Source organism: Burkholderia sp. BE17, assembly GCF_009362305.1.
Classification (GTDB): domain Bacteria; phylum Pseudomonadota; class Gammaproteobacteria; order Burkholderiales; family Burkholderiaceae; genus Burkholderia; species Burkholderia pyrrocinia_C.
The window spans coordinates 1-40687 of the sequence record NZ_WHNU01000062.1 but is presented as its reverse complement, the minus strand read 5'-3'; the positions used below and the strand labels follow the sequence as shown (position 1 = coordinate 40687).

General features: G+C 66.2%; 34 protein-coding genes, 1 tRNA gene and 1 rRNA gene. 25 read left to right on the top strand and 11 right to left on the bottom strand.

The features are described 5' to 3' along the window. The first annotated feature begins 3 nt into the window (after positions 1–3). From rrf to GD429_RS37095, 3 genes are all read left to right on the top strand, one after another. Positions 4–116: ribosomal RNA gene (rrf, locus tag GD429_RS37105) — 5S ribosomal RNA — on the top strand. 455 nt (positions 117–571) lie between these two features. Beyond that, complete coding sequence (locus GD429_RS37100) at positions 572–2647, top strand: molybdopterin-dependent oxidoreductase (protein WP_152864787.1); 2076 nt, start codon at positions 572–574, stop codon at positions 2645–2647. A 136-nt stretch (positions 2648–2783) separates the two neighbouring features. Continuing rightward, positions 2784–4457 (top strand): long-chain fatty acid--CoA ligase, encoded by a 1674-nt coding sequence (locus GD429_RS37095; RefSeq protein ID WP_152864785.1) that lies wholly within the window; start codon positions 2784–2786, stop codon positions 4455–4457. 258 nt (positions 4458–4715) lie between these two features. On the opposite strand, the gene GD429_RS37090 is transcribed toward GD429_RS37095, so the two are convergent. Beyond that, on the bottom strand, positions 4716–5873 hold the full coding sequence (locus GD429_RS37090) for a porin (protein WP_152864783.1): 1158 nt from the start codon (positions 5871–5873) through the stop codon (positions 4716–4718). Positions 5874–6149: 276 nt separating this feature from the next. On the opposite strand from GD429_RS37090, the gene coq7 reads away from it, so the two are divergent. The 18 genes from coq7 to lpxC all read left to right on the top strand — a co-directional run bounded on the left by coq7 (position 6150) and on the right by lpxC (position 26388). Then, positions 6150–6776 carry a 2-polyprenyl-3-methyl-6-methoxy-1,4-benzoquinone monooxygenase gene (coq7, locus tag GD429_RS37085; RefSeq protein WP_152864781.1) on the top strand — a complete coding sequence of 209 codons (627 nt, stop codon included), beginning with the start codon at positions 6150–6152 and terminating at the stop codon, positions 6774–6776. 386 nt (positions 6777–7162) lie between these two features. Then, on the top strand, positions 7163–7591 hold the full coding sequence (gene mraZ, locus GD429_RS37080; protein WP_006487094.1) for a division/cell wall cluster transcriptional repressor MraZ: 429 nt from the start codon (positions 7163–7165) through the stop codon (positions 7589–7591). Positions 7592–7614: 23 nt separating this feature from the next. Next, positions 7615–8556 (top strand): 16S rRNA (cytosine(1402)-N(4))-methyltransferase RsmH, encoded by a 942-nt coding sequence (gene rsmH / locus GD429_RS37075; RefSeq protein ID WP_152864779.1) that lies wholly within the window; start codon positions 7615–7617, stop codon positions 8554–8556. Continuing rightward, on the top strand, positions 8553–8888 hold the full coding sequence (ftsL, locus tag GD429_RS37070) for a cell division protein FtsL (RefSeq protein WP_152864777.1): 336 nt from the start codon (positions 8553–8555) through the stop codon (positions 8886–8888). Before rsmH ends, ftsL begins: the two co-directional genes overlap by 4 nt. Then, positions 8885–10732, top strand: coding sequence for a peptidoglycan D,D-transpeptidase FtsI family protein (locus tag GD429_RS37065; RefSeq protein WP_152864776.1), 1848 nt, complete (start codon positions 8885–8887; stop codon positions 10730–10732). The genes ftsL and GD429_RS37065 overlap by 4 nt, the downstream gene beginning before the upstream one ends. Next, the gene (locus GD429_RS37060; RefSeq protein ID WP_152864774.1) at positions 10729–12267 is read left to right on the top strand and encodes a UDP-N-acetylmuramoyl-L-alanyl-D-glutamate--2,6-diaminopimelate ligase; all 1539 of its coding nucleotides are present in this window, start codon (positions 10729–10731) and stop codon (positions 12265–12267) included. Before GD429_RS37065 ends, GD429_RS37060 begins: the two co-directional genes overlap by 4 nt. Further along, positions 12264–13670 carry a UDP-N-acetylmuramoyl-tripeptide--D-alanyl-D-alanine ligase gene (locus tag GD429_RS37055; protein WP_152864772.1) on the top strand — a complete coding sequence of 469 codons (1407 nt, stop codon included), beginning with the start codon at positions 12264–12266 and terminating at the stop codon, positions 13668–13670. The genes GD429_RS37060 and GD429_RS37055 overlap by 4 nt, the downstream gene beginning before the upstream one ends. Before the next feature lie 16 nt (positions 13671–13686). After that, entirely contained in the window at positions 13687–14856 is a 1170-nt protein-coding gene (gene mraY / locus GD429_RS37050) for a phospho-N-acetylmuramoyl-pentapeptide-transferase (RefSeq protein WP_152864770.1), read from the top strand. 28 nt (positions 14857–14884) lie between these two features. Continuing rightward, on the top strand, positions 14885–16396 hold the full coding sequence (gene murD, locus GD429_RS37045) for a UDP-N-acetylmuramoyl-L-alanine--D-glutamate ligase (protein WP_152864768.1): 1512 nt from the start codon (positions 14885–14887) through the stop codon (positions 16394–16396). Continuing rightward, positions 16393–17676, top strand: coding sequence for a putative lipid II flippase FtsW (gene ftsW / locus GD429_RS37040; protein WP_034182635.1), 1284 nt, complete (start codon positions 16393–16395; stop codon positions 17674–17676). The genes murD and ftsW overlap by 4 nt, the downstream gene beginning before the upstream one ends. Continuing rightward, positions 17673–18776 carry an undecaprenyldiphospho-muramoylpentapeptide beta-N-acetylglucosaminyltransferase gene (gene murG / locus GD429_RS37035; RefSeq protein ID WP_152864766.1) on the top strand — a complete coding sequence of 368 codons (1104 nt, stop codon included), beginning with the start codon at positions 17673–17675 and terminating at the stop codon, positions 18774–18776. Before ftsW ends, murG begins: the two co-directional genes overlap by 4 nt. A gap of 79 nt (positions 18777–18855) precedes the next feature. Next, on the top strand, positions 18856–20253 hold the full coding sequence (gene murC / locus GD429_RS37030) for a UDP-N-acetylmuramate--L-alanine ligase (RefSeq protein ID WP_152864763.1): 1398 nt from the start codon (positions 18856–18858) through the stop codon (positions 20251–20253). Position 20254: 1 nt separating this feature from the next. Continuing rightward, complete coding sequence (locus GD429_RS37025) at positions 20255–21196, top strand: D-alanine--D-alanine ligase (RefSeq protein WP_152864761.1); 942 nt, start codon at positions 20255–20257, stop codon at positions 21194–21196. 19 nt (positions 21197–21215) lie between these two features. Continuing rightward, positions 21216–21968: a cell division protein FtsQ/DivIB gene (locus GD429_RS37020; protein ID WP_034182639.1), complete on the top strand. Its 753-nt coding sequence runs from the start codon at positions 21216–21218 to the stop codon at positions 21966–21968. 26 nt (positions 21969–21994) lie between these two features. Beyond that, positions 21995–23227: a cell division protein FtsA gene (ftsA, locus tag GD429_RS37015; protein WP_034182640.1), complete on the top strand. Its 1233-nt coding sequence runs from the start codon at positions 21995–21997 to the stop codon at positions 23225–23227. A 111-nt stretch (positions 23228–23338) separates the two neighbouring features. After that, a complete protein-coding gene (ftsZ, locus tag GD429_RS37005) occupies positions 23339–24535 on the top strand; it encodes a cell division protein FtsZ (RefSeq protein ID WP_006477012.1) in 1197 nt (398 codons plus the stop codon). Between the two features lie 188 nt (positions 24536–24723). Further along, positions 24724–25230 carry a peroxiredoxin gene (locus GD429_RS37000; RefSeq protein ID WP_031398947.1) on the top strand — a complete coding sequence of 169 codons (507 nt, stop codon included), beginning with the start codon at positions 24724–24726 and terminating at the stop codon, positions 25228–25230. A 240-nt stretch (positions 25231–25470) separates the two neighbouring features. Beyond that, complete coding sequence (gene lpxC, locus GD429_RS36995) at positions 25471–26388, top strand: UDP-3-O-acyl-N-acetylglucosamine deacetylase (protein WP_152864759.1); 918 nt, start codon at positions 25471–25473, stop codon at positions 26386–26388. Between the two features lie 77 nt (positions 26389–26465). Here lpxC and GD429_RS36990 read toward each other — a convergent pair whose 3' ends face one another. Continuing rightward, positions 26466–26945, bottom strand: a complete 480-nt coding sequence (locus GD429_RS36990) for a DUF721 domain-containing protein (protein WP_034182644.1) — start codon at positions 26943–26945, stop codon at positions 26466–26468. Between the two features lie 255 nt (positions 26946–27200). Between GD429_RS36990 and secA the strand changes: the two genes are divergently transcribed. The 4 genes from secA to GD429_RS36970 all read left to right on the top strand — a co-directional run bounded on the left by secA (position 27201) and on the right by GD429_RS36970 (position 32729). Continuing rightward, positions 27201–29999 (top strand): preprotein translocase subunit SecA, encoded by a 2799-nt coding sequence (gene secA, locus GD429_RS36985; RefSeq protein ID WP_152864757.1) that lies wholly within the window; start codon positions 27201–27203, stop codon positions 29997–29999. A gap of 144 nt (positions 30000–30143) precedes the next feature. Next, a complete protein-coding gene (argJ, locus tag GD429_RS36980) occupies positions 30144–31385 on the top strand; it encodes a bifunctional glutamate N-acetyltransferase/amino-acid acetyltransferase ArgJ (protein ID WP_152864755.1) in 1242 nt (413 codons plus the stop codon). 19 nt (positions 31386–31404) lie between these two features. Continuing rightward, positions 31405–32274 (top strand): ATP-binding protein, encoded by an 870-nt coding sequence (locus GD429_RS36975; protein WP_152864753.1) that lies wholly within the window; start codon positions 31405–31407, stop codon positions 32272–32274. Next, on the top strand, positions 32271–32729 hold the full coding sequence (locus GD429_RS36970; protein ID WP_152864751.1) for an NUDIX domain-containing protein: 459 nt from the start codon (positions 32271–32273) through the stop codon (positions 32727–32729). The genes GD429_RS36975 and GD429_RS36970 overlap by 4 nt, the downstream gene beginning before the upstream one ends. Positions 32730–32789: 60 nt before the next feature. Here GD429_RS36970 and GD429_RS36965 read toward each other — a convergent pair whose 3' ends face one another. The 9 genes from GD429_RS36965 to GD429_RS36925 all read right to left on the bottom strand — a co-directional run. Continuing rightward, complete coding sequence (locus GD429_RS36965) at positions 32790–32990, bottom strand: DNA gyrase inhibitor YacG (RefSeq protein WP_152864749.1); 201 nt, start codon at positions 32988–32990, stop codon at positions 32790–32792. 28 nt (positions 32991–33018) lie between these two features. Continuing rightward, positions 33019–33774, bottom strand: coding sequence for a cell division protein ZapD (zapD, locus tag GD429_RS36960; protein ID WP_034182650.1), 756 nt, complete (start codon positions 33772–33774; stop codon positions 33019–33021). Between the two features lie 109 nt (positions 33775–33883). Beyond that, positions 33884–34492: a dephospho-CoA kinase gene (gene coaE / locus GD429_RS36955; protein ID WP_152864747.1), complete on the bottom strand. Its 609-nt coding sequence runs from the start codon at positions 34490–34492 to the stop codon at positions 33884–33886. 1 nt (position 34493) lies between these two features. Then, a complete protein-coding gene (locus GD429_RS36950) occupies positions 34494–35405 on the bottom strand; it encodes a prepilin peptidase (RefSeq protein ID WP_152864745.1) in 912 nt (303 codons plus the stop codon). A gap of 45 nt (positions 35406–35450) precedes the next feature. Further along, positions 35451–36656 (bottom strand): type II secretion system F family protein, encoded by a 1206-nt coding sequence (locus GD429_RS36945; RefSeq protein ID WP_152864743.1) that lies wholly within the window; start codon positions 36654–36656, stop codon positions 35451–35453. Between the two features lie 2 nt (positions 36657–36658). After that, the gene (locus GD429_RS36940) at positions 36659–37936 is read right to left on the bottom strand and encodes a GspE/PulE family protein (RefSeq protein ID WP_152864741.1); all 1278 of its coding nucleotides are present in this window, start codon (positions 37934–37936) and stop codon (positions 36659–36661) included. A gap of 83 nt (positions 37937–38019) precedes the next feature. Beyond that, positions 38020–39312 (bottom strand): HlyC/CorC family transporter, encoded by a 1293-nt coding sequence (locus GD429_RS36935; RefSeq protein ID WP_321575114.1) that lies wholly within the window; start codon positions 39310–39312, stop codon positions 38020–38022. A 141-nt stretch (positions 39313–39453) separates the two neighbouring features. After that, positions 39454–39530 (bottom strand) — tRNA-Pro (locus tag GD429_RS36930). Between the two features lie 180 nt (positions 39531–39710). Then, positions 39711–40687 (bottom strand): polyprenyl synthetase family protein (locus tag GD429_RS36925; RefSeq protein WP_227792082.1); only part of this gene is annotated, 977 nt, incomplete at its 5' end.

Here is a 40687-nt window from a genome sequence, read left to right as displayed (position 1 = left end):
TTGCCTGATGACCATAGCGAGTCGGTCCCACCCCTTCCCATCCCGAACAGGACCGTGAAACGACTCTACGCCGATGATAGTGCGGATTCCCGTGTGAAAGTAGGTAATCGTCAGGCTCCCTAAGCCAGAAACCCCCGCCCGAAAGGCGGGGGTTTTTGCATTGGCGCGGACAAAATGCAGGCCGCCTAAGCCTGTGGCAGCGGGTCGGAACCGGAGCACCGAAGGCGCCAAGTCGACCTTCCCACGCGCCCAATTGCAGTGCTGCATTCTCTCAATGGCCGATATCTTTAGCGATTCACCGGCTTATTGGTTGCATCTTCGATCAAAGTTGCAGTTCCCTCCGCCCCACGTATCGACAGCCGCGGTCGCGCGTGATCAATTTTCCATCGACCACGTCGAATGGGAAGCAGGCCACACAGTTCTCCCTCTGCAAGCGACGCGCATAGCCGCTAAAGCCCCTCCGCTCCCGCAATCGCTCTTCGGTCAAACAACCCAAGATCCGTACGAAACAAGCGCGTTATCTGGCGTGTCCACGTAAAATTTGCGAATCCCCATCTCTGCATTCAAAACGATGAACGTCGCCACACAGGTAACCCGGGCCGTTTGCCCGCACGATTGTCCGGACACGTGCGCCATGCGTGTGACCGTCGAGAATGGCAAGGCGATCAAGGTCACGGGCGATCCCGACCATCCGCCGACGCAGGGCGTGTTGTGCACGAAGGTCAGCCGATATGCCGATCGGGTTCATCATCCCGATCGCCTCACGGTCCCGCTCAAGCGTGTCGGCGCGAAGGGGGAGGGGCGTTTCGCACCGATCAGCTGGAGCGAAGCGTTCGACGAGATCGGTCGTCGCCTCGGTGAAATCGCCGCGCGCGAACCCGAAGCGATCGTGCCGTACAGCTACGCGGGGACGATGGGGCTCGTGCAGGGCGAGGGCATCGCCCAGCGGTTCTTCCACAAGCTCGGCGCATCGCGGCTCGAACGCGCGATCTGCGCGGCCGCCGGTGCAGCGGGGCTGCGTTACACGTATGGCGGTAGCCTCGGCATGCACCTCGAGCATTTCGAGGAAAGCGAGCTGATTCTGATCTGGGGCGCGAACCCGATCGCGTCGAGCCTGCACTTCTGGACGCGTGCGCAAGAAGCGAAGCGCCGTGGCGCCCGTCTTGTCGCGATCGACCCGTATCGTTCGCTGACAGCGGAGAAGTGCCATCAGCACATCGCGTTGAAGCCGGGTACCGACGGCGCCTTTGCGCTCGGCATGATGCACGTGCTGATTACCGAAGACCTGCTCGATCACGACTACATCGCCAGCCATACGCTCGGCTTTGACGCGCTCAAGGCGCGGGCGATGTCTTATCCGCCCGAACGCGTCGCGCAGATCTGCGGCATCGACGCGTCGGAGCTGATCGACCTTGCTCGTCGTTACGGTGCGACCCGCAGGGCGTCGATTCGCCTCAACTACGGCATGCAGCGCGTCCGCGGCGGTGGTAACGCCGTGCGCGCGATTGCGAGCCTGCCGGCGCTGACAGGGGCGTGGCGGGATCGGGCTGGCGGGCTGTTGCTCTCGTCGTCGGAATCCGCACCGGTCAACCAGCAGGCACTGCTGCGCCCGGATTTGATGCCGGGTTGGCCGCACGAGCTGCCGCGCATCATCAACATGAACGCGATCGGCGATGCGCTGTTGCACGCGGGTGACGCAACGTTCGGGCCCAAGGTTGAGGCGGTGATCGTGTACAACTCGAATCCGGTGGCAGTCGCGCCGGATTCCTCGAAGGTTGCAGCAGGGTTTGCGCGCGACGATCTGTTCACGGTCGTTCTCGAGCATTTCAAGACCGATACCGTCGATTTCGCCGACATTGTGCTGCCGGCGACCACGCAGCTGGAGCACCTGGACATCCACAAATCGTACGGCCACACCTACGTGATGGCAAACCTGCCGTCGATTCCACCGGTCGGAGACGCGCGGCCGAACACGGAGATCTTTCGCGGCATCGCGCGCAGCATGGGGCTCGACGAACCCGCGCTTTATCACAGCGACGAAGAGGTCGCGCGCGCGTCGCTCCGGTGGGACGATCCTGCGCTCGACAGCGACTGGGAGACGTTGAAGCGGGACGGCTGGCTGAAGTTGAAGCTGCCGGACGCGCCGTTCGCGAATGGCGGTTTCCGCACGCCGTCCGGCAAGTGCGAGTTCTACAGCCCGCGACTCGAGCAGATGGGCATGGACCCCGTTCCCGACTACCTGCCGCCGTTCGAGTCGGCCGAGGCCGCACCCGAGCTCGCCGCGCGCTATCCGCTCGCGATGATTTCGCCGCCGGCGCGCCACTTCCTGAACAGCACGTTCGTGAACGTCGACAGCCTGCGCACCACGGAAGGCGAGCCGCATCTCGACATCCACCCAGCCGACGCCGATGCGCGCGGCATTTCGGAGGGCGACATCGTACGCATCTTCAACGACCGCGGATCGATGCAGGCGCTCGCGAGAATTACCGATCGCGCACGTGCGGGGCTCGTTGTCGGGTTGTCGATCTGGTGGAAGAAGCTGTCGCCGGACGGCAGGAACGCAAACGAAGTGACGAGCCAGGCGCTGACCGATCTCGGCAATTCGGCGACGTTTTACGATTGTCTTGTGGACGTTGAGCGAATTTGATCGAATATTCCCGTATGATCAGACGATTTTTCGCGGAAGTTCGAAGTGGACATCTAACCCTGTTGTCTCGGGACGGGCGAGCCGCTACGATGCGTTTTAGCACGACCATTCGAAAATCTGTGAGGAGACGCGCAGTATGGACAAAATTTGGCTGAAATCGTACCCACCCGGCGTTCCAGCCGAAATTGACGCATCTCCTTATCCGTCTGTCCCGGACCTCCTCGACGAAAGCTTCCGGCAATATCGCGACCGCACGGCGTTCGTCTGCATGGGCAAGGGCATCACGTACGGCGAACTCGACAAGCTGTCGCGCCAATTCGGCGCGTGGCTGCAATCCCGCGGTCTCGCGCGCGGTGCGCGAGTCGCGATCATGATGCCGAACGTGCTGCAGTACCCGGTGGCGATCGCCGCGGTACTGCGCGCCGGCTACACCGTCGTCAACGTCAATCCGCTCTACACGCCGCGCGAGCTCGAACATCAGTTGAAGGACTGTGGCGCCGAGGCGATCGTCATCCTCGAGAATTTCGTGTCGACGCTGCAGGCCGTCATCGCCAATACGGCCGTCAAGCATGTCGTCGTCGCATCGATGGGCGACTTGCTGGGCATCAAGGGATGGCTCGTCAATTACGTCGTGCGCAATGTGAAGAAGATGGTGCCTGCGTGGCAGTTGCCGTCGTTCACGCGCTTCAAGGCCGCGCTGTCGGAAGGTGCGCGGCAGGTGTTCAAGCCGCAGAAGATCGGCCCCGACGACGTCGCGTTCCTGCAATACACGGGCGGTACGACCGGCGTCGCGAAGGGCGCGACGCTGCTGCACCGGAATATCGTGTCGAACGTGCTGCAGGCCGGCGCCTGGCACCACCCGGCTCATGAGAAGTATCCGGAGGTGAAACAGTTCGTGACGGTTGTTGCGTTGCCGCTGTATCACGTGTTCGCGCTGACCGTCTGCGGTTTCCTGACGATGCGCACGGGCGGGATGGGCATCCTGATCCCGAACCCGCGCGATATCGCCGGGATGATCAAGGAGCTGAAGGGCTACCAGATCTCGACGATTCCGGCCGTCAATACGCTGTACAACGCACTGCTGAACCATCCCGAATTCAGTCAGCTCGACCTGTCCAAGCTCGTGATCGCCAACGGCGGCGGCATGGCGATCCAGGAGGGCGTCGCGAAGCGCTGGTATGAAAAGACCCATACCGCGATCATCGAAGGATACGGGCTGTCCGAAACGTCGCCGGTGGCGACCTGCAACCCGGTGACGGCGACCGAATACAGCGGGACGATCGGCCTGCCGCTGCCGTCGACCGAAGTGGCGATTCGCGACGACGCCGGTAACGACGTCGCGCTCGGCGAGCCGGGCGAGATCTGCATCCGCGGGCCGCAGGTGATGGCCGGCTACTGGAACCGGCCGGACGAGACCGCGAAGGTCATGTTCCCGGACGGCTTCTTCAAGACGGGCGACGTCGGCGTGATGGATGCGCGCGGTTACGTGAAGATCGTCGACCGGAAGAAGGACATGATTCTCGTGTCGGGCTTCAACGTGTATCCGAACGAAGTCGAGGACGTGGTGGCGTCGCATCCGGGCGTGTTCGAGGTGGCGGCCGTCGGCGTGCCGGACGAGCATTCCGGCGAAGCGGTGAAGCTGTTCATCGTAAAGAAAGACCCGGCGCTTACCGACAAGGACATCCTTGCTTACTGCAAGGAGCGGCTCACGGGTTACAAGCGGCCGAAACTGGTCGAGTTCCGCACGGAGCTGCCGAAAACGAACGTCGGCAAGATCCTGCGGCGCGAGCTGCGCGACGGACGCGCGTAACGTCGCGGTTGAGCGGAAGAGCCCGGCTTGTGCCGGGCTTTTTTTGTTTTCGGCGCGAGCGCGGATTGGACGAGGCTTGATTCCCGCGGCGTCACGGCGTCTGGCCGTGTGTTTCGACGCAGCGGACGGGAACGGAGCCGCGGCGACGCGTGCTGCATGACCGGCCGATCCGCCGCGTTCCGGTCTTGCCGCCACACCGGCAAAGAAAAAGGCGCCCGAAGGCGCCTTCAATATGCTGCGGCTTGTCAGGCAAGCTGATTAGAACTTGTGACGGATGCCGACGCGTGCTGCGACCTGGTTGCTGGTGCTCGAACCTGCGAGACCGTTGATCGCTGCCGTTGCCTGAACGACATTGCCTTTCGCGTCGAGCGCGTTGCCCGATGCGTGCTGGTACACGCCAATCACGTAGACGTCGGTGCGCTTCGACAGGAAGTAGTCGACGCCCAGCGAGCCCTGGTGGTACTTGGCTGCCGAGTTGCCGTCGATCTTGCTGCCTTGCGTGTAGTCGTACGCTGCGCCGAGAATCAGCGCCGGGGTCAGCTGATACTTGAAGTTGATTTCGCCGTTGTTGAACGTCGCGGTCTGGTCCACGAACGGACCGACCGAGAAGCCCTTGAACTTCGTGTTCGAGTACGTCGCGCCGATCGTCGCTGCGCCGAACGTGTAAGCGCCGCCTGCACCGATAACCTGGTACGTGTTCGCGTTGTTCGCGTATGCGCCGTAGACCGGCGACGATACTGCCGTCGTCGCAGCCGTCGAGCCGTTGTTGAACATGCCGCCGAAGTTGCCCGGCGTGCGTGCGTTCAAGTAGCCGACACCCAAGACCAGCGGGCCGTTGTTGTAGCCTGCGCCGAGCGACCAGACCTGGTTCTTCGAGAACTGGCCTGCCTGGCCGCCGAAGCTGTACAAGCCGCCGAACGTGAAGCCGCCGTACGACGGGCTCGTGAACTTGACCGCGTTGTTCACGCGATAGGCGTTGTTGAAGTTGTCGAGGTCGCCCGGGTGAGCCGCGATGTAGCCGCCCCACTGGTCGCCTGCCTCGAGCGGGCCGACGAAGTCGACGACGGAGTCGTACTGGCGACCCAGCGTGACCGTACCGTACTGGCTCGACAGGCCGACGTAAGCCTGACGGCCGAACATCAGGCCGCCCTGACCGAGCTTGCCGCTGTTCACGTCAAAACCGTTTTCGAGGGTGAAGATCGCCTTCAGGCCGCCACCGAGGTCTTCGGTGCCGCGCAGGCCGAAGCGGCTGCCTTGCATCACGCCGCTGGCCATGCTGTACAGGTGCTTGCCGCCCGCGTTGTTATTGAACAGCAGGCCTTCATCGATGATGCCGTAAAGCGTCACGCTGCTTTGCGCATGAGCAGCGCCAGCGAACGCACCCAGCGCGACGAGCGCGAGAAGCGACTTTTTCATTAACGGATCTCCAAGAATCACTGAATTTTTTTGGCGGGGCGGATAGTTATGTTCTGTCGACGGGCCCCATCAACTTCGCAAGAAGTCGCACGTAATGTAGCAAAACCGTTTTTTGCCACAAAGCGAAATGCCGCAGCTCAAGGTCGCCATGTTTCCTTTATGCAACAATGGTTAAAATCACGGGTTAACCGCAATTTCCGCTGAAGAATCAAGTCGGTTACGCAGCGGACTCGTGCCCTCGCCGCTCGCGGCGGCACATGCAGCCAGGAGAACAGGATGGTGTTGGATGAACTGATCAGCGAATTCGATCGCGGCCTGCGATCGCTGACCGGCATTAGCCGGATGAGCCGGCCGGTGCCCGCGCCGGCCGGCCCGCCGGACGTCGAGCTGACGCCCGCGGAGCGGACGCATGCCGCCGGGCTGATGCGCGTGAATCACGTCGGCGAAGTCTGCGCGCAGGCGCTCTACCAGGCGCAGAAACTCACCGCGCGCACGGCGTCGGCGAAGGCGATGTTCGAGGAGGCCGCGCGCGAGGAGGAGGACCATCTCGCGTGGACCGCGCATCGCCTGAAAGAGCTCGATTCGCGTCCGAGCCTGCTGAACCCGCTGTGGTATGCCGGCGCGCTCGCGATCGGCGTGGCGGCCGGCACGCTCGGCGACAAGGTCAGCCTCGGTTTCATGGCCGAGACGGAGCGGCAGGTCGAGAGTCACCTGGAAGGCCATATGTCGGAGCTGCCGGCGACCGATACGGCGTCGCGCGCGATCGTCGACCAGATGCGCATCGACGAGGTGAAGCACGGCAAGGCCGCGACCGACGCTGGCGGAATCGAGCTGCCGCTGCCTGCGCGGATGCTGATGCGGGCCGCGTCCAAAGTCATGACGAGCACTGCGTACTATCTCTGAGATTTGCGCCGGGGTGGCGTGTGACGCCGCCCCGGTTCACCGCCGCCGATACCGCCCGTTTATTCCACGTTTTCCCGCCCCTGAAAGCCCCTTCCGTACGCCAGTCTGGCCCGCCTTTCTCACGTATCACCTTCACAAGTTGCACTAGCTCATTCATTTATAACGGTTTTTGGATTGAGGGGCCGTATGAGCATGTGCGCGTAAGTCCTTGTTCTAACTAACAAAATTCGTCAAAAAAGCGGGCCGCTCCCTTGACCGTGCCACACCCTTCCTCTAAAGTGGGAGACAGTGTGAGAAAGTGTATTTTTGTGTGATTTGGCGGGCTATTCCGGCTAAATTCTCAGCATTGGTCGGGTACTTCGGTGCCCTGAACGGGAGAGCGGAAAGTGTTCCAAGGGGCGTCGGCGCTGACGCTCGATGCGAAAGGGCGGATGTCGGTGCCGGCTCGCTATCGCGAAGCGCTGCAAGGACAGGCAGAAGGACGGGTGACTGTGACCAAGCACCCGGACGGCTGCCTGTTGCTGTTTCCGCGCCCCGAATGGGAAGTGTTCCGCGCCAAGATCGCCGCGCTGCCGATGGACGCGCACTGGTGGCGGCGAATTTTTCTCGGCAATGCGATGGACGTCGATCTCGATAGCGCGGGCCGGATTCTTGTATCGCCCGAGCTGCGCATGGCAGCCGGACTGGAAAAGGAAGTCATGTTGTTGGGAATGGGTAGTCACTTCGAGCTGTGGGATTCGCAGACCTACAACGCGAAGGAGCAGGCGGCGATGGCGCAGGGCATGCCCGACGCGCTGAAGAATTTCACGTTCTGATTGCGGTGACGGAGACGCCCGCGATGGGAAATGAATTGCAGCATCGGACAGTGTTGTTGGACGAAGCGGTCGAGTCGCTCGTGACGCGGCCGGACGGCATCTATGTCGACGGCACGTTCGGGCGCGGCGGCCACAGCCGCGCGGTGCTCGCGCGGCTGGCGCCGTCCGGGCGGTTGATCGCGTTCGACAAGGATCCGAGGGCGATCGAGACGGCGCAGGGCATCGAGGATGCGCGCTTCTCGATCGTGCATGACAGCTTTGCTTCGATGCGCGACGCGCTTGCGGCGCGCGGCGTCGAGAAGGTGTCCGGTGTGTTGCTGGACCTGGGCGTGTCCTCGCCGCAGGTGGACGATCCGGCGCGCGGCTTCAGCTTCCGCGTCGATGGTCCGCTGGACATGCGAATGGATCCGACGCGTGGCGAGTCGGCAGCCGAATGGCTCGCGCGGGCTTCGGTGCAGGAATTGACGGAGGTGATACGAGATTATGGGGAAGAACGGTTTGCTTTTCAGATTGCAAAGGCGCTTGTTGCTCGCCGGGCAGAGTCCGACCGTCTTGGGCCTCTCGACACCACGGGCGAGCTTGCCCAAATCGTGGGTCACGTCGTCAAGACCCGTGAGAAGGGCAAGGATCCGGCAACCCGCACCTTTCAGGCTATACGGATTCACGTCAATCAAGAGCTTGCGGACCTGCAAGTCGTACTAGACGCGGCACTGTCGTTGCTGGAGCAAGGGGGGCGGCTGGTGGTCATCAGCTTTCATTCACTCGAGGACCGGATCGTCAAGCGATTCATGCAGGCGCACGCCAGTGCGCCCGCGGTCGATCGTCGCCTGCCGATCCGTGCCGTCGACCTCCCGAGCCCGCCGCTCAAGATCATCAGCCGCCAGTTTCCGAGTGATGCGGAAGTCGCAGCGAATCCGCGCGCCCGGTCCGCCGTGATGCGCATTGCGGAGCGCATCACGCCATGAGCCGCTTCAATATCTTCCTGCTGATCATCGTGATGGGCTGCGCGCTGTCGGTCGTCAACTCGACGAACCAGCAGCGCCAGATCTTTATCCAGCTGCAGCGCGCGCAGTCGCAGGAGCGTCAGCTTCAGCAGGATTACGCGCAGCTTCAATATCAGCAGAGCGCGCTATCGAAGACGTCGCGCATCGAGCAGCTCGCGAACGATTCGCTGAAGATGCTGCCGATCACGACCGGCCGCACGCAATACCTGACGCTGCCGCCGGGCGCCGCGAAGGCGATCGACGCACCGATCCCTGCTTCCGCCGACACGACGGGCAAGGGGGGCGCGCGATGAAGCCGTCGCAAAAGCGCCAGAACGTGAAATTCACGTCGAGTCCCGTGCTGGGTGTGCACCTGCCGATGTGGCGCTCGAAGCTCGTCGTGTTCATGCTGTTCATGGCGTTCGTCGCGCTGGCCGCGCGGGCGTTCTGGATCCAGGGGCCCGGCAACGCGTTCTATCAGAAGCAGGGCGAGAGCCGCTACCAGCGCACGCTCGAGCTGCCCGCGACGCGCGGCAAGATCCTCGACCGTAACGGGCTCGTGCTCGCGACGAGCCTGCCCGTGCGCGCGATCTGGGCGATTCCCGACGCGGTGCCGGACGATCTCGACGCCGACAAGGTCAACCAGCTCGGCAAGCTTCTCGGCATGACGTCGAAGGAGCTGCGCGTGAAGCTGTCGCAAGACAAGGGTTTCGTCTACGTAAAGCGCCAGGTGCCGATCGACATCGCGGACAAGGTCGCCGCGCTCGACATTCCGGGCATCTACCAGCGCAACGAATACAAGCGCTTCTATCCGGAAGGCGAGATCACCGCGCACCTGATCGGCTTCACGAACGTCGAGGACGAAGGGCAGGAGGGCGTCGAGCTGGGCGACCAGAAGATGCTGTCCGGCACGTCGGGCGTGCGCCGCGTGATCAAGGACCGGATGGGACACATCGTCGAGGACGTCGCCGAGCAGATCCCGCCGCACAACGGAACCGACGTCGACCTGTCGATCGACAGCAAGATCCAGTACATCGCGTACGCGAACCTGAAGGCCGCCGTCGAGAAGTTCAAGGCGAAGGCCGGTGCGGCGATGGTCGTCGACGTGCGCACCGGCGAGGTGCTCGCGCTCGTCAACTACCCGACGTACAACCCGAACGACCGCTCGCGCATGACGGGCGAGCAGTTGCGCAACCGGATCATGACCGACGTGTTCGAGCCGGGTTCGATCATGAAGCCGTTTACGGTGTCGCTCGCGCTCGACCTGCATCGCGTGACGCCGAACACGCTCGTCGAGACGGGCAACGGGCATTTCGTGCTCGACGGCGCGCCGATCACCGACGACGCGGGTTTCGGCACGCTGACGGTCGGCGGCGTGATCCAGAAGTCGAGCAACATCGGCGCGACGAAGATCGCGATGACGATGCGCCCCGAGGAAATGTGGAATATGTATACCAGCATCGGCCTCGGCCAGGCGCCGAAGGTCGGCTTCCCCGGCGCGGTGGCCGGCCGCCTGCGGCCGTGGAAGAGCTGGCGCCGCATCGAGCAGGCGACGATGTCGTACGGCTACGGCCTGTCGGTGTCGCTGTTCCAGCTGGCGCGGGCGTACACGGCGATCGCGCACGACGGCGAGCTGATGCCCGTGACCATTTTCAAGACCGACCCCAACCAGCAGGTCGCGGGCACGCAGGTGTTCAACCCGACCACCGCGCGCGAAGTGCGCGCGATGCTCGAGACGGTGGTCGCGCCGGGCGGCACGTCGCCGGATGCGGCGGTGCCTGGCTACCGCGTCGGCGGCAAGAGCGGTACCGCGTACAAGCATGAAGGCCATGGCTATACGCGCAAGTACCGCGCATCGTTCGTCGGCATGGCGCCGATGCCGAATCCGCGCATCGTCGTCGCGGTGTCGGTCGACGAGCCGACCGCCGGCAGCCACTTCGGCGGCCAGGTGTCCGGCCCCGTATTCTCGGCGATCGCAGGCGACACGATGCGTGCGCTGAACGTGCCGCCGAACATGCCGATCAAGCAGCTCGTCGTGTCTGACGATTCGCCGGCAGCACCTGCCGCAACGGGGCCGCAAAAGCTGGCCGCGGGTGGCGGTGCGAAGCATATGATCGTGTCCAGCACGACGCGTAATTCACCAGGAGTTGTTCGATGAGCGCCGCCCGCAGCTCCCATCCGGCGCATCAGCAGATTGCAGCCGCGCTTGCGTGGCTGCGTCAGCATGTGGCCCCCGCGGCACAACTGCATGCCGACACGCGCGGCCTCAAGGCCGGCGACGTGTTTGTCGCATATGCGGTCGACGGGGCAGACAATCGCGCCTTCATTGCCGACGCCGTCGCACGCGGTGCGGCCGCCGTGCTGTATCAGCCGGAAGGGCTGGCTGCTGCGCCGGCCGTGCCCGTCGCGCTCGCAATACCGGCGCTCGACCAGCTCGCCGGCGAGATCGCCAGCGGCTGGTACGGCGATCCGAGCGACAGCCTGCTCGCGGTGGGCGTAACGGGCACGAACGGCAAGACCTCGTGCACGCAGTGGATCGCCGCCGCGCTGACGGCGCTGCACCAGCCGTGCGCGGTGATCGGCACGCTCGGCAGCGGGATGCCCGGCCAGCTCGTGCCGACGGGCTTCACGACACCCGACGCGCCGCAACTGCAGCGCAGCCTTGCGCAGTTGCGCGACGCGGGCGCGAAGGCCGTGGCGATGGAAGTGTCGTCGCACGCACTGCACCAGGGGCGCGTGAACGGTACGGTATTCGACATCGCGGTATTTACGAACCTCACGCAGGATCACCTCGACTATCACGGTACGTTCGACGCGTACGAGGCCGCGAAGACGAAGCTGTTCGCATGGCGCGGCCTGCGCGCGGCGGTCGTCAACCGCGACGACGCAGCCGGCCAGCGCCTGCTCGAGAAGCTGGCCGGCCGCGTGCGCACGATCGCGTACGGGATCGGCGACGCGCAGGCGCCCGACGCCGATCGCGAACTGGTCGCGATCGACGTGCGCGCCACCGCGACCGGCACGGCATTCCGCCTGCGTTCGTCGTGGGGCGACGCGGACGTCGAAGTCGGCACGCTCGGCACGTTCAACGTCAGCAACCTGCTCGCTGTGCTCGGCTCGCTGCTCGCGGCCGACGTGCCGTTCGACGCGGCACTCGCCGAGATCGAACGGCTCGAGTCCGTCAACGGCCGGATGCAGCGGCTTGGCGGCCGGCTGCAGAACGACGAACCGCTCGTCGTGATCGACTACGCACACACGCCCGACGCGCTCGAGAAGACGCTCGATGCGCTGCGCCCGATCGCCGCGGCGCGCGGCGGCCGGCTCGTCTGCATGTTCGGCTGCGGCGGCGATCGCGATGCGACGAAGCGACCGCTGATGGGCGCGATCGCGGAACGGCTCGCCGACGAAATCGTCGTCACGAGCGACAACCCGCGCAGCGAAGATCCGCAGCGCATCATCGACCAGATCGTCGCGGGCATGACCGCGCCCGATCGCGCACGCCGGATCGAGGATCGCGCGAGCGCGATCCTGCAGGCGGTGCGCGGCTCCGCACGCGAGGATGTCGTCGTGCTGGCCGGCAAGGGCCACGAGGCGACGCAGGAAATCATGGGCAAGAAACGTACGTTCTCCGACCAGGATCACGCGCGGCTCGCACTGGCAGCGCGCGCGACGCACGGCAAGGGAGGCGGCGAATGACGATGCTCAGTCTCGGCGAAGCCGCCCGCCTGATTCCCGGCGCAACCGTCCACGGCGACGCGGGCATCACGTTCGACCGCGTGTCGACGGACAGCCGCACGGTCGGCCCGGGCGACCTGTTCGTCGCGCTGAAGGGCGAGCGCTTCGATGCGCACGACTTCCTCGGCGATGTCGCCGCGCGCGGTGCCGCCGCGGCGCTTGTCGCGCACGTGCCGGCGGGTCTCGCGATGTCGGCGATCGAGGGCGGCGAAACGCGTGCCGCGCTCGGCGCGCTCGCGCACGGCTGGCGCAAACGATTCCCGCTGCCGCTCGTCGCGGTGACGGGCAGCAACGGCAAGACGACCGTCAAGGAAATGATCGCGTCGATCTTCGCGGCGGCGGTCGGTGGCGACGCGCGGCTCGCGACGGCCGGCAACCTGAACAACGACGTCGGCCTGCCGCTGACGCTGCTGCGTCTGTCGGCCGCGCATCGCCTCGCGGTGATCGAGCTCGGGATGAACCACCCGGGCGAGACCGAAATCCTCGCGCGCCTCACGGCGCCGACGGTCGCGCTCGTCAACAACGCGCAGCGCGAGCACCAGGAATTCATGGCGACGGTCGAAGCCGTCGCACTCGAACATGCGGCCGCGATTCATGCGCTGCCGCCGGACGGCGTCGCGGTGTTCCCGGCCGACGATGCGTACGCGGGCATCTGGCGCGTCGCGGCGACGGGTAACCGGATCCTCGATTTCGCGCTGAACGATGCCGACCGGCAGACCGATGCGCAGGTCACGGGCCGTCTTCACGGCGGCGAACTCGCGATCGACACGCCGGCCGGCGTCGTCACGGTGCGGCTGCGTGCGCTCGGCGAGCACAACGCGCGCAATGCGCTGGCCGCGACGGCCGCGGCGCTTGGCGCCGGCGTCGCGCTGTCGGCGATCAGGCAGGGTCTCGAATCGTTCGAGCCGGTCAAGGGCCGGCTGCAGGTGAAGCAGGCGATCGCCGGCAGCCTCGCGGGCGCGACGGTTGTCGACGATACGTACAACGCGAACCCCGATTCGATGCGTGCCGCGATCGACGTGCTCGCCGCGCATCCGGCGCCGCGCGTGCTGGTGATCGGCGACATGGGCGAAGTCGGTGACGAAGGGCCGGCGTTCCATCGCGAGATCGGCGCCTATGCGCGCGAGCGCGGGATCGACGCGCTGTTCGCGCTCGGCGATGCATCGCGCGATGCCTGTACTGCGTACGGCGAAACGGCCCGCCATTTCGACGACGTCGGCGCGCTCGTGTCGGCGCTGCTCGCGGCGGGCTACGGCGCGCAGGCGACGGTGCTCGTGAAGGGCTCGCGGTACATGAAGATGGAGCGCGTGGTCGACGCGCTGACGAACCAACCCGCGGCGGGCGCGACGCCCGCTGCCCACTGAGTAGAAGGAAGGAAGCATGCTGCTGGCGCTGGCGCAATGGCTGCAAGGAGACGCAAGCTTTTTGCGCTTGTTCACGTACCTCACGTTCCGGGCGGTGATGGCCACCATCACCGCGCTGGGGATCGGGCTCGTGTGCGGACCGTGGGTGATCCGCAAGCTGACGCAAATGAAGGTCGGGCAGGCCGTGCGCAAGGACGGCCCGCAGACGCACCTCGTCAAGTCCGGTACGCCGACGATGGGCGGCGTGCTGATCCTGATCGGCATCGCGGTCGCGACGCTGCTGTGGGGCGACCTGACGAACCGTTTCATCTGGATCGTGATGCTCGTCACGTTCGGTTTCGGCGTGATCGGCTGGGTCGACGATTACCGCAAGGTCGTCCACAAGGACCCGCGTGGGATGTCGTCGCGCGAGAAGTATTTCTGGCAGTCGGTGATCGGTCTGTTCGCGGCCGTCTACCTCGCTTTCAGCGTGTCCGAGGCGAGCAACGTGCGCGTGTTCGACCTGTTCATGGCGTGGGTGCGCAGCGGCCTGTCGATGGGGCTGCCGGCACGCGCCGACCTGATGCTGCCGTTCCTGAAGTCGATCAGCTATCCGCTCGGCGTATGGGGCTTCATCGTGCTGACCTACTTCGTGATCGTCGGCGCGAGCAACGCGGTGAACCTGACCGACGGCCTCGACGGCCTCGTGATCATGCCGGTCGTGCTGGTCGGCGCGTCGCTCGGGGTGTTCGCATACGTGATGGGCAGCGCGGTGTACTCAAAATACCTGCTGTTCCCGCACATCCCGGGCGCGGGCGAACTGCTGATCTTTTGTTCGGCAATGGGCGGGGCAGGGCTCGCGTTCCTCTGGTTCAACACGCACCCCGCGCAGGTGTTCATGGGCGACGTGGGCGCGCTGGCGCTCGGCGGCGCGCTCGGCACGGTCGCGGTGATCGTGCGCCAGGAAATCGTGCTGTTCATCATGGGCGGTATCTTCGTCGCGGAAACGCTGTCGGTGATGCTGCAGGTTTCGTGGTTCAAGTACACGAAGAAGCGCTACGGCGAAGGGCGGCGCCTGCTGAAGATGGCGCCGCTGCATCACCATTTCGAATTGTCCGGCTGGAAGGAAACGCAGGTGGTGGTGCGTTTCTGGATCATCACGCTGATGCTGTGCCTGTTCGGTCTGACCACCCTCAAGTTGCGGTAAAGGAAAGGTAACAAGGATGTCTGGCGAGATGTTTGGAGATCGGCAACGGCCGATGGTGCTCGTACTGGGGCTCGGGGAATCGGGTCTCGCGATCGCGCGATGGTGCGCGAGGCACGGGTGCCGGCTGCGAATTGCCGATACCCGCGAGGCGCCGCCCAACCTTGCCGCGCTGCAGGCCGAAGGCATCGATGCGGAATTCGTCGGCGGGCCATTCACGCCTGCGCTGCTCGACGGCGGCGTCGAGATCGTCGGGCTGAGCCCCGGCCTGTCGCCGCTCGAGCCGGCGCTCGCGGCGCTGGTCGCGGCCGCGAACGAGCGCGGGATCGCGGTGTGGGGCGAGCTGGAATTCTTCGCGCAGGCGCTGCGCGCGCTCGGCACGAGCGGCTACCAGCCGAAGGTGCTCGCGATCACGGGCACCAACGGCAAGACCACGACGACGAGCCTCACGGGCCTGCTGTGCCAGCGCGCGGGCAAGAAGGTTGCCGTCGCGGGCAACATCAGCCCGGCGATGCTCGACCGGCTCTCGAACGCGATCGACGAAACGGCGCTGCCCGACGTGTGGGTGCTCGAACTGTCGAGCTTCCAGCTCGAGACCGCGCGCACGTTCGCGCCCGATGCGGCCGCGATCCTCAACATCACGCAGGACCACCTCGACTGGCATGGCAGCTTCGACGCGTACGCACACGCAAAGGGCCGGATCTTCGGCGCGACGACGACGCGCGTGCTGAACCGCGACGATGCGGCCGTGATGAAGTTCGCGCCGGCAGCGGGCGTGGCCGATGCGCCGCGCACGGTCACGTTCGGCCTGAACGAGCCGACCCAGGACGGCGACTACGGGTTGTCGCGCGACAATGGCATCGCATGGCTGGTGGAAGCCGTCGATCGCGACGCACCGGAGGAAGCGGCACCGACCCGCCGCCGCAAGCGCGACGCCGCGCATACGCCCGACATCGCGCAGAAGCGCCTGATGCCGGCCGACGCGCTGCGGATTCGCGGGCTGCACAACGCGGCGAACGCGCTGGCCGCGTTCGCGCTGGCGCGTGCGATCGACCTGCCGGCTGCGCCGCTGCTGCACGCGCTGCGCGAATACCGAGGCGAAGCGCATCGCGTCGAAGTGATCGCGACGATCGACGACGTCGACTACGTCGACGACAGCAAGGGCACGAACGTCGGTGCGACGGTTGCCGCGCTCGACGGGCTTGCGCAGAAGATCGTGCTGATCGCGGGTGGCGACGGCAAGGGGCAGGATTTCGCGCCGCTGGTCGCGCCGGTCGCGCGCTGGTGCCGCGCGGTGATGCTGATCGGCCGCGATGCGCCGGCGATCCGCGACACGCTCGCCGAAACGGGCGTGCCGCTCGCCGATCATGCGACGCTCGAAGGCGCGGTGCACGCGGCGGCCGACCTGGCGGAGCCGGGCGATGCGGTGCTGCTGTCGCCCGCGTGCGCGAGCCTCGACATGTTCAGGAACTACGCCCATCGCGCGGATGTGTTCCGTGCGGCGGTCGACGAAATCGCCAACGACAAAGGAGCGACGCCATGAGCTGGTCCGATCGCCTCGTCTCCCGTTTCAACGACCGGCGCGATGCCGGCGGCAACGCCGCGGGCGGTCGCGTCGCGTCGGCCACGCGCGCCGCGACGGGCGGCCTCGCGAGCGTCGTCAACGGCGTGCGTCCGAGCCGCTCGCGGATGCTCGACTTCGATTATTCGCTGCTGTGGGTGGCGATCGCGCTGCTCGGGCTCGGCGTCGTGATGGTGTATTCGGCGTCGATCGCGATGCCGGATTCACCGAAATACGCGTCGTATCACGATTACGCGTTCCTGATGCGCCACTGCGTGTCGCTCGTCGTCGCGTTCATCGCGGCGGTGATCGCATTCCGCGTGCCGGTGTCGACGTGGGACAAGTACGCGCCGCATCTCTTCCTGATCGCGCTCGTCAGCCTCGTGATCGTGCTGATCCCGCACGTCGGCAAGGGCGTGAACGGCGCGCGCCGCTGGATTCCGCTCGGCATCACGAACATGCAGCCTTCGGAAGTCATGAAGCTCGCGGTGACGATCTATGCGGCGAACTACACGGTGCGCAAGCAGGAATACATGCAGAGCTTCGCGAAGGGCTTCCTGCCGATGGCCTGCGCGGTCGGCCTCGTCGGCGCGCTGCTGCTGCTCGAGCCGGACATGGGCGCGTTCATGGTGATCGCCGCGATCGCGATGGGCGTGCTGTTCCTCGGCGGCGTGAACGGCAAGCTGTTCGGCGGCCTCGTCGCGACGGCGGTCGGCACGTTCACGATGCTCGTGTGGCTGTCGCCGTGGCGTCGCGAGCGGATCTTCGCGTATCTCGATCCGTGGGACGAGCGCTACGCGCAGGGCAAGGCCTACCAGCTCACGCACTCGCTGATCGCGTTCGGCCGCGGCGAATGGTTCGGCGTCGGCCTCGGAGGCAGCGTCGAGAAGCTGAACTACCTGCCGGAAGCGCATACCGACTTCATCCTCGCGGTGATCGGCGAGGAGCTCGGTTTCATCGGCGTGATGGTCGTGATCCTGCTGTTCTACTGGATCGTGCGCCGCGCGTTCGAGATCGGCCGCCAGGCGCTCGCCCTCGACCGCACGTTCGCCGGGCTGACGGCGAAGGGCATCGGCATCTGGTTCGGCGCGCAGACGTTCATCAACATGGGCGTGAACCTCGGGCTGCTGCCGACCAAGGGCCTGACGCTGCCGCTGGTGAGCTATGGCGGTTCCGGCATTCTGCTGAACTGCGTCGCGCTCGCGGTGCTGCTGCGGGTCGACTATGAAAATCGCGTACTGATGCGGGGAGGGAAGGTATGACCGCGTCGCGACGCACGCTGATGGTGATGGCAGGCGGCACCGGGGGCCACGTGTTTCCGGGGCTCGCGGTCGCGCACCGGATGGAAGCGGCGGGCTGGCGCGTCGTGTGGCTCGGCAATCCGGCCGGGATGGAAGCGACGCTCGTGCCGAAGCACGGCATTCCGATGGAGTACGTGCGGTTCGGCGGGTTGCGCGGCAAGGGCCTGAAGACCAAGCTCACGCTGCCGTTCAACCTGCTGCGCGCGTGCTGGCAGAGCCTTGGCGCGCTGCGCCGCGTGCGGCCCGACGTCGTGCTCGGGATGGGCGGCTACATCACGTTCCCGGCGGGTGTGATGACCGCGCTGTCGGGCCGTCCGCTCGTGCTGCACGAACAGAATTCGATCGCGGGCCTGACGAACAAGGTGCTCGCGAAATTCGCGAAACGCGTGCTCGTCGCGTTCCCAGGCGCACTGCCGCACGCGGAATGGACCGGCAACCCGATTCGCACGGAACTTGCGCGCACGGAAGCGCCCAAAGCACGCTATGCATCGCGCAGCGGCCCGCTGAACGTGCTGGTCGTCGGCGGCAGCCTCGGCGCGGCCGCGCTGAACGAAGTCGTGCCGCGCGCGCTGGCGCTGCTGGCGCCGGGCGAACGCCCGCGCATCGTGCACCAGGCCGGCGCGAAGCATATCGACGCGTTGAAGGCGAATTACGAAGCGGCCGGTTTCACGGCCGGCGAAGACGTGCGGCTCGTGCCGTTCATCGACGACATGGCGGCCGCGTATGCGGCGGCGGATCTCGTGATCTGCCGCTCGGGCGCGATGACGGTGTCGGAGATCGCGGCGGTGGGCGTGGCGGCGCTGTTCGTGCCGTTCCCGTATGCGGTCGACGATCACCAGACGACCAACGCCGCGTTCCTCGCCGATGCGGGCGCGGCGGTGCTGGTGCAACAACGCGACCTGTCGGCGGATTTGCTCGCTGACTGGCTGCGCGGCCAGACGCGGGCGTCGCTCGCGGACATGGCGGAGCGTTCGCGCTCATTGGCGAAGCCGGAGGCCACCGATGAAGTCGCGCGCGTTTGCGCGAAGGTGGCCGGCGCGAACCTGGAAATACTTAAATGAAACAACCCCCACGCTCACTTCGTTCGCTGCCCCCCGAGGGGGCGGTCAGCCTCCTTGGGGCGGCCCGGCGGAGGCTGACATGAAACACATCGTCAAACACATTCATTTCGTCGGGATCGGCGGCGCGGGCATGAGCGGCATTGCCGAAGTGCTCGTCAACCTCGGCTACGAGGTCAGCGGCTCGGACCTGTCGCGCAACGCGGTGACCGATCGTCTCCAGGCGCTCGGCGCGCGGATCGCGATCGGCCACGACGCGGCGAACATCGAGGGCGCGAACGCGGTCGTCGTGTCGACGGCCGTGCGCTCGGACAACCCCGAAGTGCTGGCCGCGCGCGCGAAGCGCGTGCCGATCGTGCAGCGCGCGGTGATGCTCGCCGAGCTGATGCGCCTGAAGCAGGGCATCGCGATCGCCGGCACGCACGGCAAGACCACGACGACGAGCCTCGTTGCGAGCGTGCTCGCGGCGGGCGGCCTCGATCCGACCTTCGTGATCGGCGGGCGGCTGATCAGCGCCGGCGCGAACGCGCGGCTCGGCACGGGCGACTTCATCGTCGCCGAGGCCGACGAGTCGGACGCGTCGTTCCTGAACCTGTATCCGGTGATCGAAGTCATCACGAACATCGACGCCGACCACATGGACACCTACGGCCACGATTTCGCGCGGCTTAAGCAGGCGTTCATCGAATTCACGCAGCGCCTGCCGTTCTACGGCAGCGCGGTCGTGTGCGTCGACGATCCGAACGTGCGGCAGATCATCCCGTTCATCTCGAAGCCGGTCGTGCGCTACGGCCTGTCGCCGGACGCGCAGGTGCGCGCGGAAGACATCGATGCGCGCGACGGCCGGATGTATTTCACGGTGATCCGCGAAGGGCGCGCACCGCTCGCGGTCGTGCTGAACATGCCGGGCCTGCACAACGTGCAGAACGCGCTCGCGGCGATCGCGATCGCGACCGACCTCGGCGTGGCGGACGACGCGATCCAGCAGGCGCTGGCGGAATTCAACGGTGTCGGCCGGCGATTCCAGCGTTACGGCGAAGTGCCGACCGCGGACGGCGGCCAGTACACGTTGATCGACGACTACGGCCATCACCCGGTCGAGATGGCCGCGACGATCGCGGCCGCGCGCGGCGCGTTCCCGGGCCGCCGCCTCGTGCTGGCATTCCAGCCGCACCGCTACACGCGCACGCGCGACTGCTTCGACGATTTCGTCAACGTTCTGTCGACGGTCGATGCACTGGTGCTGACGGAAGTCTACGCGGCCGGCGAGGCCATGATCGCGACGGCCAACGGCGACGCGCTGTCGCGCGAGCTGCGCGCGGTAGGGAAGGTTGACCCGGTGTTCGTCGCGACGGTCGACGACGTGCCGGACGCATTGGCGAAGGTCGCGCGGAACGGCGACGTGGTGATCACGATGGGCGCGGGTTCGATCGGCGGCGTGCCGGCGAAGCTCGTGCAACACACACAACAGAAGGCATGACATGAGCGGGATCGATCCGAAACGTTTCGGCAAGGTGGCGGTGTTGTTCGGCGGCGAATCCGCCGAGCGCGAGGTGTCGCTCACCTCGGGCCGCCTCGTGCTGCAGGGCCTGCGTGACGCGGGCGTCGATGCGCATCCGTTCGACCCGGCCGAGCGGCCGCTGTCGGCGCTGAAGGACGAAGGCTTCGTGCGCGCGTTCAACGCGCTGCACGGCGGCTACGGCGAGAACGGCCAGATCCAGGGCGCGCTCGATTTCTACGGGATCCGCTACACGGGCAGCGGCGTGCTCGGGTCGGCGCTTGGCCTCGACAAGTTCCGCACGAAGCTCGTGTGGCAGCAGACGGGCGTGCCGACGCCGCCGTTCGAGACGGTGATGCGCGGCGACGATCTTGCTGCGCGCGCGACCGACATCGTCGCGAAGCTCGGCCTGCCGTTGTTCGTGAAGCCGGCGAGCGAAGGTTCGAGCGTCGCGGTGCTGAAGGTGAAGACGGCCGACGCGCTGCCGGCCGCGCTGGAGGAAGCGGCGACGCACGACAAGATCGTGATCGTCGAGAAGAGCATCGAGGGCGGCGGCGAATACACCGCGTGCATCGCCGGCGATCTCGACCTGCCGCTGATCAAGATCGTGCCGGCAGGCGAGTTCTACGACTACCACGCGAAATATGTCGCCGACGATACGCAATACCTGATTCCGTGCGGCCTGCCGGCCGAACAGGAAGCGGAACTGAAGCGCATCGCGCGCCGCGCGTTCGACGTGCTCGGCTGCACCGACTGGGGCCGCGCGGATTTCATGCTCGACGCGGCCGGCAATGCGTATTTCCTGGAAGTGAACACGGCCCCCGGGATGACCGACCACTCGCTGCCGCCGAAGGCCGCGCGCGCGGTCGGCATCGGCTATTCGGAGCTGGTCGTGAAGGTGCTGTCGCTCACGCTCAACGACTGACGCAGGAACGAAACGACGTATGTGGAACAACGTTCGCCAACTCAACCTTGCCGCCAGCGCGCTGTACGCGCTGCTGCTGCTCGTGTTGGCGGCGGCCGGCTGCTACTGGCTGATCCAGCGCCCGACGTTCGCGCTGCGGGAAATCCGGATCGACGGCGACACCGAGCACATCAACTCGCCGACGGTGCGCGCGGGTGTGGTCGGCCGGCTGAAGGGCAATTTCTTCACGGTCGATCTCGACACGGCGCGTGCCGCGTTCGAGCAGATGCCGTGGGTGCGGCACGCGAGCGTGCGCCGGGTGTGGCCGAATGCGCTGGCTGTCACGCTCGAGGAGTACAAACCGCTCGGGACCTGGGGCAGCGACCAGCTCGTGAGCGTCGATGGCGAGCTGTTCACCGCGAACCAGGGCGAACTGGACAAGGAACTGCCGGCGTTCGACGGCCCGGAAGGCAGTGCGAAGGAAGTCGTCACGCGGTATCGCGACTTCGGGAAATGGTTTGCGCCGCTGAAGGCGGCGCCGGAAGAAGTGACGCTGTCGGCGCGGTACGCGTGGACGGTGAAGCTGTCGAACGGCATGCAGGTCGAGCTGGGCAAGGAACGCAACAGCGACACGCTGCATGACCGGAGCCAGCGCCTTGTCGCGGCCTGGCCGGCCGTCACGGAGCGTTGGGGCAACGACATCGAGTACGCGGACCTGCGCTATCCGAACGGATTCGCGATTCGCGCGGCAGGCATGCGGTTCCTGACCGATACCGACAAGCGCAAGAAGTAACGAGAGATCACACGCAAGAGCACTTTATGAGCAAAGACTACAAGGATCTGCTGGTTTCCCTCGACATCGGCACGTCGAAGGTGGTGGCCATCGTCGCCGAGCTGAAGGGCGAGGGTCACTACGAGGTGATCGGTCTCGGCCAGAGCGAGTCGAAGGGTCTGAAGAAAGGTGTGGTGGTCAACATCGAGGCCACCGTGCAGTCGATCCAGCGCGCGCTCGAGGAAGCCGAGCTGATGGCCGACTGCAAGATCACCAACGTGTTCACGGGGATCGCGGGCAGCCACATCCGCAGCTTCAACTCGAGCGGGATGGTCGCGATCAAGGACAAGGAAGTCACGCAGACCGACGTCGCACGCGTGATCGAGACCGCGAAGGCGATCAACATCCCGACCGACCAGCAGGTGCTGCACATCCTCACGCAGGAATTCATCATCGACGGCCAGGAAGACGTGCGCGAGCCGATCGGGATGAGCGGTATCCGCCTCGAGGTGAAGGTGCACATCGTGACGGGCGCGGTGAGCGCCGCGCAGAACATCGTCAAGTGCGTGCGCCGCTGCGGGCTGGAAGTGAACGACCTGATCCTGCAGCCGCTCGCGTCGTCGCTGGCCGTGCTGACGGAAGACGAGAAGGATCTCGGCGTGGTGCTGGTCGACGTCGGCGGCGGCACGACGGACATCGCGATCTTCGCCGAAGGCGCGATCCGCCATACCGCGGTGATTCCGATCGCCGGCGACCAGATCACGAGCGACATCGCGATGGCGTTGCGCACGCCGACGCCGGATGCGGAAGACATCAAGGTCGGCTACGGGATCGCGAAGCAGGCGCTCGCCGATCCGGACGAGATGGTCGAAGTGCCGGGCCTCGGCGAGCGCGGCCCGCGCACGCTGTCGCGCCAGGCGCTCGCTGCCGTGATCGAGCCGCGCGTCGAGGAGCTGTTCTCGCTCGTGCAGCAGGTCGTGCGCGAGTCGGGTTACGAAGAACTGCTGAGCTCCGGCGTGGTCATTACCGGCGGTGCCGCGATGATGCCGGGCATGGTCGAGCTCGGCGAAGACATTTTCCTGAAACCGGTGCGCATCGGCGCGCCGGAGTATGCAGGCGGCCTCTCCGACGTCGTGCGCAATCCGCGCTACTCGACGGCGATGGGGCTGCTCGTCGAAGGCAGTGCTCAGCGCATGCGCGGCCGCAAGGTCGCCGTGCAGTCCGGCAACGCGGGGCAGGTGTTCTCGCGGATGAAGGAATGGTTCCTGAGCAACTTTTGACGAACCGAATCGAAATTCGCGCCGGTGCCGGCGGCTGGCGCGCGACAGGGGGTTGCCCGATCTCCTGCCGAATAACGGCCGATTAGCAGTCATTCTCTTGACGGAGGCAACATGGAATTCGAAATGCTGGAAACCGAGACCAACGGCACCATCATCAAGGTGGTCGGCGTTGGCGGCGCTGGCGGCAATGCCGTACAGCACATGATCAACCGCGGCGTGCAGGGCGTCGACTTCATCGTGATGAACACGGACGCCCAGGCGCTGTCGCGTTCGCGCGCATCGTCGGTGATCCAGCTTGGCAACACGGGCCTCGGCGCCGGTGCGAAGCCGGAAATGGGCCGTGCGGCAGCGGAAGAAGCGCGTGAGCGCATCGCCGACGCACTGCGCGGCGCGCACATGGTGTTCATCACGGCCGGCATGGGCGGCGGTACGGGCACGGGCGCGGCACCGGTGGTCGCGCAGATCGCGAAAGAGATGGGCATCCTGACGGTCGGTGTCGTCAGCAAGCCGTTCGAGTTCGAAGGCGGCAAGCGCATGCGCGTCGCTGAAGCAGGTTCGCAGCAACTGGAGGATCACGTCGACTCGCTGATCGTCGTGCTGAACGACAAGCTGTTCGACGTGATGGGCGACGACGCCGAGATGGACAAGTGCTTCCAGTGCGCGGACGACGTGTTGAACAACGCGGTCGCGGGCATCGCCGAAATCATCAACGTCGACGGCCTCGTGAACGTCGACTTCGAAGACGTGAAGACGGTGATGGGCGAGCAGGGCAAGGCGATGATGGGCACGGCGACGGTCGCCGGCGTCGATCGCGCACGCCTCGCGGCGGAACAGGCCGTGGCGAGCCCGCTGCTCGAAGGCGTCGATCTGTCGGGCGCGCGCGGCGTGCTGGTCAACATCACGTCGAGCCGTTCGCTGCGCCTGTCGGAAACGCGCGAAGTGATGAACACGATCAAGAGCTACGCGGCGGAAGATGCCACGGTGATCTTCGGTGCGGTGTACGACGACGCGATGGGCGATGCGTTGCGCGTGACGGTCGTGGCGACGGGTCTGGGCCGTGCTGCGAAGAAGCAGCAGTCGGCTCCGATGACGCTGCTGCGCACGGGTACGGACAACCAGCCGGTCAGCGCGGTGTCGCACGGCTATGCGCAGCCGCATCACGTCAGCACGGCCGACTACGGCGCGCTCGATACGCCGGCGGTGTGGCGCAACTCGCGCGAAACCGCGGCATCGCACGTGCAGGCGCTGCAGGAGAAGGGTGTCGACACGTACGACATCCCGGCTTTCCTGCGCAAGCAGGCTGACTGACGCACACACAGGCGAAGCCGCGGCGGAATCGCCGCGGTATCGCCGGCGTGACGGATGCTACGGACCACGACAGGCCGCGTCGGATGCGACGCCGGGCCGGGAAACGTGCCCTCTTCGCTTAGGCGGGACGGGATGGGCCGTGCTGTCCGCAACACGCTGAAAAACCGTATCGCTATGAGGGACCAGCCATGATTCAAGTGGGCGACGCGCTGCCCGACGCGCAGTTGTTCGAGTTCATCGACGACGCGCGCGAAGGGTGCACGCTGGGGCCGAATGCCTTCAGCGTGCGCGACCAGGTTGCGGGAAAGCGGGTGGTGATCTTCGGATTGCCGGGCGCTTTCACGCCGACCTGCTCGGCGCAGCATGTACCGGGCTACGTCGAACACGCCGAGCAACTGCGCTCGGCGGGTATCGACGAGATCTGGTGCGTGTCCGTCAACGACGCATTCGTGATGGGCGCATGGGGACGTGATCTGCACACCGCGGGCAAGGTGCGCATGATGGCGGACGGCAGCGCTGCTTTCACTCATGCGCTGGGGCTGACGCAGGATTTGTCCGCGCGTGGCATGGGAATTCGTTCTCTGCGCTACGCGATGGTGATCGACGGCGGTGTGGTCAAGACGCTGGCCGTCGAGGCGCCGGGCAAATTCGAAGTGAGCGATGCGGCGAGTGTTCTCGCGACGTTGACGTCCTGATCGTGCGGTGCGCCGTTGCCTGCCGGCAACGCTGCTCACCGGCCTCAGGGCAGTTGTAACACGGGCTGATGACCGGAAACGCCTCCGTTCCGGGCATCGGCCCGTCCCGTATCGGCGCGAGTAAACTGCCGAAACAGATTGATACGCAGTTTCAAACAGCGTTGAATAGGGAATTACGCTATAATCCCATCTATCGAATATAACTCCTGATTGATATATTCAATCAAGACGAAGAACACCATGCTGAAGCAGCGCACCATCAAATCGATCGTGAAGACCGTGGGCATCGGTCTGCACTCGGGCCGCAAGGTCGAACTGACGCTCCGTCCGGCGGCGCCCGGCACGGGCATCGTCTTCTCGCGCGTCGACCTGCCCACACCCGTCGATATTCCCGCATCGGCCATGTCGATCGGCGACACGCGGCTCGCGTCGGTGCTGCAAAAGGATGGCGCGCGCGTGTCGACCGTCGAGCACCTGATGTCGGCGTGCGCGGGGCTCGGCATCGACAACCTGTATGTCGACGTGACGGCCGAGGAAATCCCGATCATGGACGGCAGCGCCGCGTCCTTCGTGTTCCTGATCCAGTCCGCCGGCATTGAGGAGCAGAACGCGCCGAAGCGGTTCATCAAGGTGACGAAGCCGGTTGAAATCCGCGACGGCGACAAGTTCGCGCGTCTCGATCCGTTTTTCGGCTTCAAGCTGAAATTCACGATCGACTTCCGTCACCCGGCCGTCGACAAGACCGGCCAGGAACTCGAGGTCGATTTCGCGAACACGTCGTACGTGCGCGAGATCGCGCGTGCGCGCACGTTCGGGTTCGCCCATGAAGTCGAAATGATGCGCGAGCTCGGCCTGGCGCGCGGCGGCAGCATGGACAACGCGATCGTGCTCGACGAGTACCGGATCCTGAACAACGACGGGTTGCGCTACGACGACGAGTTCGTGAAGCACAAGATGCTCGACGCGATCGGCGACCTGTACGTGGTCGGCCATCCGCTGCTGGCGTCGTACACCGCGTACAAGTCCGGGCACGGGCTGAACAACGCGCTGCTGCGCGAGCTGCTCGCGCACGAAGACGCATACGAGATCGTCACGTTCGACGATCCGCAGACTGCGCCGAGCGGCTTCGCGTTCGACGCGCAGACGGCGTTCGCCTGACCGGCGTTCGGCACCAGCGATAAAAAAAGCGGCCTGCGGGCCGCTTTTTTGTTGGTCGGCCGCCGCCGGCGGCGCGCTCAGCGCGGCGATTTCGCGCCGTGTCGGGCCGCCATCCGCGCGAGCGCGGCCTGCAGCGGCGACGGTTCGAGGTGGTCGGCGAGGTCGCGCAATGCGGCGGCGCCGACCGAGGTCATCCGCGCCTGCTTCACGTGCGGCGGCTCCGGCGCGTCCTTCGGACGCACGCGCACGCGCAGCGTCGCGACAGGCCAGCCGCGCTTCTGGAGATCGCCGAGCAGCCGCGGTTCGACCTGCCGCAGCCGCGCGGCCAGCGCATTGTGCGCGGCAAAGAGGGTCAGGGTACCGTCCTTGACGAAGCCCGGTTCGACATGATTCGCAAGATAGTCGGGCAGGAGCGCGGACAGATCACGCTGCAGCGACGCGATCTGCTCGACGCCGGCGCGCAGCGCAGTGAACGCGTCGGTGCGGCCGAGTACTTCGGACACGGGTTGCGGGCGATGCGCGGCGAGCGGGCCGAAACGCTTGGAAAATCGGTTCATCGAGGCATTCTTCGGGCGCGCACGCGCGCGGACGTTGACGCCGATTGTACCCGCGCCGGCCCGTGCACGGGCGGCTTTCGCCCCGTCCACCCGGCCTCGGCGCGCAATGCCCGTCCGGCCGAGACGCGGGCGCACGCGCCCCCGCGTGCTAAAATTCACCGTTTGAGTCCACTAATTCGCTAAGCCGCCGAGGCTCGGGCGTCGAGGCGCGCAACACGCGCCGGACGCCGGTGCTGCGACGCAGGATCCGATCCGATGACAACCGGTTTTCTCCAGAAAATTTTTGGCAGCCGCAACCAGCGGCTCGTCAAGCAATACCAAAAGACCGTCACGACGATCAATGCGCTCGAAACGCAGATCGAGAAGCTGACGGACGACCAGTTGCGCGGCAAGACGGACGAATTCCGCCAGCGGGTCGCGGCCGGCGAGTCGCTCGACAAGCTGCTGCCCGAAGCGTTCGCGGTCTGTCGCGAGGCGAGCCGCCGCGTGCTGAAGATGCGGCACTTCGACGTGCAGTTGATCGGCGGCATGGTGCTCCACTACGGCAAGATCGCGGAAATGCGTACCGGCGAAGGCAAGACGCTCGTCGCGACGCTGCCCGTGTACCTGAATGCGCTGGCCGGCCGCGGCGTGCACGTCGTGACCGTCAACGACTACCTCGCGCAGCGCGACGCCGAATGGATGGCGCGCCTCTACAACTTCCTCGGTCTGTCTGTCGGCATCAACCTGTCCGGCATGGAGCACGACCAGAAGCAGCAGGCCTACGCGGCGGACATCACGTACGGCACGAACAACGAGTTCGGCTTCGACTACCTGCGCGACAACATGGTCTACGAGACCGACGCGCGCGTGCAGCGGGCACTGAACTTCGCGGTCGTCGACGAAGTGGACTCGATCCTGATCGACGAGGCGCGCACGCCGCTGATCATCTCGGGCCAGGCCGAGGATCACACCGAACTGTACGTGCGGATGAACGCGCTGCCGCCGCTGCTCGAGCGCCAGATCGGCGAGGAGAAGGCCGACGGCACGGGCGTCGAGAAGCCGGGCGACTACACGCTCGACGAGAAGTCGCGCCAGGTGTTCCTGACGGAATCGGGCCACGAGAAGGCCGAGCGGCTGCTCGCCGAATGGGGCCTGATCGGCGATGGCGAGAGCCTGTACGCGCCGCAGAACATCACGCTGATGCACCACGTGTACGCGGCGCTGCGCGCCCACACGCTGTTCCACAAGGATCAGCACTACGTCGTGCAGAACGGCGAAGTGGTTATCGTCGACGAATTCACGGGCCGCCTGATGGCCGGCCGCCGCTGGTCCGACGGCCTGCACCAGGCCGTCGAGGCGAAGGAACACGTGAAGATCCAGAGCGAGAACCAGACGCTCGCATCGATCACGTTCCAGAACTACTTCCGGATGTACGCGAAGCTCGCGGGCATGACGGGTACCGCGGACACCGAAGCGTACGAATTCAACGAGATCTACGGTCTCGAGACGGTCGTGATCCCGACCAACCGTCCGCCGAAGCGGATCGACAAGCAGGACCAGATCTACAAGACGGCGAAGGAGCGTTACGACGCGGTGATCCGCGACATCCGCGACTGCCACGAGCGCGGCCAGCCGGTGCTGGTCGGCACGACGTCGATCGAGAACTCCGAACTGCTGTCGCACCTGCTGACGCAGGCCGGGCTGCCGCACGAAGTGCTGAACGCGAAGCAGCACGAGCGTGAAGCCGCGATCGTCGCCGAAGCCGGCCGCCCGAAGCGCGTCACGATCGCGACCAACATGGCCGGCCGCGGCACCGACATCGTGCTCGGCGGCAACGCCGAGAAGCAGGCCGCGTTCATCGAGGCCGACGAAGCGATCCCGGCCGACGAAAAGGCGCGCCGCATCCAGCAGCTGCACGACGAGTGGGAAGCGCTGCACGAGCAGGTGAAGGCCGCGGGCGGCCTGCACATCATCGGCACCGAGCGCCACGAATCGCGCCGGATCGACAACCAGCTGCGCGGCCGTGCGGGTCGCCAGGGCGATCCGGGCTCGTCGCGCTTCTACCTGTCGCTCGACGATCCGCTGTTGCGCATCTTCGCGGGCGACCGCGTACGCTCGATCATGGATCGCCTGAAGATGCCGGAAGGCGAGGCGATCGAGGCCGGGATCGTCACGCGTTCGATCGAATCCGCGCAGCGCAAGGTCGAAGCGCGCAACTTCGACATCCGCAAGCAGCTGCTCGAATACGACGACGTGTCGAACGACCAACGCAAGGTCATCTACCAGCAGCGCAACGAACTGCTCGAAGCTCACGACATCACCGAGACGATCACCGCGATGCGCCACGGCGTGATTGCCGAAGTCGTCCGCCAGTTCGTGCCGGAAGGCAGCATCGAGGAGCAGTGGGACGTGCCCGAGCTCGAGGAAGCGCTGCGCAACGACTGGCAGCTCGACCTCGCGATCCAGGAAATGGTGAACGAGTCGTCGTCGATCACGGCCGAGGAGATTCTCGACGCCGTGATGACGGCCGCCGACGAGCAGTACGACGCAAAGGTCGCGATGGTCGGCCGCGAATCGTTCAGCGCGTTCGAGCGTTCGGTGATGCTGCAGACGGTCGACCGTCTGTGGCGCGAACACCTCGCGGCGCTCGATCACCTGCGCCAGGGCATCCACCTGCGCGGCTATGCGCAGAAGAACCCGAAGCAGGAATACAAGCGCGAAGCGTTCGAGCTGTTCGCCGCGATGCTCGACGCGATCAAGCAGGAAGTCACGCGCATCGTGATGAACGTGCAGATCCAGTCGCCGGAGCAACTCGAGGAAGCGGCCGAGCAGATCGAGGAGCGCGGCGGCCATCTCGAGAACGTCGAGTACCAGCACGCCGAGTTTGCCGAAGCCGCCGCGCCGGTGGCCGGCGGGGCGGCCGTTGCGGCTGCTGCTGCCACGGCCGACATGGTCGGCAGCGCCATGGCCCACAGCGGCCCCGGCGGCGAGCAGCCGAAGGTCGGCCGTAACGATCCGTGCCCGTGCGGCAGCGGCAAGAAGTACAAGCACTGTCACGGGAAGCTGTCATGATCGACGGCGGCGCGCGTCGCGCGCGCCGCTTCGTTCGCAGCTTCGAGTGAGTGATGTGAGTTGCGGCGGCCCGCGCGTGCGGCTGCCGGTTCTTCCAATCGATGCCGGCGTGTGCCGGCATTTTCCATCCGGCAGGTGTGCCCCATGGCTGTCAATTTTCCGTCGATCGATCCCGCCCAACTGCATCCCGTCGCCGGCGTCACGCTCGGCTGGGCGGAAGCGAACATCCGCAAGCCGAATCGCAAGGACGTGCTGGTCATCTCCGTCGACGAAGGGGCGACGGTCGCGGGCGTGTTCACCGAAAACCGTTTCTGCGCCGCGCCGGTCATCGTCTGCCGCGAGCACTTGGCGAAGGTGCGCACGGGCGGCGCGGGCATCCGCGCGCTCGTGGTGAATACGGGCAATGCGAACGCGGGCACCGGCGAGCCGGGCCTCGTGAACACACGCGAGACCTGCGCGGAACTCGCGCGCCTCGCGGGCATCGAGCCGGCGCAGGTGCTGCCGTTCTCGACCGGCGTGATCCTCGAGCCGCTGCCGATCGACCGCCTGAAGGCCGGCTTGCCGGCCGCGCTCGCGAACCGCAAGGCCGCGAACTGGTTTGACGCCGCGCAGGCGATCATGACGACCGACACGCTGCCGAAGGCCGCGTCGCGCCAGGTCGCGATCGACGGCCACACGGTCACGTTGACGGGCATCAGCAAGGGCGCCGGCATGATCAAGCCGAACATGGCGACGATGCTCGGATTCCTCGCGTTCGATGCGAACGTCGCGCAGCCGGTGCTCGACACGCTCGTGAAGGAAGTCGCCGATCGCTCGTTCAACTGCATCACGATCGACGGTGACACGTCGACCAACGACTCGTTCATCCTGATCGCGTCGGGCAAGAGCACGCTGCCCGCGATCACGTCGACCGATTCGCCGGCCTATGCGGCGCTGCGCGATGCGGTGACGGAAGTCGCACAGGTGCTGTCGCAACTGATCGTGCGCGATGGCGAAGGCGCGACGAAATTCATGACGGTGCAGGTCGAAGGCGGCAAGAGCGTCGCCGAATGCCGCCAGATCGCATACGCGATCGGCCATTCGCCGCTCGTGAAGACGGCTTTCTACGCATCCGACCCCAACCTTGGCCGGATTCTCGCGGCGATCGGCTATGCGGGCGTCGCGGATCTCGACGTCGGCAAGATCGACCTCTATCTCGACGATGTGCTGGTCGCGAAGGCGGGCGGCCGCAATCCGGCCTACCAGGAAGAGGACGGCCAGCGCGTGATGAAGCAGAGCGAAATCACGATCCGCGTGCTGCTCGGCCGCGGCGACGCGCAGGCAACCGTGTGGACGTGCGACCTGTCGCACGATTACGTGAGCATCAACGCGGATTACCGTTCCTGATCGGGAGCGTTCGAACGACATGGACAAGCTTGAACAGTTTCTGACGCGCGCGGAAGCGCTGCTCGGCCGTCTCGAGGGGATGCTGCCGCCCGCGCCGGCGGCCGTCGACTGGAACGCCGCGCACGCGTTCCGCTGGCGCAAGCGCCAGGGGCGCGGCTACCTGCAGGCGGTGCCGGCAGTGTCGTCGATCACGCTCGGCGACCTGCACAACATCGATCGCCAGAAAGGGCTGATCGAACAGAACACGCGGCAGTTCGTGCAGCAAAAGCCGGCCAACAACGTGCTGCTGACGGGCGCGCGCGGCACCGGCAAGTCGTCGCTGATCAAGGCGTGCCTGAACGCGTACGCGAAGGACGGGCTGCGCCTGATCGAAGTCGACAAGGACGACCTGCACGATCTCGGCGACATCGTCGAGTTGATCTCGCAGCGTCCGGAGCGGTTCATCGTGTTTTGCGACGACCTGTCGTTCGAGGAAGGCGAATCGGGCTACAAGGCGCTGAAAGTCGCGCTCGACGGCTCGATCGCCGCGCAGTCGGACAACGTGCTGATCTACGCGACGTCGAACCGCCGCCATCTGCTGCCCGAGTACATGAGCGACAACGAGTCGTACAAGCATCTCCCGGACGGCGAGATTCACCCCGGCGAAGTCGTCGAGGAGAAGATCTCGCTGTCGGAGCGCTTCGGCCTGTGGGTCAGCTTCTATCCGTTCAAGCAGGACGACTACCTCGGCATCGTCGCGCACTGGCTGCGTCATTTCGGCTGCGCGGATGCGGAGATCGAGTCCGCGCGCGGCGACGCGCTCGTGTGGGCGCTCGAGCGCGGTTCGCGGTCGGGACGCGTTGCGTGGCAATTCGCGCGTGACTGGTCGGGTCGCAAGGAGCAGGCATGAGCACGGATCTCGCACAGGGCGCCGTGCGCGCGCCGGATGGCCGCAAGGTGACGGAAGTCGCGGTCGGCGTGATGGTGCAGCCGGATGGCCCGGTCGGCCGCTGCCGTTATCTGCTCGCGCAGCGGCTGCAGGGCAAGCCGTATGAAGGCTACTGGGAGTTTCCGGGCGGCAAGCTGGAGGCCGGCGAGAGCGTCGAGGACGCGCTGGCGCGCGAACTGCACGAGGAACTCGGCATCGTCGTCACGGCGAGCCATCGCTGGCACACGCTCGAACACGATTATCCGCATGCGTACGTGCGGCTTTACTTCTGCAAGGTGACGGGCTGGACCGGCGAGCCGCACAGCAAGGAAGGGCAGGCGTTCGTGTGGCAGCAACTGCCGGTCGACGTCGCGCCGTTGCTGCCGGCGGCGCTGCCGGTGCTCGAACTGCTCGAGAAGGAAGCGGCGTCGCAATGATGCCGCGGCGGCCTGCCTGAAAGGCGGGCCATATCGCCGGCGGGCGGTGCCGCGCGCCGCTCAGCTCTCGGGGCGGCCGTCCGTGCCGTCTTCTTCCGACGAAGGGCCTTCGTCGGACGTACCGCCGATCCGGTACTTTTCGGCAGCCCAGGCGCCGAGGTCGAGCTGCTTGCAGCGAGCCGAACAGAACGGGCGGAACTGATTTTCAGGGGCCCAGCGCACTTCGGCGCCGCAGGACGGGCATTTCACAACGGTAGTCATACGAAAGCGTCGATCCGGCACGCGGCCGTTACAGATTGCACAGTGTCAGATGGAACGGCACGTCGATGTCCACCGCGCGCGGCCGCACATCGCCGTCCTGCATGGTGAACCGTACCCACAGCATGTATTTGTTCGCGCTCGCTTCGGGAATGACGCGCAACTCCGGCGGCACGCGCACCTGCATCAACTGGTACGTGCGGCCGGACAGCATCTGCTGATAGCTGCCCTGCATCGCCATGACCTTCGACGCCTGGCCCGATTCGCGCGCGAGGCGCAGCACGATCGACGCGGCGTCGCGTAGCGGCAGCATCGGCATGATCCACTTCGCGATGTCCTGGCGCCGCTGCTCGGCGGGCCATTGCTGCCACGCATAGTACGACGGCAGGTCGAACTTGCAGGTGCCGCCGGGAATCACCGCGCGGCTGCGGATGCTGGCGAGCCACTCGTTGTCGATGAGGTGCTGCCCGGTCTTGCCCTGCATCTGCGCGAGATTCGCGAGCGTCTGCTCGATTTCGCCGAGCACGGCTTCGAGCGCGTTCTGCTCGATGCCCGGATTGCCGCGAAAGGGGGCGAGCGTCTGGCGCTGACGTTCGAGCTCCTTCATCAGATCCGATTTCAGGTCCGCGCGGCCGGTTACCTCGGCGATTTCGAACAGCGTCGTCAGCGCGACGTGGTGTTCACGCGGGTCCTCCTGAGCCAAAAAGAACGCGAAGCGCTCGAACAGGTCTTCGAGGCGCAGCAGCGTGCGAATTCGCTCGTTGAACGGATACTCGTAAAGAATCAAGCGCGCTCGCCTCTTGGGTAGGAATTGAAACAATGCAGCACATTCTAATGCTCACTCTCTACCCTAGCAACGCACCAATTTCGTACGCCATCACGATTGCGCGCGAAGCTTACTGCGCGGCGGCCGCGAACCCGAGATAGCGTTGGTGCAGTGCATCGACCTGCGCGGCGAGCGCATCGGGCGTCGTCGTGTCGTTGACGATCACGTCGTCGGCCGCCGCGAGACGGGCTTCGCGCGTCGCCTGTCTCGCGATGATCGCCTCGACCTGCTCGCGCGTGAACCCGTTGCGCTGCATCACGCGCGCGATCTGCGTCTCGACCGGGCAGTCGACGACGAGCACGCGATCGCTGCGCGCCTTCCAGTTGCCCGACTCGACGAGCAGCGGCACGACGAACATCACGTACGGGCCCTGCGCTTCGCGCGCCTCGCGATCGGTTTCCGCGCGGATCAGCGGGTGCGTGATCGCTTCGAGGCGCCGGCGCGCGTCGTCGTCGCTGAAAATCAGTGCGCGCATCTTCGCGCGATCGAGCGAGCCGTCCGCGGCAACGAAGCCGCGGCCGAATGCCTGTTCGATCACAGGCATCGCGAGGCCGCCCGGCGCGGTGATGCGGTGGGCGATCAGATCGGTATCGACGAGCGATGCGCCGCGCTCGCCGAACAGGTCCGCGACGGTCGTCTTGCCGCTGCCGATGCCGCCGGTGAGTCCTACTGCGAACATGTCAGCCTCCGAGCGCCGCATAGAAGGGGGTGCCGAAAAACAGCGTCGCGACGCCGCCCGCCGCGAGGAACGGGCCGAACGGAATCGGCTCCTCGAAGCGCATGCGGCCGCGCCAGGTCGCGACGAGCCCGACGATCGCGCCCGTCACCGCGGCGAACAGCACGACCTGCGGCAACGCGGCCCAGCCCATCCATGCGCCGAGCGCGGCGAGCAGCTTCAGGTCGCCGAAGCCGATGCCCTCGATGCCGCGCAACCATTTGAACAGCCAGTAGATCGACCACAGGAACAGGTAGCCGGCCATTGCGCCGATCACGGCCGCGCGCAGCGACGTGAACGTGCCGCCGAGGTTCAGCACGAGCCCGGCCCAGAGGAGCGGCAGCGTCATTGAATCGGGCAGGTAGCCGGTGCGGATATCGATCGCGCTCATCGCCAGCAGCGCGGCGCACAGCGCGAAGGCGGCAAGCGCGGCAACGGTCGGGCCGAACGCGGCGAGCGAGCCGGCGGCGAGCAGTGCGCACGCGAGTTCGACGAGCGGATAACGGATGCCGATCGCGTGGCCGCAGCGGCGGCAGCGTCCGCGCAGCATCAGGTAGCTGACGAGCGGGATGTTTTCCCATGCGCGCAGCACGTGGCCGCAATGCGGGCATGCGCTGCGCGGGCGCCACAGATCGTAGCGCGGCGGATAACCGTCGTCTGGGGCGGTGCCGGCGTTGCCGGTCGCTTCGGCGATCTCGGCCTGCCATGCGCGCTGCATCATCACGGGCAGCCGGTGCACGACCACGTTCAGGAAGCTGCCGATGCAAAGGCCGATGACGACCGCGAAAGCATACTGCAGCGCGGGCGGCAGCATCGCCAGCGCGAGCAGCGTGCTCTGGGGCGAATCGGGAACGGCGTACAGGGGCGCGGGCGTCATGAGGCTCAAGGTTCGGACTAGAAGGCGACAGAATCGGTTGCGATGCTACACCACGTTGCCGAGCTGAAGGATGGGCAGGTACATCGCGATCACGAGACCGCCGACGAGTGCGCCCAGGACGATGACGATCAGCGGTTCGCCGAGCGCCGCGAGCGTATCGAGACGCGCGTCGAGCTGGCGTTCGCACAGCGCGGCGAGGTCGGCGAGCATCGTGTCGAGTGCACCGGTCTCCTCGGCAACGGCGATCGGTTGCACGACGTCGTCCGGAAAGCAGCCGACCGACTGCATCGCGTCGGCGAGACGCGCGCCGCGCAGCACGCGTGCCGCGATGTGCGCGGTGGCCTGCTCGAACACCGGATGGCCGGCTGTGCGCTCGAGCGTGGCGAAGGCGTCTGCGAGCGGGACGCCGGCACCGAGCAGCGTCGCAAGCGAGCGGCACCAGCGTGCGGCCGCGAACCGTGTGAGCGCGCTGCCTGCGAGCGGGGCGTGCAGCAGGCGCCGCGCGAGCGCATGGCGCAGCGGCGCCGACCGCCGAAGCGCGTGATGGGCGGCAAGCGCCGTTGCCGCGGCAGCAGCCACGAGCACGCCGCCCCACGCCGACAGCGCGGCGGACAGCGCAAGCAGTGCGCGGGTCGGCGCCGGCAGTGCGGTACCGAAACCGTCGAAGATCTGCTGGAATGTCGGCACGACCCACACCATCAACGCAGCCGAGATCGCGAGCGCGAACAGGACGACGGCTGCCGGATACGCGAGCGCGGCACGCAGCTTGCGCCACTGCGCGTCGGCACGCTCGCGGTGTTCCGCGACCCGTGTCAGCACGATGCCGAGCGAGCCGGACGCTTCGCCGACCTCGATCAACTGGCGATACAGCGTGCCGAACTGCGCTGGATAGCGTGCGAGCGCATCGGCGAAGCGCTGCCCGCCGACGATCTCGCGGGCGAGACCTGCGGCGATGCGCGGCACGCCGTCGCGCGTGCGCGTACGCGCGAGCATCTCGAGCGACGGCGCGAGCGGCAGCCCGGCCTGCAGCAGGCTCGCGAGCTGGCGCGTGAAGCGTGTGATGTCGCGTGCGCCGGCCGTCGGCGGCCGGGCCGGCCCGCCGGTGTCGAGCGACAGCACCGCGATGCCGTCGCGCGCGAGCGCGGCGCGCGCAGCCGCGGCGTCGAAGGCGATGACGGTTCCGCGGCGCGGTGCGCCGTCGCGGCGGCGGCCGCGCCACGCGAAGCGGGTTTCACGCGGCGGCGTGCGCATGCTCACGCCGCCGGTGTCGCGGCGACGGCTTCCGCGATACTGGTCGTGCCGTCGCGGACGCGCGCGAATGCCGCGTCGCGCAGATTGCGCACGCCTTCGGCCGCCGCGCATAGCGCGAGTTCGCCGACGCTCGCCCGCGCGACGATGCGTTCCGCCAGCGCGGGCGATACCGGCATCGTCTGATGCAGGCCGATGCGGCCGCGATAGCCGATGCCGTGACACGCGGAACAGCCGCGCGCGACGAACGGCCGCCATCCGGCCGCCAGAGCGGCCGGGTCGCAGCCGGCTTCCCGCAATACGCGCGCCGGTGCGTCCGAGTGCACGCGGCAGGCGACGCACAAGCGCCGGACGAGGCGCTGCGCGGTGACGAGGTGCAGCGCGGCCGCGAGGTTGTACGGCGCGACGCCGATGTCGAGCAGTCGCGCGACGGCGGCCGGCGCGTCGTTCGTGTGCAGTGTCGACAGCACCAGATGGCCGGTCTGCGCGGCCTTGATCGCGACGTCGGCCGTCTCCGCATCGCGAATCTCGCCGACCATGATGATGTCCGGATCCTGCCGCAGCAGCGCGCGCAGCGCCGTCGCGAACGTGAGCCCCGCCTTTTCGGCGACACCGACCTGACTGATGCCGTCGAGCTGGATCTCGGCGGGATCCTCGACCGTGCAGACGTTGTGCGCGTCGCGATCGAGCATCTGCAGTGCGCAGTAGAGCGACAGCGTCTTGCCGCTGCCGGTCGGGCCCGTGACGAGCACGAGGCCGTGCGGTGCGCGTATCGCGGCCTCCATCGCGGCCGCCTGCTGCGCGTCGAAGCCGAGGCGGGCGAGCGTGAGATCGGGTGGCAGCGTTTCGAGGCGCCGCAGCACGAGCTTTTCGCCGAACAGCGTGGGCAGCGAGCTGACGCGGTAATCGCCGCGCGTGCCGCCGTCGATCGCGATGCGCAGCCTGCCGTCCTGCGGCAGTCGACGCTCGGCGATGTCCATGCGCGCGAGGACCTTGATCCGTGCGACGAGCGCGTCGCGCAGGTGTAACGGCGGCCGTGCATGTTCGTGCAGCACGCCGTCGATGCGCAGGCGGATGCGCCAGCCGGCTTCGAACGGTTCGACGTGGATGTCGGATGCGTCGCGCACGCGTGCCGCGTGAAGCGTGTCGGTCAGCAGCCGCACGGCCGGTGCGTCGTCGAGCTGGGCCGCGTCGAGCGCGTGTGGCGCGGCGGCGGGCGGCGCATCGGAGTGGGCGGGCGGCTGCTGCGTGCGCAGCGGCGCCCCGGGAGGAGGGAAATGCATGTGAGCCGGCGCGTCGGCCGCCTGTTGAACGTGACCCGCAGATGGTCGCGCATCGCGGGCGGCGCCGGCAGTCGGTCGTTCGGCTAACGCAGGGCGGTGCGTGGGGTGCGCGTGCCGCGCGGCTTGAAGAGCTTGACGGTGCGCACGGCCTGGTCGTCGCTGCGCATCACCTCGAGCATCACGTCGCCGATTTTCAGGCACACGTCGTCTTCCGGAATTTCCTCGAGGGTTTCGAGAATCAGCCCGTTCAGCGTCTTCGGCCCGTCGGTCGGCAACTTCAGGTGCAACCAGCGGTTCAGTTCGCGCAGCGGCATGCCGGCCGTGACGATGCATTCGCCGTTCTCGTCCCAGCCGCCCGCGCGTTCGCTGCGCGGCATCGACGTCGTGAATTCGCCGATCAGCTCCTCGATGATGTCTTCGGGCGTGACGAGCCCTTCGAGCTCGCCGTATTCGTTGACGACGAGCGCGGTACGCTGACGGGTCTCCTGGAAATACTGGAGCTGCTGAACCACCGGCGTGCCCGACGGCACGTAGTACGGCTCGGCGAGCAGCGAGCGCAGCGTTTCGCGGTCGAACTCCTGGTTGTGCAGCGCGGTCAGCGTCTTGCGCACGTGCAGCACGCCGAGCACCTTGTCGATGTCGCCCTCGTAGACGACGAGCCGGTTGTGATAGCAGGTTTCGAGCTCGTGCAGGACGTCGTCGAGCGGTGCGTAGAAGTTGAGCGATTCGATCTGGCGGCGCGGCACCATCACGTCGTCGACCGTGATGTTCTCGAGATCGAACAGGTTGAGCAGGATGCTGCGGTGCTTGGTCGGCATGAAACTGCTCGACTCGAGCACGATGGCTCGCAACTCGTCGGCCGACATCCGCTGGTCGCGGCCCTTCTTCGTGTTGATGCGCAGCACCCACAGCACGCCGTTCGCGAGCGCGTTGACGAACCAGACGACCGGCTTGAACACGCGCATCAGCGGCGCGATCACGAGGCTCGCGGGCAGGGCGATGCGTTCGGGGAAGGTCGCGCCGACGATCTTCGGTGCGATTTCCGCGAACACGATGATCAGGAACGCGACGATGCCGGTCGCGATCGACAGCGCGAGGTTGTTGCGGCCGAACGTATGCAGCGCGAGCGACGTCGTCAGGACCGGGATGATCGTGTTGAACAGGTTGTTGCCGATCAGGATCACGCTGAGCAGCAGGTCAGTGCGCGTGAGAAGCCCCTGGGTGGTCTTTGCTCCGAGCGCGCCCTGGCCGGCGAGATGCTTCAGCCGATGGCGATTGAGCGCCATCATCGCGGTCTCGGAAATGGAAAAGAAGCTGGAACAGAGGAGAAGCAGGAAGACGGCGCCGATTTGCGCCCATAAGGGAATTTGGTCCACGCGTCGGAAAGGGCAGTGAAGGACAGGGATGTGGGGAATATAGCAGAGGCCGGCGACCGCGATGTGTCGCGCGCGACACGATGGGCCCGCAGCGGCCGGACGAAAAAAAACCGTGCACGCAGTGCACGGTTTTTTCAAATCTGGTCGGGGTGAGAGGATTCGAACCTCCGGCCTCTACGTCCCGAACGTAGCGCTCTACCAGGCTAAGCTACACCCCGATTTGGACTCTTCCGATTTCGCAGTCTTCTTCAAGACCGCTGCGTCGTCGAGCAAGAACATAACTATAACGACGTTTCTTCGAAAATGGAATACCTTGGAGAAGAAATTTTTCGAGACTGGTGATCCCGCCATGTCGAACGTGCGTCGTCGCAGCAGTGGCGACGACGCACGCAATGCGTTTACGACTGCCGCGACGTCGAGTAGGAGCACAGCGCGAGCAGGCTCTCCTTGTAGATCGAATCGGGGAACGCGGCGATCGCTGCCGCTGCCGCCTGCGCTTCCTGGCGTGCGCATTCGAGCGTGTGATCCAGCGCGCCCGAGCGCGTGATCGCTTCGAAAATCGTGTCGAAGCGATCGGTGCCGCCTTGTTCGATCGCCTCGCGTGCAAGCGCCGACTGTTCGGGCGTGCCGCGTTCGATCAGGTAGATGAGCGGCAGCGTCGGCTTGCCTTCGCGCAGGTCGTCGCCGGCATTCTTGCCCATCGCCTCGACGGTGCCCGCGTAGTCGAGCCAGTCGTCCATGATCTGGAACGCGGTGCCGATCCGGCGGCCGTATTCGGCGGCGGCGGCCTCGGTCGGCGCATCGGCGCCGGCGAGCACCGCGCCCAGGCGCGCCGACGCCTCGAACAGCTTGGCCGTCTTGTAGCGAATCACCTGCATGTAGCGCGTTTCGTCGACGTCCGCGTCGTGCATGTTGAGGAGCTGCAGCACCTCGCCTTCGGAAATGATCGTCGTTGCTTCGGACAGGATTTCCATCACGCGCATCTTGCCGACGCCGACCATCATTTCGAACGAGCGCGAATAGAGGTAATCGCCTACCAGCACGCTCGCGGCGTTGCCGAACAGTGCGTTGGCGGTCTGGCGGCCGCGGCGCAGCTCGGATTCGTCGACGACGTCGTCATGCAGCAGTGTGGCCGTGTGGATGAACTCGACGACGGCAGCCAGCACGTGCCGCTGGTGCGACGTCTCGCCTAGCGCACCGGCGACGAGCAGCAGCAATGCCGGACGCAGCCGCTTGCCGCCCGCGCCGATGATGTACTCGGCGATCTGGTTGATCAGCAGCACGTCGGACGCGAGGCTTTGCCGGATGACGCGATTCACCTGCTCCATGTCGCTGGTGATCGGAGCGAGCAGGTGGGCGGCGCTGAGGGTGGGGG

What these genes read in the sequence shown, in the direction of transcription:
- GD429_RS37100 (WP_152864787.1), top strand. Translation starts at nt 572, where the DNA reads ATGAACGTCGCCACACAGGTAACCCGGGCCGTTTGCCCGCACGATTGT.
- GD429_RS37095 (WP_152864785.1), top strand. Translation starts at nt 2,784, where the DNA reads ATGGACAAAATTTGGCTGAAATCGTACCCACCCGGCGTTCCAGCCGAA.
- GD429_RS37090 (WP_152864783.1), bottom strand. Translation starts at nt 5,873, where the DNA reads ATGAAAAAGTCGCTTCTCGCGCTCGTCGCGCTGGGTGCGTTCGCTGGC.
- coq7 (WP_152864781.1), top strand. Translation starts at nt 6,150, where the DNA reads ATGGTGTTGGATGAACTGATCAGCGAATTCGATCGCGGCCTGCGATCG.
- rsmH (WP_152864779.1), top strand. Translation starts at nt 7,615, where the DNA reads ATGGGAAATGAATTGCAGCATCGGACAGTGTTGTTGGACGAAGCGGTC.
- ftsL (WP_152864777.1), top strand. Translation starts at nt 8,553, where the DNA reads ATGAGCCGCTTCAATATCTTCCTGCTGATCATCGTGATGGGCTGCGCG.
- GD429_RS37065 (WP_152864776.1), top strand. Translation starts at nt 8,885, where the DNA reads ATGAAGCCGTCGCAAAAGCGCCAGAACGTGAAATTCACGTCGAGTCCC.
- GD429_RS37060 (WP_152864774.1), top strand. Translation starts at nt 10,729, where the DNA reads ATGAGCGCCGCCCGCAGCTCCCATCCGGCGCATCAGCAGATTGCAGCC.
- GD429_RS37055 (WP_152864772.1), top strand. Translation starts at nt 12,264, where the DNA reads ATGACGATGCTCAGTCTCGGCGAAGCCGCCCGCCTGATTCCCGGCGCA.
- mraY (WP_152864770.1), top strand. Translation starts at nt 13,687, where the DNA reads ATGCTGCTGGCGCTGGCGCAATGGCTGCAAGGAGACGCAAGCTTTTTG.
- murD (WP_152864768.1), top strand. Translation starts at nt 14,885, where the DNA reads ATGTTTGGAGATCGGCAACGGCCGATGGTGCTCGTACTGGGGCTCGGG.
- ftsW (WP_034182635.1), top strand. Translation starts at nt 16,393, where the DNA reads ATGAGCTGGTCCGATCGCCTCGTCTCCCGTTTCAACGACCGGCGCGAT.
- murG (WP_152864766.1), top strand. Translation starts at nt 17,673, where the DNA reads ATGACCGCGTCGCGACGCACGCTGATGGTGATGGCAGGCGGCACCGGG.
- murC (WP_152864763.1), top strand. Translation starts at nt 18,856, where the DNA reads ATGAAACACATCGTCAAACACATTCATTTCGTCGGGATCGGCGGCGCG.
- GD429_RS37025 (WP_152864761.1), top strand. Translation starts at nt 20,255, where the DNA reads ATGAGCGGGATCGATCCGAAACGTTTCGGCAAGGTGGCGGTGTTGTTC.
- GD429_RS37020 (WP_034182639.1), top strand. Translation starts at nt 21,216, where the DNA reads ATGTGGAACAACGTTCGCCAACTCAACCTTGCCGCCAGCGCGCTGTAC.
- ftsA (WP_034182640.1), top strand. Translation starts at nt 21,995, where the DNA reads ATGAGCAAAGACTACAAGGATCTGCTGGTTTCCCTCGACATCGGCACG.
- ftsZ (WP_006477012.1), top strand. Translation starts at nt 23,339, where the DNA reads ATGGAATTCGAAATGCTGGAAACCGAGACCAACGGCACCATCATCAAG.
- GD429_RS37000 (WP_031398947.1), top strand. Translation starts at nt 24,724, where the DNA reads ATGATTCAAGTGGGCGACGCGCTGCCCGACGCGCAGTTGTTCGAGTTC.
- lpxC (WP_152864759.1), top strand. Translation starts at nt 25,471, where the DNA reads ATGCTGAAGCAGCGCACCATCAAATCGATCGTGAAGACCGTGGGCATC.
- GD429_RS36990 (WP_034182644.1), bottom strand. Translation starts at nt 26,945, where the DNA reads ATGAACCGATTTTCCAAGCGTTTCGGCCCGCTCGCCGCGCATCGCCCG.
- secA (WP_152864757.1), top strand. Translation starts at nt 27,201, where the DNA reads ATGACAACCGGTTTTCTCCAGAAAATTTTTGGCAGCCGCAACCAGCGG.
- argJ (WP_152864755.1), top strand. Translation starts at nt 30,144, where the DNA reads ATGGCTGTCAATTTTCCGTCGATCGATCCCGCCCAACTGCATCCCGTC.
- GD429_RS36975 (WP_152864753.1), top strand. Translation starts at nt 31,405, where the DNA reads ATGGACAAGCTTGAACAGTTTCTGACGCGCGCGGAAGCGCTGCTCGGC.
- GD429_RS36970 (WP_152864751.1), top strand. Translation starts at nt 32,271, where the DNA reads ATGAGCACGGATCTCGCACAGGGCGCCGTGCGCGCGCCGGATGGCCGC.
- GD429_RS36965 (WP_152864749.1), bottom strand. Translation starts at nt 32,990, where the DNA reads ATGACTACCGTTGTGAAATGCCCGTCCTGCGGCGCCGAAGTGCGCTGG.
- coaE (WP_152864747.1), bottom strand. Translation starts at nt 34,492, where the DNA reads ATGTTCGCAGTAGGACTCACCGGCGGCATCGGCAGCGGCAAGACGACC.
- GD429_RS36950 (WP_152864745.1), bottom strand. Translation starts at nt 35,405, where the DNA reads ATGACGCCCGCGCCCCTGTACGCCGTTCCCGATTCGCCCCAGAGCACG.
- GD429_RS36945 (WP_152864743.1), bottom strand. Translation starts at nt 36,656, where the DNA reads ATGCGCACGCCGCCGCGTGAAACCCGCTTCGCGTGGCGCGGCCGCCGC.
- GD429_RS36940 (WP_152864741.1), bottom strand. Translation starts at nt 37,936, where the DNA reads ATGCATTTCCCTCCTCCCGGGGCGCCGCTGCGCACGCAGCAGCCGCCC.